At 64.7% G+C, this 55,016-nt stretch carries 55 protein-coding genes (2 of these 55 only partly in view); 22 read left to right on the top strand and 33 right to left on the bottom strand.

From position 1 onward, the window contains the following. Positions 1-71, bottom strand: the 5' portion of a protein-coding gene (locus E6B08_RS22760) for an RNA methyltransferase (protein ID WP_012273680.1). The gene continues 400 nt to the left of window position 1, outside the view; the window shows 71 of its 471 coding nt (coding positions 1-71); the start codon lies at positions 69-71; its stop codon lies off the left edge, out of view. 71 nt (positions 72-142) lie between these two features. Then, entirely contained in the window at positions 143-514 is a 372-nt protein-coding gene (locus tag E6B08_RS22755) for a YajD family HNH nuclease (RefSeq protein ID WP_136916077.1), read from the bottom strand. 130 nt (positions 515-644) lie between these two features. Between E6B08_RS22755 and E6B08_RS22750 the strand changes: the two genes are divergently transcribed. After that, positions 645-926 carry a hypothetical protein gene (locus tag E6B08_RS22750; RefSeq protein ID WP_136917476.1) on the top strand — a complete coding sequence of 94 codons (282 nt, stop codon included), beginning with the start codon at positions 645-647 and terminating at the stop codon, positions 924-926. Positions 927-932: 6 nt separating this feature from the next. On the opposite strand, the gene E6B08_RS22745 is transcribed toward E6B08_RS22750, so the two are convergent. Further along, entirely contained in the window at positions 933-2,975 is a 2,043-nt protein-coding gene (locus E6B08_RS22745; protein WP_136916076.1) for a S9 family peptidase, read from the bottom strand. A gap of 93 nt (positions 2,976-3,068) precedes the next feature. On the opposite strand from E6B08_RS22745, the gene E6B08_RS22740 reads away from it, so the two are divergent. The 3 genes from E6B08_RS22740 to E6B08_RS22730 are packed head-to-tail and all read left to right on the top strand — an operon-like array spanning position 3,069 to position 4,882. Continuing rightward, a complete protein-coding gene (locus E6B08_RS22740) occupies positions 3,069-3,563 on the top strand; it encodes an MFS transporter (protein WP_136916075.1) in 495 nt (164 codons plus the stop codon). Between the two features lie 14 nt (positions 3,564-3,577). Beyond that, entirely contained in the window at positions 3,578-4,351 is a 774-nt protein-coding gene (locus E6B08_RS22735) for a class II glutamine amidotransferase (protein WP_136916074.1), read from the top strand. Positions 4,352-4,360: 9 nt separating this feature from the next. Next, complete coding sequence (locus tag E6B08_RS22730) at positions 4,361-4,882, top strand: DUF2937 family protein (RefSeq protein ID WP_136916073.1); 522 nt, start codon at positions 4,361-4,363, stop codon at positions 4,880-4,882. Between the two features lie 109 nt (positions 4,883-4,991). Here the strand turns inward: E6B08_RS22730 and E6B08_RS22725 are convergent, their stop codons facing one another. The 3 genes from E6B08_RS22725 to E6B08_RS22715 all read right to left on the bottom strand — a co-directional run bounded on the left by E6B08_RS22725 (position 4,992) and on the right by E6B08_RS22715 (position 8,335). Next, positions 4,992-6,170 (bottom strand): vWA domain-containing protein, encoded by a 1,179-nt coding sequence (locus tag E6B08_RS22725; RefSeq protein ID WP_136916072.1) that lies wholly within the window; start codon positions 6,168-6,170, stop codon positions 4,992-4,994. A gap of 13 nt (positions 6,171-6,183) precedes the next feature. Next, positions 6,184-7,029: an AAA family ATPase gene (locus E6B08_RS22720; protein ID WP_133328026.1), complete on the bottom strand. Its 846-nt coding sequence runs from the start codon at positions 7,027-7,029 to the stop codon at positions 6,184-6,186. A gap of 232 nt (positions 7,030-7,261) precedes the next feature. Next, a complete protein-coding gene (locus E6B08_RS22715; protein ID WP_136916071.1) occupies positions 7,262-8,335 on the bottom strand; it encodes a DUF748 domain-containing protein in 1,074 nt (357 codons plus the stop codon). Positions 8,336-8,480: 145 nt separating this feature from the next. On the opposite strand from E6B08_RS22715, the gene cysK reads away from it, so the two are divergent. Continuing rightward, on the top strand, positions 8,481-9,455 hold the full coding sequence (gene cysK, locus E6B08_RS22710; RefSeq protein WP_136916070.1) for a cysteine synthase A: 975 nt from the start codon (positions 8,481-8,483) through the stop codon (positions 9,453-9,455). A gap of 42 nt (positions 9,456-9,497) precedes the next feature. Here the strand turns inward: cysK and E6B08_RS31365 are convergent, their stop codons facing one another. Continuing rightward, positions 9,498-9,629 carry a hypothetical protein gene (locus E6B08_RS31365; RefSeq protein WP_265411724.1) on the bottom strand — a complete coding sequence of 44 codons (132 nt, stop codon included), beginning with the start codon at positions 9,627-9,629 and terminating at the stop codon, positions 9,498-9,500. Between E6B08_RS31365 and E6B08_RS22705 the strand changes: the two genes are divergently transcribed. Together E6B08_RS22705 and E6B08_RS22700 are read left to right on the top strand one after the other, a co-directional pair. After that, positions 9,628-10,563 (top strand): aspartyl/asparaginyl beta-hydroxylase domain-containing protein, encoded by a 936-nt coding sequence (locus tag E6B08_RS22705; RefSeq protein ID WP_136916069.1) that lies wholly within the window; start codon positions 9,628-9,630, stop codon positions 10,561-10,563. The two genes, E6B08_RS31365 and E6B08_RS22705, sit on opposite strands and share 2 nt — an antisense overlap. 452 nt (positions 10,564-11,015) lie before the next feature. Then, positions 11,016-11,897: a DMT family transporter gene (locus E6B08_RS22700; protein WP_136916068.1), complete on the top strand. Its 882-nt coding sequence runs from the start codon at positions 11,016-11,018 to the stop codon at positions 11,895-11,897. Between the two features lie 4 nt (positions 11,898-11,901). Here the strand turns inward: E6B08_RS22700 and E6B08_RS22695 are convergent, their stop codons facing one another. From E6B08_RS22695 to E6B08_RS22610, 18 genes are all read right to left on the bottom strand, one after another. After that, on the bottom strand, positions 11,902-12,360 hold the full coding sequence (locus E6B08_RS22695) for a DUF4265 domain-containing protein (RefSeq protein ID WP_136916067.1): 459 nt from the start codon (positions 12,358-12,360) through the stop codon (positions 11,902-11,904). A gap of 160 nt (positions 12,361-12,520) precedes the next feature. Continuing rightward, positions 12,521-13,750, bottom strand: coding sequence for a hypothetical protein (locus E6B08_RS22690; RefSeq protein ID WP_136916066.1), 1,230 nt, complete (start codon positions 13,748-13,750; stop codon positions 12,521-12,523). 240 nt (positions 13,751-13,990) lie between these two features. After that, positions 13,991-14,950: a PDR/VanB family oxidoreductase gene (locus tag E6B08_RS22685; RefSeq protein ID WP_136916065.1), complete on the bottom strand. Its 960-nt coding sequence runs from the start codon at positions 14,948-14,950 to the stop codon at positions 13,991-13,993. Positions 14,951-14,958: 8 nt separating this feature from the next. Next, entirely contained in the window at positions 14,959-15,993 is a 1,035-nt protein-coding gene (locus E6B08_RS22680; RefSeq protein ID WP_136916064.1) for an aromatic ring-hydroxylating oxygenase subunit alpha, read from the bottom strand. A gap of 20 nt (positions 15,994-16,013) precedes the next feature. Continuing rightward, positions 16,014-16,241 carry a recombinase-like helix-turn-helix domain-containing protein gene (locus tag E6B08_RS22675; RefSeq protein ID WP_136916063.1) on the bottom strand — a complete coding sequence of 76 codons (228 nt, stop codon included), beginning with the start codon at positions 16,239-16,241 and terminating at the stop codon, positions 16,014-16,016. Positions 16,242-16,251: 10 nt separating this feature from the next. Continuing rightward, the gene (locus tag E6B08_RS22670; protein ID WP_136916062.1) at positions 16,252-17,220 is read right to left on the bottom strand and encodes a VOC family protein; all 969 of its coding nucleotides are present in this window, start codon (positions 17,218-17,220) and stop codon (positions 16,252-16,254) included. Continuing rightward, positions 17,217-18,707, bottom strand: coding sequence for an aldehyde dehydrogenase (locus E6B08_RS22665; RefSeq protein ID WP_136916061.1), 1,491 nt, complete (start codon positions 18,705-18,707; stop codon positions 17,217-17,219). The genes E6B08_RS22670 and E6B08_RS22665 overlap by 4 nt, the downstream gene beginning before the upstream one ends. A 10-nt stretch (positions 18,708-18,717) precedes the next feature. Continuing rightward, entirely contained in the window at positions 18,718-19,521 is an 804-nt protein-coding gene (locus E6B08_RS22660) for an aspartate dehydrogenase (RefSeq protein ID WP_136916060.1), read from the bottom strand. A gap of 10 nt (positions 19,522-19,531) precedes the next feature. Beyond that, positions 19,532-21,214, bottom strand: a complete 1,683-nt coding sequence (locus tag E6B08_RS22655) for a thiamine pyrophosphate-binding protein (RefSeq protein WP_136916059.1) — start codon at positions 21,212-21,214, stop codon at positions 19,532-19,534. Continuing rightward, complete coding sequence (locus E6B08_RS22650) at positions 21,207-22,004, bottom strand: SDR family oxidoreductase (protein ID WP_136916058.1); 798 nt, start codon at positions 22,002-22,004, stop codon at positions 21,207-21,209. The genes E6B08_RS22655 and E6B08_RS22650 overlap by 8 nt, the downstream gene beginning before the upstream one ends. A 1-nt stretch (position 22,005) precedes the next feature. Next, positions 22,006-22,818 (bottom strand): IclR family transcriptional regulator, encoded by an 813-nt coding sequence (locus E6B08_RS22645; protein ID WP_136917475.1) that lies wholly within the window; start codon positions 22,816-22,818, stop codon positions 22,006-22,008. Positions 22,819-22,823: 5 nt separating this feature from the next. Continuing rightward, entirely contained in the window at positions 22,824-23,690 is an 867-nt protein-coding gene (locus E6B08_RS22640) for an alpha/beta fold hydrolase (RefSeq protein ID WP_136916057.1), read from the bottom strand. Positions 23,691-23,694: 4 nt separating this feature from the next. Further along, a complete protein-coding gene (locus E6B08_RS22635) occupies positions 23,695-24,249 on the bottom strand; it encodes a cupin domain-containing protein (protein ID WP_136916056.1) in 555 nt (184 codons plus the stop codon). 14 nt (positions 24,250-24,263) lie between these two features. Continuing rightward, entirely contained in the window at positions 24,264-25,028 is a 765-nt protein-coding gene (locus E6B08_RS22630) for an SDR family oxidoreductase (protein WP_136916055.1), read from the bottom strand. Beyond that, complete coding sequence (locus tag E6B08_RS22625; protein ID WP_136916054.1) at positions 25,028-25,804, bottom strand: ABC transporter permease; 777 nt, start codon at positions 25,802-25,804, stop codon at positions 25,028-25,030. The genes E6B08_RS22630 and E6B08_RS22625 overlap by 1 nt, the downstream gene beginning before the upstream one ends. Positions 25,805-25,832: 28 nt before the next feature. Next, complete coding sequence (locus E6B08_RS22620; RefSeq protein WP_136916053.1) at positions 25,833-26,834, bottom strand: ABC transporter substrate-binding protein; 1,002 nt, start codon at positions 26,832-26,834, stop codon at positions 25,833-25,835. 35 nt (positions 26,835-26,869) lie between these two features. After that, a complete protein-coding gene (locus tag E6B08_RS22615) occupies positions 26,870-27,706 on the bottom strand; it encodes an ABC transporter ATP-binding protein (RefSeq protein ID WP_192938699.1) in 837 nt (278 codons plus the stop codon). A gap of 283 nt (positions 27,707-27,989) precedes the next feature. Beyond that, complete coding sequence (locus tag E6B08_RS22610; RefSeq protein ID WP_136916051.1) at positions 27,990-28,868, bottom strand: DMT family transporter; 879 nt, start codon at positions 28,866-28,868, stop codon at positions 27,990-27,992. Positions 28,869-29,097: 229 nt separating this feature from the next. Between E6B08_RS22610 and aceK the strand changes: the two genes are divergently transcribed. After that, positions 29,098-30,813 carry a bifunctional isocitrate dehydrogenase kinase/phosphatase gene (gene aceK / locus E6B08_RS22605; protein ID WP_136916050.1) on the top strand — a complete coding sequence of 572 codons (1,716 nt, stop codon included), beginning with the start codon at positions 29,098-29,100 and terminating at the stop codon, positions 30,811-30,813. A 126-nt stretch (positions 30,814-30,939) separates the two neighbouring features. Here aceK and E6B08_RS22600 read toward each other — a convergent pair whose 3' ends face one another. Continuing rightward, entirely contained in the window at positions 30,940-31,800 is an 861-nt protein-coding gene (locus E6B08_RS22600) for a DUF6279 family lipoprotein (RefSeq protein ID WP_136916049.1), read from the bottom strand. Positions 31,801-31,931: 131 nt separating this feature from the next. On the opposite strand from E6B08_RS22600, the gene E6B08_RS22595 reads away from it, so the two are divergent. Beyond that, positions 31,932-32,768, top strand: a complete 837-nt coding sequence (locus tag E6B08_RS22595) for a S1 RNA-binding domain-containing protein (protein WP_136916048.1) — start codon at positions 31,932-31,934, stop codon at positions 32,766-32,768. Here the strand turns inward: E6B08_RS22595 and E6B08_RS22590 are convergent, their stop codons facing one another. Together E6B08_RS22590 and E6B08_RS22585 are read right to left on the bottom strand one after the other, a co-directional pair. Next, on the bottom strand, positions 32,769-33,149 hold the full coding sequence (locus E6B08_RS22590; RefSeq protein WP_136916047.1) for a hypothetical protein: 381 nt from the start codon (positions 33,147-33,149) through the stop codon (positions 32,769-32,771). 121 nt (positions 33,150-33,270) lie between these two features. After that, entirely contained in the window at positions 33,271-34,743 is a 1,473-nt protein-coding gene (locus E6B08_RS22585) for a right-handed parallel beta-helix repeat-containing protein (RefSeq protein ID WP_136916046.1), read from the bottom strand. A 244-nt stretch (positions 34,744-34,987) separates the two neighbouring features. On the opposite strand from E6B08_RS22585, the gene E6B08_RS22580 reads away from it, so the two are divergent. From E6B08_RS22580 to def, 3 genes are all read left to right on the top strand, one after another. Further along, positions 34,988-35,167 carry a CsbD family protein gene (locus E6B08_RS22580; protein WP_136916045.1) on the top strand — a complete coding sequence of 60 codons (180 nt, stop codon included), beginning with the start codon at positions 34,988-34,990 and terminating at the stop codon, positions 35,165-35,167. Positions 35,168-35,329: 162 nt separating this feature from the next. After that, positions 35,330-36,301: a YihY/virulence factor BrkB family protein gene (locus E6B08_RS22575; RefSeq protein WP_136916044.1), complete on the top strand. Its 972-nt coding sequence runs from the start codon at positions 35,330-35,332 to the stop codon at positions 36,299-36,301. Further along, a complete protein-coding gene (gene def, locus E6B08_RS22570) occupies positions 36,298-36,834 on the top strand; it encodes a peptide deformylase (protein ID WP_136916043.1) in 537 nt (178 codons plus the stop codon). The genes E6B08_RS22575 and def overlap by 4 nt, the downstream gene beginning before the upstream one ends. Here the strand turns inward: def and E6B08_RS22565 are convergent. Continuing rightward, positions 36,789-37,157, bottom strand: a complete 369-nt coding sequence (locus tag E6B08_RS22565) for a GNAT family N-acetyltransferase (protein ID WP_136917474.1) — start codon at positions 37,155-37,157, stop codon at positions 36,789-36,791. The two genes, def and E6B08_RS22565, sit on opposite strands and share 46 nt — an antisense overlap. A 322-nt stretch (positions 37,158-37,479) precedes the next feature. On the opposite strand from E6B08_RS22565, the gene E6B08_RS22560 reads away from it, so the two are divergent. From E6B08_RS22560 to E6B08_RS22535, 6 genes are all read left to right on the top strand, one after another. Continuing rightward, positions 37,480-37,737 carry a DUF2790 domain-containing protein gene (locus E6B08_RS22560; protein WP_136916042.1) on the top strand — a complete coding sequence of 86 codons (258 nt, stop codon included), beginning with the start codon at positions 37,480-37,482 and terminating at the stop codon, positions 37,735-37,737. A 254-nt stretch (positions 37,738-37,991) separates the two neighbouring features. Beyond that, the gene (locus tag E6B08_RS22555; protein ID WP_136916041.1) at positions 37,992-38,630 is read left to right on the top strand and encodes a LysE family translocator; all 639 of its coding nucleotides are present in this window, start codon (positions 37,992-37,994) and stop codon (positions 38,628-38,630) included. A gap of 765 nt (positions 38,631-39,395) precedes the next feature. Further along, entirely contained in the window at positions 39,396-39,821 is a 426-nt protein-coding gene (locus E6B08_RS22550; RefSeq protein WP_136916040.1) for a YybH family protein, read from the top strand. Between the two features lie 44 nt (positions 39,822-39,865). Then, positions 39,866-40,210, top strand: a complete 345-nt coding sequence (locus E6B08_RS22545; protein WP_136916039.1) for a YciI family protein — start codon at positions 39,866-39,868, stop codon at positions 40,208-40,210. Positions 40,211-40,231: 21 nt separating this feature from the next. Continuing rightward, positions 40,232-40,714 (top strand): SRPBCC family protein, encoded by a 483-nt coding sequence (locus tag E6B08_RS22540; protein WP_136916038.1) that lies wholly within the window; start codon positions 40,232-40,234, stop codon positions 40,712-40,714. Further along, complete coding sequence (locus tag E6B08_RS22535; RefSeq protein ID WP_136916037.1) at positions 40,714-41,952, top strand: RNA polymerase sigma factor; 1,239 nt, start codon at positions 40,714-40,716, stop codon at positions 41,950-41,952. The genes E6B08_RS22540 and E6B08_RS22535 overlap by 1 nt, the downstream gene beginning before the upstream one ends. Positions 41,953-42,077: 125 nt before the next feature. Here E6B08_RS22535 and E6B08_RS22530 read toward each other — a convergent pair whose 3' ends face one another. Both E6B08_RS22530 and E6B08_RS22525 read right to left on the bottom strand, forming a co-directional pair. Beyond that, the gene (locus E6B08_RS22530; RefSeq protein ID WP_133328098.1) at positions 42,078-42,548 is read right to left on the bottom strand and encodes a MaoC family dehydratase; all 471 of its coding nucleotides are present in this window, start codon (positions 42,546-42,548) and stop codon (positions 42,078-42,080) included. 33 nt (positions 42,549-42,581) lie between these two features. Then, positions 42,582-43,526: an alpha/beta hydrolase gene (locus E6B08_RS22525; protein ID WP_136916036.1), complete on the bottom strand. Its 945-nt coding sequence runs from the start codon at positions 43,524-43,526 to the stop codon at positions 42,582-42,584. 203 nt (positions 43,527-43,729) lie between these two features. On the opposite strand from E6B08_RS22525, the gene fadD2 reads away from it, so the two are divergent. Next, positions 43,730-45,418 (top strand): long-chain-fatty-acid--CoA ligase FadD2, encoded by a 1,689-nt coding sequence (gene fadD2 / locus E6B08_RS22520; RefSeq protein WP_136916035.1) that lies wholly within the window; start codon positions 43,730-43,732, stop codon positions 45,416-45,418. A gap of 295 nt (positions 45,419-45,713) precedes the next feature. Further along, entirely contained in the window at positions 45,714-47,411 is a 1,698-nt protein-coding gene (gene fadD1, locus E6B08_RS22515) for a long-chain-fatty-acid--CoA ligase FadD1 (protein WP_136916034.1), read from the top strand. A gap of 162 nt (positions 47,412-47,573) precedes the next feature. Here fadD1 and E6B08_RS22510 read toward each other — a convergent pair whose 3' ends face one another. Beyond that, positions 47,574-48,881: an NAD(P)/FAD-dependent oxidoreductase gene (locus tag E6B08_RS22510; RefSeq protein WP_136916033.1), complete on the bottom strand. Its 1,308-nt coding sequence runs from the start codon at positions 48,879-48,881 to the stop codon at positions 47,574-47,576. Positions 48,882-48,911: 30 nt separating this feature from the next. After that, positions 48,912-50,276, bottom strand: coding sequence for a glutamine synthetase family protein (locus tag E6B08_RS22505; protein WP_136916032.1), 1,365 nt, complete (start codon positions 50,274-50,276; stop codon positions 48,912-48,914). Between the two features lie 534 nt (positions 50,277-50,810). Here E6B08_RS22505 and hrpA point away from each other — a divergent pair. Both hrpA and E6B08_RS22490 read left to right on the top strand, forming a co-directional pair. Further along, positions 50,811-54,716: an ATP-dependent RNA helicase HrpA gene (gene hrpA, locus E6B08_RS22495; RefSeq protein WP_136916030.1), complete on the top strand. Its 3,906-nt coding sequence runs from the start codon at positions 50,811-50,813 to the stop codon at positions 54,714-54,716. 186 nt (positions 54,717-54,902) lie between these two features. Then, positions 54,903-55,016 carry the start of a beta-ketoacyl-ACP synthase III gene (locus E6B08_RS22490; protein ID WP_136916029.1) on the top strand. It continues 1,008 nt past the right edge of the window, so 114 of the gene's 1,122 nt are visible here — the first part of the coding sequence; its start codon is at positions 54,903-54,905; the stop codon falls past the right edge of the window.

The raw sequence follows: 55,016 nt of genomic DNA, 5'->3' as shown, positions 1-55,016 counted from the left end.
ATCACCGAACCGACGTTCTCCGCAGACTTGGGGTTGAACAGGCCGATGCAGCTGTATCGTTTGTTTGCCACGTACCGGGGCCCTTCGGGAAAAAAGCGCGATTATACGGGCTGCCCGGTAGCAGCGGGGGGCGAATCGATGGTCAGTCTTTCTTCAGCAGCCCCGCCAGCCCGGCAAACGGGTTGTGGGTGGCCTTGGCGATGCTCGGGGTGCTGGTGGAGCCTTCGCTGAAGTACTGCTGGTCGGTATAGCGCGAGTGCTCGTTGTCGTGGCAGTACAGGCACAGCAGCTCCCAGTTGGAGCCGTCCTGGGGGTTGTTGTCGTGGTTGTGGTCACGGTGGTGCACGGTCAGTTCGCTCAGGCGCTTGCCGGAGAACTCGCGGGCGCAACGGCCGCAGACGTGCGGGTACATTTTCAGCGCCTTGTCGCGGTAGCCCATTTCCTTGTCGCGCTTGGCGTCGGCGAGGATGCGGTCGAGGCGGGCGGTGGCGGCGGAAGTAGAGGCCGAGCTCATGGTGTTTCCTTCGTTGTAATCAGGCAATGACGGTTATGGCTTGAGTCTAGCGCGCTTGCCGGGCAGGCGGACAGGCGAAAACGCGAATATCGGCGTAGCCTGTAGGAAGGTTACCGACAGGAGGTTGCTGATGTTTCGTGCGATCCTCGCCGCGATGCTCGTAGCCGGTGTGTCCCTGGCCTATGCCGCGAGCACGCCGCCACGTCTTACCACACCGGTGCCCGGGGCGCCCGGCACGCCGACGCCCACGCCGTACCCGCAGATCACCCCAAGCACGCCGCCCAAGGCCTACGACAGCCAGCCCGGCGCGCCGCTATTGCCGCCGATGCCGGTGCCCGGTCCGCCCAAGGACCAGCCGCTGCCGGGCTTGCATCAGGATCCGCCGAAAGCGCCGGCCCCTGACGACGACTGACGGGCGTTACACCACGCCCAGTTCGTTGAGCACGAATGCATATTCCAGGGCCACGTCACGCAGGCCCTGGTAGCGCCCGCTCATGCCGCCGTGCCCGGCGCCCATCTCGGTCTTGAGCAACAGCAGGTTGTCGTCGGTCTTGCGGGTGCGCAGGCGCGCGACCCACTTGGCCGCTTCCCAGTACTGCACGCGGCTGTCGTTGTAGCCGGCCACCACCAGCATGGCCGGGTAGGCCTGGGCCTGGACGTTCTCGTAAGGCGCGTAGGCCTTGATGCGCGCATGCACCTGCGGGTCCTCCGGATTGCCCCACTCGTCGTACTCGGTGACGGTCAGCGGCAGCTCTGGGTCGAGCATGGTATTGAGCACGTCGACAAATGGCACTTCGGCGATGGCGCAGCGGAACAGTTCCGGGCGCAGGTTGAGCACCGCGCCCATCAGCAGGCCGCCGGCGCTGCCGCCGCTGATGGCCAGGCGCTCGGCATGGGTCACGCCCTGGGCGATGAGGTGCTCGGCGCAGGCGATGAAGTCGCCGAAGCTGTTGTGCTTGTGCTCCTGCTTGCCGGCGCGGTACCAGGCCTCGCCCATTTCGCCGCCGCCGCGCACATGGGCGATGGCGAAGCCCACGCCACGCTGCAGCAGGCTCAGGCGGGCATGCGAGAACCACGGATCGAGGCTTTCGCCATAGGCGCCGTAGCCATACAGGTAGAGTGGCACGGCCTGGCCGACGTCCTCGCGCCGGCGCACCAGGCTGATCGGCACCTGCGTGCCGTCCGCCGCGGTGGCCCACAGGCGCTCGCTGACATAGTCGTCGGCATCGAACGGGCCGAGGACCGGGGTTTGCTTGAGTACCGCCTGTTCACCCGTGGCCAGGGTCAGTTGGCGTACCTGGGCCGGGCGGTTGAGCGCTTCGTAGCGCAGGCGGATGCGGGTGCTGGCGAACTCCAGGCTGTCCTGCACATACAGGCTGTAGGCCGCGTCGGGCAGGTCGACCCGGTAGGCCGGCAGGCCCGCGGGACGCACTTCGATGATCGGCAGGCCGCCTTCGCGCAGGCTCAGGCTCAGGGCCCCGGCGTTCAGGCTCAGGCCTTCGAGCATCACCTCGTCGCGGTGGGCGACCAGTACCTGCCACTGCTCGCGGGTCGGTGGACGATCGGCCGGGGCCTGGTACAGCGCGAAGTTGATACCGTCCTGGTTGCTGCGGATGAACCAGCGCCATTGACCGTCAAGCTGGCCGTGGTCGGGGAAGTACTCATGGCCTTCGACCCGCGCCGCCAGGCAGACGAACGGCGCCAATGGGGTTTCGGCGTCGAGCACCCAGGCTTCGCTGGTGGTCTTGCTGTTGAGCAACAGCACCAACTGGCGCTCGGAGCTTGCCCGGTAGCAATGCAGGAAGAATCGGCCGTCCGGTTCTTCGAACACGTCATGCGCGTCTGCCTCGCCCAGGGTGTGGCGGCGCAGGCGCCAGGGCCGGTGGGTTTCGTCCAGCTCGGCGAAGAACAGCGTCTGGCTGTCGTTGGCCCAGGTCAGGCTGCCGTCGCAATCGTCGAAGGGCAGGGTGGTCACCTCGCCGCTGGCCAGGTCCTTGACGTACAGGGTGTAGATCTCGTCGCCGCTGGTGTCCAGGCTGTAGGCCAGCAGGCGATGATCGGGGCTGACGTTGAACGCACCGAGGGCGAGGAAGCCGCCATTGGCCAGGGCATTGGGATCGAGCAGCAGTTGCTCGCGGCTTTCATCGACCGTGTTCGAGTCGTCGGCCGGGCGCGGGCAGCGGTAGTGGCGCGGGTACTCGTCGCCAGCGGTGGTGCGGGTGTAATAGAGGTACGGCCCCCACGGCGAGGGCAGCGACAGGTCGGTTTCCTTGATGCGGCCCTTGATTTCCTCGAACAACTGCTCGCGCAGGGGCGCCTGGTCGGCCAGGCAGGCCTCCTGGTAGGCGTTTTCGGCCTGCAGGTATTCGAGCACCTCGGGGGCGTCGCGGCGTTGCAGCCAGGCGTAGGGGTCGGCGGCCTGGTCCTGGCGGGCGATGGGGGGCTGCGGCTTGGTCGGCATCGGTGATCTCGTTGGCGGGGGGCAGGCAAACACTGCCTGCGCCCGTAAAAGTGTTTATCATAGGCATCTCTTTGCCTGGCTTGCACGAACACCATGACCGAGAACGACTATACCCTGGCCTGGGGCCTGTATATCCTGGCCGCCCTGGGCTGCCTCTGGGTGAGCTTCAAACTCACCGGCTGGATGTGGCGCTGGCTGCGTGAACCGCTGCGGGTGATCGTCGCGGTGTTGCTGCTGACGCCGACCATCGTCGATCCGGTCAAGGAGGCTTTCGCCCCGGCCATCGCCATCACCGCGCTGGACGTCGCCTTCAAGGTCGGCAACAACGCCTGGCGTGCGGTGTCCGATTTCGCCATGTATGGCCTGATCGCCTTCGCCCTGTACCTGTTGTTCGTGGTGCTGCGCTGGCCCCTGGAAAAGCGCGCCCGCGAGCGCCGCGCCCAGGTCGAGGCCGCCGCCCAGCGCCGGGCGCAGGAAGATGACCAGGTGCTGGTCGACGCCCCGCTGGCTGCCGAGCCGCGCAACCGTTACCGCGACGACCCGCCCGCTGCCGCGCCTGCCGGTGGCCGGGTCGAGCCGCGCCTGTAAGCGGAGACAGCCCCATGTGCGAACTGCTGGGCATGAGTGCCAACGTCCCCACCGATATCGTCTTCAGCTTCACCGGCCTCATGCAGCGCGGCGGGCGTACCGGCCCGCACCGTGATGGTTGGGGCATCGGCTTCTACGAAGGCCGTGGCCTGCGTCTGTTCCAGGACCCGGCGGCGAGCAGCGAGTCGGAGGTGGCCAACCTGGTGCAGCGCTACCCGATCAAGAGCGAGGTGGTCATCGGCCACATCCGCCAGGCCAACGTCGGCCGGGTGTGCCTGTCCAACACCCACCCCTTCGTGCGCGAGATGTGGGGCCGCAACTGGTGCTTCGCGCACAACGGCCAACTGGCCGATTTCCAGGCCCAGACCACGTTCTACCGGCCCGTGGGCGACACCGACAGCGAAGCGGCGTTCTGCGACTTGCTCAACCGCATCCGCGCCGCCTTCCCGGAGCCTGTCGAAGTGGAACAGCTGCTGCCGGTACTGGTCGAAGCTTGTGCGCTTTACCGCGGCAAGGGTGTGTTCAACTGCCTGCTCAGCGACGGGGACTGGCTGTTCTGCTTCTGCACGACCAAGCTGGTGCACATCACCCGCCGCGCACCGTTTGGTGCTGCACGCTTGAAGGATGTCGACCTGATCGTCGATTTTCATACGCAAACCACTCCCAACGACGTGGTCACGGTGATTGCCACCGAGCCGCTCACCGAGAACGAGATCTGGCACCGCTACGAACCGGGCCAGTGGGCTTTGTGGCGGCACGGGGAGTGCGTGGCGCACGGCCAGAGCTAAGGACGCTGAATGTTCAGAAGTTACCTGCGGTTGCTGCTGTTCACCTTCGGCCTGCTGGCCGGTATCCAGGTCCCGGGGCTGATCACCGATTACAGCCAGCGGGTCGAGGCGCACCTGTTCGAGTCGCGCCAAGCCCTCGATGGCTTCAAGCAGACTGCCGAGCGTTTCTTCAATGGCGACCTGCAGGCGCTGTTGCGGCATTACCGCGCCAGTGACGACCCGGTATTCAACAGCGATGCCAACAGCATCGAGAGCCTGTTGCTGCGCAACCAGCTGTTCGAGGATGAATGGCAGGCGCTGCAAGGCCCATGGGTGAGCCGTACCTGGCATGTGTTGACCCAGGCTGACCCGCAGCTGCGCGAGGAGACGCTCAATGGCTATAGCTACCAGATCCTGCTGGTGCCCGAGGCCATTGGCTGGGGGATCGGTGCCGGATTCGTGCTGGCGTTGGTGGTCGAGAGTCTGTTGCTGGGGATTGGCTGGGTGATGCTCGGTGGGCGGCGGCGGGCGGTGAAGGAAAGCTGGCGCTGAGCTTCATGATGCCTGTACCGGCCCTTTCGCGGGACAAGCCCGCTCCTACAGGATCACCACAGGCCCCAAGGGCTGCGCAGTACCTGTGGGAGCCGGCTTGCCGGCGACATCACTTGGACAGGTAACGCATCCCATCTTCCAACCCCTGCAGGGTCAGCGGGTACATCTTGTCTTCGATCAGGTCACGCACCAGGTGGGTCGAGGCGGTGTATTCCCAGGTCTGTTTCGGGTACGGGTTGATCCAGATGATCTTCTTGAATTTCTCCATGAAGCGCTGCATCCACACATACCCGGCCTCTTCGTTCCAGTGCTCGACGCTGCCGCCGGGCTGGGTGATCTCGTAGGGCGCCATGGCGGCGTCGCCGACGAACACCACCTTGTAGTCATCGCCGTACTTGTGCAGCAGGTCGAAGGTGGAAAAGCGCTCGGAAGTACGGCGCAGGTTGTTCTTCCACACCGACTCGTAGACGAAGTTGTGGAAGTAGTAGTACTCCAGGTGCTTGAACTCGGTCTTGCAGGCCGAGAACAGCTCTTCGCAGACCCGCACGTGGGCGTCCATCGAGCCGCCGATGTCGAACAGCAATAGCAGCTTGACGGTGTTGCGCCGCTCGGGGCGCATTTGGATGTTCAGCAGCCCGGCGTCCCGGGCGGTGTGATCGATGGTGCCGTCGATGTCCAGCTCCTCGGCGGCGCCCTCGCGGGCGAACTTGCGCAGCCGGCGCAACGCCAGCTTGATGTTGCGCGTGCCGAGTTCGACCTGGTCGTCGAGGTTCTTGTACTCGCGCAGGTCCCATACCTTCACGGCTTTGCCCTGGCGCTTGCCGGCCTCGCCCACGCGCACGCCCTCGGGGTTGAAGCCGCCCGAACCGAACGGGCTGGTACCGCCGGTGCCGATCCACTTGTTGCCGCCGGCGTGGCGTTCCTTCTGCTCTTCGAGGCGTTTCTTGAATTCCTCGATGAGCTTGTCCAAGCCGCCAAGGGATTGGATCTGGGCGCGTTCCTCATCGCTCAGCGAGCGCTCGAACTCCTTGCGCAGCCAGTCGTCGGGGATCAGCGCCTCGATATGTCGGTCAAGGTTTTCCAGGCCCTTGAAGTAGGCGGCGAAGGCTCGGTCGAACTTGTCGAAATGGCGTTCGTCCTTCACCAGGATGGCGCGGGCGAGGTAGTAGAACTCGTCCATGTCGGCGAACACCACGCGCTTTTGCAGGGCATGGTGCAGGTCGAGCAGCTCGCGTACCGACACCGGCACCTTGGCTGCGCGCATTTCATTGAACAGGTTGAGGAGCATGGCCCGCCTCCTGTCAGCGGTTGCCGCGCCGGCTCATGAAGGCCAGGCGCTCGAGCAGTTGCACGTCCTGCTCGTTCTTGACCAGGGCGCCAGCCAGCGGCGGGATGGCCTTGGTCGGATCGCGTTCACGCAACACGGCTTCGCCGATGTTGTCGGCCATCAGCAGCTTGAGCCAGTCGACCAGCTCGGAGGTGGAGGGCTTTTTCTTCAGGCCCGGCACCTTGCGCACGTCGAAGAACACGTCCAGAGCCTCGCTGACCAGCGATTCGCTGATGTTCGGGTAGTGCACGTCGACGATGCGCTGCAGGGTCTCGCGGTCGGGGAAGGCGATGTAGTGGAAGAAACAGCGGCGCAAGAAGGCGTCGGGCAGCTCTTTTTCGTTGTTGGAGGTGATGATGATGATCGGGCGCTGCTTGGCCTTGATGGTCTCGTCGATCTCGTAGACGTAGAACTCCATCTTGTCGAGTTCCTGCAACAGGTCGTTGGGGAACTCGATGTCGGCTTTGTCGATTTCGTCGATCAGCAGGATGACCCGCTCGTCGGCCTCGAAGGCTTCCCACAGCTTGCCCTTCTTCAGGTAGTTGCGCACGTCGTGGACTTTGTCCACGCCCAGTTGCGAGTCGCGCAGGCGGCTCACCGCATCGTATTCGTACAGGCCCTGGTGGGCCTTGGTGGTGGACTTGATGTGCCAGGTGATCAGGCGGGCGCCGAAGGAGGCGGCGAGCTGTTCGGCGAGCATGGTCTTGCCGGTGCCTGGCTCGCCCTTGACCAGCAGCGGGCGTTCGAGGGTGATGGCCGCGTTGACCGCCAGTTTCAGATCGTCTGTGGCGACGTAGTCGCGGGTGCCTTCGAACTTCATGGGGAGGTTCCTCTGCGGAGTGTCTGGGCCGGCCCTTTCGCGGGACAAGCCCGCTCCCACAGGTCTATCACCGTTCCAGAAATCCGAGGTGAAAGCTGTGGGAGCGGGCTTGTCCCGCGAAAGGGTCAGAACAGACAACTTATTTGTTGATTTGCCCCCGACTATAACGCGGGGTTTGACGGCTGAAAACGCAGACCCGGCATTCAGACCCTGAATACCGGGTCACGCGGGTCTAATCGGCATCCGGCGCTGGCTGCTCATAGCGTGCGTTGAACGCCTGGATGAAGCCGTTGCGCAATATCTGCAAGAACGCCTCGAAGGCACTGATATCCTGCTTGCGCACACTGCCACTGAGTTCCACCCGGGTGGCGAACTGGTTCTTCGGCTGGTTTTTCAGCACCGTTTCGGTCGCACCCACCAGCGCTTCCCACACCGAGCGGAAGAAACCCTTGTCCTTTTCCTTCACGTCCTGCTGCCAGTCGAACACGTCGACATCGCGCAGCAACGGCTTGATGTAACCGCTGAGCCGGCCCTTTTCGGCCTGGGCCTCGATCACCACGTCACCGTGCCCTGCGTTGAAGTCGAACTTGCCGTAGGCGCTGGCGAAGTCGTTGAGCCGGCGCAGCTCGATGCCGGTGGCGCGCAGGCGGAACTCGAAGTCGTCGAAGTCGCTGAACGGGTCGAAGGTCGCGCGGCTCTCGACCTTGGCGTCGCCCAACAACAGGGCAGTTGCTTCGAAGCTGGCGTCGCGCCGGCCCTTTTCGTCGCGCACGTTGGTCAGGTTGCGGATGCTCGCCTGCAGTTGGGTGGCCTTGAGGTCGACCGGCGGCTTGGAGTTGAAGTTGCGAAAGGTCAGGGTGCCGTCATCGATGCGCACTTCGTTGAGGGTGATGGGCAGCAGTTTTTCCAGCTGCTGGCGCCAGTCGGTGCCCTGACCGGTCTGCGAAGCCTGCTTGCTGCCGCCATCGACGAAGTTCAGCTCGGGGTGCACGAAGGTCACTTCGGCGACCACGGCCTTGTCGTACCACAGGGCGTGCCAGCTTACCGACAGGTCGATCAACGGCGCGTCGAGCAGCGGCACCGGCACCTTGCCGGTGGTCTTGACGATCTGCAGGCCGTTGATCTGGTAGGCGCCGCGCCACCAGGCCAGGTCGACATCGGCCACCTGGCCACGGTACTCGCCCATGTCGGCCAGCTTGTCGTTCAGGTAGTCGCGCACCAGGTAGGGCAGTGCCAGGTGCAGGGCCACCAGCAGCACGATCAGGCTGGCCAGGCCGACGAGTGGCCAGCGATAACGAGCTTTCATCGGAGCATCTCCACGACGGGTTGAGCGGTTGACCACGGCCCGTTCGGCTGAGTTCGAACGGGCTTCACGGGGCTTTACGGGGTGAGGGGGCGGGCTTACCCTTGAAGTCTTCCCCCTGCTTCTTCTCATGTTCAAGGACCCTGCCATGAGCCGTATCTACGCAGACAACGCCCATTCCATCGGCAACACCCCGCTGGTGCAGATCAACCGCATCGCCCCGCGTGGGGTGACCATCCTGGCCAAGATCGAGGGGCGCAACCCCGGCTATTCGGTCAAATGCCGGATCGGCGCGAACATGGTCTGGGACGCAGAAAGCAGCGGCAGGCTCAAGCCGGGCATGACCATCGTCGAGCCGACCTCGGGCAACACTGGCATCGGCCTGGCCTTCGTCGCGGCCGCACGCGGCTACAAGCTGATGCTGACCATGCCGGCCTCGATGAGCCTGGAACGACGCAAGGTGCTCAAGGCACTGGGCGCCGAACTGGTGCTGACCGAGCCGGCCAAGGGCATGAAAGGCGCCATCGAGAAGGCCAACGAGATCGTTGCCTCGGACCCTGCGCAGTACTTCCTGCCGGGCCAGTTCGAAAACCCGGCCAACCCGGCCATCCACGAGCAGACCACCGGCCCGGAAATCTGGAACGACACCGACGGCGCGGTCGATGTGCTGGTGGCGGGCGTGGGCACTGGCGGCACCATCACCGGTGTGTCGCGCTACATCAAGCACACCCAGGGCAAGCCGATCCTGTCGGTGGCGGTGGAGCCGGTGAGCTCGCCACTGATCACCCAGACGTTGGCCGGCCAGGAACTGACCCCCAGCCCGCACAAGATCCAGGGCATCGGTGCCGGTTTCATCCCGAAAAACCTTGACCTGTCGATCGTCGACCAGGTGGCGACGGTAACCGATGACGAGGCCAAGGCCATGGCCATCCGGCTGATGCAGGAGGAGGGCATCCTCTGCGGGATTTCCTGTGGCGCGGCAATGGCAGCGGCGGTGCGTCTGGCCGAAAAACCCGAGATGCAAGGTAAGACCATCGTCGTAATCCTGCCCGACTCCGGTGAGCGCTACCTGTCGAGCATGCTCTTCAGTGACCTGTTCAGCGAGCAGGAGAACCAGCAGTAAACAGCCCTGCCGCTGATCCGGCGCAACATTCGGCGGCCTGGTTCATTGCAAAATCTTCATCAGTGAGATCCCGCCCAGGTTGTTTTTACCGGGGCGGGATGGGTTTATGATGGCCGGATGATTTTTCTGGAAGCAGGCGGCGCTGGCCTGTTTCCTTTCCAAGGAGTGTTGCATGACCTTTTCCTTCCTCGCCAAGGCGGGTGTCCTGCTGGTGTTCTTCGCCAGTGTGCTGTTCGTGCACCTGCGTGGCAAGGCGCGCCTGCCGGTATTGCGCCAGTTCGTCAACCATTCGGCGCTGTTCGCCCCTTATAACAGCCTGATGTACCTGTTTTCTGGCGTACCGTCCAAGCCCTACCTGGACCGTCAGCGCTTTCCCGAGCTGGACGTGCTCAAGGACAACTGGCAGGTGATCCGCGAGGAGGCCATGCGCCTGTTCGACGAGGGGTACATCCGTGCGGCGGAGAAGGACAACGATGCGGGCTTCGGCTCCTTCTTCAAGAAGGGCTGGAAGCGCTTCTACCTGAAGTGGTACGACAAACCGCTGCCCTCGGCCGAGGCGCTGTGCCCGAAAACCGTCGAACTGGTCAGCAGCATCCCCAACGTCAAGGGCGCGATGTTCGCCCTGCTGCCTGGCGGCAGCCATCTCAACCCGCACCGCGACCCGTTCGCCGGCTCCCTGCGTTATCACCTGGGCCTGTCGACGCCGAACTCCGACGCTTGCCGCATCTACGTCGATGGTCAGCCCTACGCCTGGCGTGATGGCGAGGATGTGATGTTCGACGAAACCTTCGTGCATTGGGTGAAGAACGAAACCGACGTGACCCGGGTGATCCTGTTCTGCGACATCGAGCGCCCGCTGAGCAGTCCGTTGATGACCCGCATCAACCGCAAGGTCAGTGCCTTCCTCGGCCGCGCCACCGCGCCGCAGAACACCGATGACGAGCGCGTGGGCGGGATCAACCAGGCGTACGCCTGGAGCAAGCGCTTCAGCAACAAGATCAGCACCCGCGTGAAGCAGTTCAAGCGTGCCAATCCGAAGGCCTACCGCATTCTGCGGCCGGTGCTGGCGGTGGTGGTCGCATTCCTGTTGTATCGCTGGTTGTTCTGATTGCAGTACCGGCCTCTTCGCGGGTAAACCCGCTCCTACAGGTACCCCACAGTACCTGTAGGAGCGGGTTTACCCGCGAAGAGGCCGGTCAGGCAGCGCAAAGGCTGGCTATTGCCCAACCCCAGATTCACCGCTATATTCCAAACCACTTCCCTCTGCAAAGTCCTCCATCATGCCCGCCACTCCTTCCACCACAAGCTTTGCCCTCGCGCCAGTTGCGGGCATGGTCGTGCGTGGCAGTCAGCAGCCGGTCATGATCAGTCACTACCCACCACCTGTCAGTGGCGTCGTAGGCGGCGTAGCTCCGCCTCCTTGCGTGGTCGTGCTGGGCTGATCGGCGTCACGCCGCATCCTTCCACCTACGCAAAACCTACTGAATACGGTCGGCACCTTCCCTCGCTGAAGCTTGCGCCCGCCGTTTGGCTCATTCGCCTAATACCAGGTGGCAATACATGTCTGTCTTCAACAAAGCATCCGTGGCCTCGGCGGCCACGACCAGCCTGTTCGTCCTGCTGTGGAGCAGCGGGGCGATCGTCTCCAAACTTGGCCTTGCCCAGGCCAGCCCCTTCGCCTTCCTGCTGCTGCGTTCGGCGCTGGCACTGACCGGGCTGTTGCTGATCGGCCCGCTGCTCGGCCTGCGCTGGCCGCGTAGCCGCGGCGCGGTACTGCGGGCCCTGGGTACCGGTTGCGTGCTGCTTGGCGCGTATCAGATCTTCTACCTGCTGGCGCTCGACACCCATGTCACCCCTGGGGTGATGGCCACGGTGATGGGCGTGCAACCGATCCTCACCGTGGTGCTGATGGAGCGCCAGCGCTCCTGGAGCCGTCTGTTCGGGCTGGGGCTGGGGCTCGGCGGGTTGGTGATGGTGGTCTACCAGGGCATCAACCTTGGCGGCGTGTCGCTGCTCGGCATGCTGTTCGCCCTGCTGGCGCTGGCCAGCATGACCTTCGGCTCGATCCTGCAGAAACGCATCACCGACAATCCCATGGGCACCTTGCCGTTGCAGTACCTGGCAGGGTTCGCCATGTGCGCGCTGTTCGCACCGCTGCAACCCTTGCACGTCGAGTGGAGCGGGAGCTTCGTCGCCGCGCTGCTGTGGATGGGGCTGGTGGTCTCGCTGCTGGCGACCCTGCTGCTGTATCGGCTGATCGCTCGGGGCAACCTGGTCAACGTCACCAGCCTGTTCTACCTGGTGCCGGCGGTGACCGCAGTGATGGACCTGCTGATCTTCGGCAACCGGCTGGCACCGCTCAGCCTGCTGGGGATGGGCCTGATCGTGGTCGGCTTGTTGTTCGTGTTCCGCAAGCCTGCGGCGCGGCTGGCCGAGGCTTGAGGCCCTAGTGGAACTCTTCGGGGATGGCGTGGCGCAACACGCCTTCCTCGAAGTCCAGGCTGCCCGCTTCGCGCTGGGTCAGGAGGTAGTAGAGCAGGGTATCGAGGGTGCGCGACGGCGGGACCTCGACGGCAAGCATCTTCACCGCAGGCTCTGCCTGGCAGGGGCAGCCGAACTCTTCGATGGCCGCACGCACCTGGTCGAGGGTGTGGGGGGCCTTGACCAGGATCCGGAACACCGAGGCTCCGCCACTGCAGCGCAGGCTTTCGAACCACAACTGCTCATCGTCCTCGAACACCTCGATGGTGTCGCCGGGAGCGATGCCATAGGCATAGAACGGGATGCTGTCGACCTGAAAACCGGCTTCGGTGTGCTTGGCCCACAGGCCTTCGACCGAGGCGGGCGGGTAGCCCTGGGCGTCTTGTTGCAGGCGCCAGAGGACGATCTTGTGGTCGCAGGGCATGTTCGCAGTTCGGCTGTTGGGGCGGGCTATCGTAGTCGGCTTTGCCGTGGTTGTCTGTAGCGGCCCCATCGCCGGCAAGCCGGCTCCTACGAAAGTGCGCGATGCCATCCGTGTAGGAGCCGGCTTGCCGGCGATGAGGCCTTATGGATCGGCCCGCTTCTCAGAAGTAGTAGCCGATGTTGATATTGGTCCGGTAGTACCAGTCGTTGCTCCCCACCGAATTGGTACTGGTCCACCCGGTACCGTTCTGCGCGCCGCCAAACGGGTTGGCATTGCGTGCCCAGGTCAGGTCGATCCAGGCCATGATCGGCATCGCCAGGAACTGCGCGCCCACCGTGAACATCTGCGAATCGTCCCAGCCGCTCTTGTCCTTCATCATGCGGCTGTAGTCGGTGTACAACTTGACCTTCTTCAACTGCCCCAGGCGTGGGGTGTAGATGTCGTAGCCGACGTTGAGCGCGGCGATGGTGGCCTTCGAGGCGATCAGGTAGGCCGGGGTCAGGCCGTTGCCGCCCATCAGCACGGCGTCGTCGCTCACGCCTGCCGGGTTCTTCGGATCGTATTCATAGCGGATGGCCTGGCCGGTCACGGTCCACGGGCCGCTGCTCAGCAGCGCATGGATGCCGCCAGCCCAGTAGTCGCCATCGTCATGGGTGGTGGCGTTGTACAGGTCGGCGGCCGCCAGCGAGGCGCCGATTTCGGTTTTCCAGCCTTCGCCGGTAAAGGTGCGGGCGACCCGGGCGTTGACCTGGTGGCGCTTTTCGTTGTCCTGGCGCGACTGGGTGAAGGCCACGGCGTTGTCGTCCAGGTCGCTGTAGCGGCCGACCTCCGGTGAGTAGCGGATGCCTGTCGGCAGCATGCGTGGGAAATAGCCCAGTTGCAGGTCCCAGGCGCTGTCCTTGTAGCTGTATTTCAGGCCCGTGCCGGCGCTGACGCCATAGCCCATGAAGAACGGGATGTGATAGCTCCAGCCGAACTGTGGGTAGGGCTCCAGGCCGAACGGTTTGAACGGGGCGCCCAGTTGCAGGTTGGAGCGTTCGTCGAAGCGATAGCCGACGAAGCCGCGGTCGATGGAGCGCTTGCCGTCGTCCTGGAACCAGTAGCCGACATCGCTGTAGAACTGCCGGTGCGTGGCCTGGACGTCGAGGCGGAAGGTATCGAAGAGGAAGCGGCCGTTGTTCTCGGTGGTGTCCCAGTGCTCGTCGCGGTAGTTGACCCGCAGCGCGCCGCCGATGTCCAGGCTGCTCTGGCCGTCGTCGCTACGCCAGGCGATGTGCGGGAACGGCTTGCGGGCCGTCGGCGGCTGGTCCGGGGCGGCGGGGCCGGGCTCGGATGCGAAGGTGGTGCAACTGCCTAAAACCATACCAAGGGAAATCACAAATCGTTTCATGCTGTGCCCTGCAAGGTTGGAGCAGTTTTCGCAGGCAACAGCCATCCCTCACCCCTGGGCGGGGGTGTTGAGCGGGAGTGGCTGTGGAAAGCGAAAGACTGGGGTTTGTTATTTTGGTTGTGGGGTGGATGTGCTGGCCTCTTCGCGGGACAAGCCCGCTCCCACAGGTACAGCACAGGTATCAGCTATCGTGACTAACCTGTGGGAGCGGGCTTGTCCCGCGAAGGGGCCGGCACCGATTCAAAGGTCGAGCACCAGGCGCTTGCTCTTGCACCCGGACACACACACCATCATCGAGCCATTGGCCGCGCGCTCGGCCTTGGTCAGTACTCCGTCGCGGTGATCGATGTCGCCTTCGAGCACACGCGTCTCGCACGAACCGCAGACGCCCTCGCGGCAGCTGTAGTCGATGTCGCAACCCGCCTCGAGCAGCACGTCCAGCAGGTTCAACCCAGGCTCGACGCTAAGCGTCTTGCCCGACTTGCTCAGCTCGACGCTATAGCTCGCCTGGGCATCCTGCGAAGCCTCCACTTCCACCGCGCTGAAGCGCTCGATATGCGCATGGGCATAGCCCAGTTGCTCGCACGTCTGCTCGAACGCGTCGAGCATCGGTGTCGGCCCGCAACAGTAGAAGTGGCTATCGACCGAGCGCCCCGCCAGATACTTGGCCAGGTCCGGGAACCCGTCTTTCTCATCGTTGAAGTGGTAGATCACCTTCGCCCCGTGCGCGGCGAGCGGCTCCAGCAACGCCGCCTCCCGCCGCGAGCGCGCGCAGTAGATCAGCTCGGCCGAGCGACCCAGCGCCAGCAGCCGGTTGAACATGCAGAAGATCGGCGTGATGCCAATCCCGCCGGCCACCAGCACGCTATGACTGGCGTGGGTGTCGAGGGCGAAGTTGTTGCGAGGCTGGGAAATCCTCAGCTCCATGCCCACCCGCAACTGCTCGTGCACATAGCGCGAGCCGCCGCGGCTGGCGCGGTCACGCAGGATGCCGACCACGTAGCGCCCCTGTTCGCTGGGCGCATTGAGCAACGAGTAGCTGCGCACCAGGCCGTTGGGCAGGTGCAGGTCGATATGCGCGCCCGCCTCGAACGGCGCGAACACGGTATCGCCCCACGGGCGCAGCTCGACGCTGATGATGCCATCGGCCTCGTAGCGCAGGGTATGCACCAGGGCGCTGATAACGGAGGAATTGGACATCGTGCACCTCAGGCCAGTTGTTTCGCTTCGATCAGGGCCAACTGCTCCTTGGCCTTTCCCTTGAGGAAGCGGCGCAGGCGCACCACGCCCAGGTCGTGCTGGTAGAGGTTCTCGCGTTGGTTGGCGTCGAACTCCATGAACTCCAGCAGCACCCGGTCCTGTTCCAGCACCGCCCAGTGACGTGCTTCCAGGCGGTTCTTGTAGAGGAACCGCCAGGTGTCGCGTTGCCAGCCGGTGAGCGGCCGTGCACGCCAGTGGAACACCGCCGACAGGGCGCGGCTGCTCGGGGTATAGCTGCCGATGATGGTGAAGTTGCCGCCTGGACCGCCGGTTTTCGGGTAGGGGATTTCCAGGCGCAGCCAATGGCAGCCGTTGTCGAAGAATTCGGTCCAGTCGAAGTTCACCCCGCGCTGGCCTTCCTTCTCGAAGAAGAAACCCTGCTCGGTGTCGCGGGTGACGAACTTGGCGGTCGCCTCGCCCTCGCTCATCGAGTGCGACATCTTGTGCAGGTAGGTGCCGTGCATCGGGTCCATGACGTTGTCCAGCACGTAGCGGTAATCGCCCTTCCACTCGGTGTAGCAGAGGAAGTGGCTCCACTCGGGCGAGGTCAGCTCCTCAGGCAGCACCAGCTCCGGCGGTTCGGCAATGTGCGGGTCGGTGGCGTTGAACAGGAAGATCGCCCCTGCGGCTTCGCGGGCATGGAACATCCGCGTCGGGCGGCTGCCTTCGAGCTTGCAGCCTGGGCTGCCGGGGACCTTGGTCACGGTGCCATCGCAGCGCACTTCGATGCCGTGATAAGGGCATTGCAGGCGGTCACCCAATACCGGCCCCTGGGACAGCGGCGCACCTCGGTGCGGGCAGTGGTCCTCGAGGGCGTGGACGCGGCCATCGTTGTCGCGCCACAGGGCGATCTTGTAGCCCAGGCGACGGATCGAGCGTGGCCGGTCGGTCAACAGCTCCGACGGCAGCACGGGGAACCAGAGGTCTTTGAGGCCATTGGCCAGGTGTTGCTCAACAGGGTCCACGGATATTTGCATGTTCATCGTGTTCTACCTCCAGCGGGTCATTCGCCCAGCCGTGCCATCAGGGTTTTGAATGCGTCTTCGGTCCACTCGCCGCTGGTCAGCGGGCAGGGCGGGCCGGCCAGGTCGAGGTGGGCGAGCAGCTCGCTCAATTCGCTCACGCCGCTGCCGTAGGCGCGCTCGATGGAATCGCCGAGCAGGTCCTCGAACGGCGTGTTGGGGCGTTTGCGCGCCTGATGGGGTTGCAGGTAAACCTCGGTGTCGCTCATGGGATGGCCCTCAGTTGTTCTTTGGTTTGTCGGTGAGGAACTTGCCTTGTGGCGCCTCGACATGCTGCTGGCGCCGGGTATTGCCATCGATGCCGCCGGCAATCGCCCATTCGGCGAAGACGGTCGGCCCGGGTTCGAATTCGCGGGGTTGCCACTCGCCGGTCAGTTGGTCTTCGTCGGCGTAGTACTCCACCAGTGCGCCGGCCGGGTTCTTGAAGTACCAGAAGAATGCCGAGGACACCGGGTGGCGGCCCGGGCCGATTTCGGTGGCCCAGCCGCAGCGCGAGATGTGCATGCCACCGCCGAACACCTCGTGCAGGTCGCGCACGGTGAAGGCGACGTGGTTCAGCCCGGCACGCGGAGCCGGCAGTTGCAGCATGAACAGGTCGTGGTGGCCGCCTTCCTCGGCGGTGCGCAGGAACGCGCCGCGGTTGGGGTAGCGGTCCGAGGCCTGGAAGCCGAAGCGCTCGTGGTAGAACGCTTCGCAGGCGTTGACGTCCTTGACGAAGAACACCACGTGGCCCACTTCGATGGGCGTGGCGCGCTCGTAGACGGGTGCCGGTTTGTTGATCCGGCCCTTGGTCTGCCAGGTGTTGTGGCCGCTGCACTCGAGCTCCAGTGGCCGCTTGCGGGTGACCTGCAAGCGGATCGCCAGGCCGTTGGGGTCGGTGCAGCCGACCCGGCCATTGCCTTCGACGAAGCCTGGGTCGTTGGCGATGCGCTGGCTGTACAGCGCAAGGTCGGCCTGGCTGGCTACGCCCCAGACGACTTCGCGTACCGTCGAGCCGGGCTCGATGGCCGCTGGTAGCCCCGGTTTGTCGATGGCGGCCAGCACTACGCGGCAGCCATTGAGGGTTTCGAAGACGACCTCGTCGGGTGCTTCGCTGACCAGGGTCAGGCCCCAATCGCCGAAGAAGCGCGCACAGGTGGCCAGGTCTTCGACCCCATAGGTGACTTCGTCGATGCCCAGTACGCTCATTGCCCTGCCTCCACGCCGGCCCAGGCCAGCGGTTGTTCGTTCATGCCCCAGTAGAGGCTTTTCTGTTCCATGTACTGCAGGATGCCCAGGCGGCCTTTTTCGCGGCCCAGGCCGCTGTCACGCCAGCCGCCGAAGGGCGTCGAGATGGAAAACTGCTTGTAGGTGTTGACCCAGACCGTGCCGGCCTGGAGCTTGCGCCCCAGCGCCCAGGCGCGCTTGTAGTCGCGGCTCCAGATACCGGCGGCCAGTGCGTACAGGCTGTCGTTGGCCTGCTCGATCAGTGCTTGCTCGCTGTCGAAAGGCATGGCCACCAGCACCGGGCCGAAGATCTCTTCCTGGCACACCTGCTGCTGGTTACCCAGGCCTTCGAGAATGGTCGGTGGGTAGAAGTAGCCATGGTCGAACATCCCGCCACGCGGGCGCTCGCCGCCCAGGCGCAGGCGGCCGCCTTCGGCCAGGCCCAGGGCTACGTAGCGCTCCACCGACTCGCGGTGCGCGGCGCTGATCAGCGGGCCCATCTGCGTGCGTTCGTCGGCCGGGTCGCCCACCCGCAGTTGCGCGGCGGCGGCGCTCAGGCGGGCCATGAACGGCTCGTACAGCGCGCGGGCGACGAACAACCGGGAACCTGCGATACAGGCTTCGCCGGACGAGCTGAAGATGCCGTACAGCACCCCGGCCACGGCATGGTCGAGGTCGGCATCGTCGAGCACGATGGTCGGCGACTTGCCGCCCAACTCCAGCGACACCGGCATCATCTTGTCGGCGGCGATATGGGCGATGTGCTTGCCGGTGCGGGTGCCGCCGGTGAACGACACGCGCTTGACCAGCGGGTGGCGGGTCAGTGCGTCGCCGAGCAGCGAGCCCTTGCCCGGCAGCACGCTGACCAGCCCCTTGGGCAGGCCGGCATCGTCGCAGATGCGCGCCAGTTGCAGGGCCAGCAGCGGCGTGATTTCTGCAGGCTTGATCACCACGGCGTTGCCGGCAGCCAGGGCCGGCGCGACCTTTTGCGCTTCGCTGGCGATCGGCGAGTTCCATGGCGTGATCGCCGCGACCACGCCCATCGGCTCGTACACGCTCATGCTGAGGAAGTCGCCACGCGATGGGGTGATGGTTTCTTCCAATGTTTCGCAGGCTGCGGCGAAAAACTGGAAGGTGCCGGCGGCGCTGGCCACCAGGGCGCGGGTCTCGGCGATCGGCTTGCCATTGTCCTGGCGTTGCAACTGCGCCAGTTCCTCGGCGCGCTCGCGGATCAGCGCAGCGATGCGCAGCAGCACGGCGGCGCGTTCATGCGGCTTGCGCTGCGCCCAGCCGCTGTGCAGGAAGGCCTGGTGGGCACCCTGCACCGCGGCTTCGACGTCGTCCAGGCTGGCAGCGTTGAGCCAGGCCACCGGCTCGCCCGTGGCCGGGTAGCAGGTGGCGTAGCGCTCGCCACCGCCCTGGCGCCAGGTGCCGGCGATGCAGATGGGTAAGCTTTGTTCCAGTGTCATGGGCAATCCCCTAGATGGAAATGGCATGGGCGTGGTTGCCCAGGGCGCGGACCACGCTGTACACGGTCAGCGCCGAGGTCTTCGGGTTGGCCTGTAGAGGCTTGCCGCGCAGGCTCATCTCGAAACCGCCGAAGGCGCCACGGGCCTGGACCTGGTGCACGTTTTCCTCGCTCAGCGGGTCGGCGATCAGGGTCACCTGCGTGCGGTCCAGGCCCAGGCCTGCCAGCGACAGGGTGGCCGCGACGTTGGCATTCTTTGGATAAAGGCGGGCAGCCTCGCGGGCGCTGCCCTGGAAGATCACCGTGGCTTCGCTGATGCTGTCCAGGTCACAGGCCTGCTCACCGGGCGTGTTCTTCCAGGCCTTGGCCGGCTTGCGGCCGGTGTAGCTGACGGCATCCAGGCCACCGACCTTGGCGGCCGACAGGGCATCGATACCGCCAATGGCACCCGGCAGCAGTTCGATCCGGGTATTGCCACGTTCGGCGGCAGCCTCCAGGCGTTCCACCAGGCCGGGCTCCGACAGCGCCCCCACCGAGACGACCAGGCAGGCGATACCGCGCTCCAGGGCCGGCAAGACGTGCTCCTCGATGGCGCGGTGGCCTGCGCACTCGACCAGCAGGTCGGGGTGCGCGTCGGCAGGCAGCGCCGTCAGCACCTGAGGCGGGCGTTTGAAGCTGGCCAGGCGCTGGCGTACCAGCTCTGCCGAACCTGCCGAGGCGATCACGGAATCGACGCACAACTGCGGATCGGCCTCCAGCAGCTCCAGCACGCCGACGCCGATGGCGCCACAGCCGATCATGGTGATATGCAGCATGGCGCGTTCCTCAGGCAGTGGCCTTCTGGGCCTTGGTCTCGCTGTTGGGCGGGCCGGCGAACTGGGTGGCGAAGTTGCCTACCGCAAGCATGTCCACCTCCAGCAGGAACGGCCCAGGTTGGCCGAGGGCGTCTTGCAGGACGCCGCCGAAGTCCTTGAGGTCGCGTACCAGGCGATGGCGAATGCCCATGGACTCGGCCAGTTGGGTGTAGTCCGGCGTGTGCAGCTCGACGTAGGCGTGGCGGGCGCCATAGATAGCGTCCTGGATGTTGCGGATCACCCCGTAGCGCTGGTCGTTCATCAGCAGGATCACAACGTTGGCCTTTTCCTGCACCAGGGTCGCCAGCTCACCTAGGTTGAGGATGAAGCCGCCATCGCCGGCGAGGGCGAACACCTTGCGCTGTGGGTCGTATTCGGCAGCGGCGATGCCGGCACCGATACCCATCGCCAGGCCCTGGCCGATGCCGCCGCCCAGGGCATGTACCCCGGCTTGCGGGTGGTACAGGTCGAGCAGACGGTTGCCCCAGATGCTGTTGGACAGGGTCACGTCGCGTACCCAGGTGAAGTTGCGCCCAGTCTGGCCTTGCAGTTGCTCGACCATCGCGGCATACGGGCCGAGGTCGGCGATCAGCGCGGCGCGGGCCTTGTTGCGCACGTCCTTGAGTTCGACAAGGAACTGCGGGTCGGTCTGCAGGCGGCCTTCGAGGCGGTCGGCGAGGGCGTCGAGGGTCAGCGCGGCATCGCCACAGACGAACAGGTCGCTGGAGTAGCTGCGGCCTTCGATGGCCGGGTTGGCGTCGATGCGCAGGGTGTTTTCCGGCAGTTTCAAGGCGTACTTGAAGGTTTCGTTGCTCCGCAGGCGCGAACCTGCGATCAGCAGGGCGTCGCAGCTCTGCATGAAGTTTTCCACCAGGCGATTTTGCGAAAACGCGCCCAGGCAGCGTTCGTCGTCTTCGTTGACCACGCCGCGGCCCTGGGTCGAGGTGATGACCCCCACGCCCATGTCCAGCAAGCGCTTGACCGCCTTGCCGGCATGCCGCGCGCCGCCGCCGAGCCACAGCAGCGGGCGCTTGGCTTTGAGCATGCGCGCGACCAGTTGCTCCAACGCCTCCGGTGCAGGCACCGCGACCGGTACCGGCAGCGGCGTGAGGTCGGCGGGCATGGGCACGAAGGTGGACTGGATATCGATCGGGATTTCCACGCTGACCGGGCCGGTCGGCGCGGTCAGGGCGGTCTGCACGGCAAGTTTGATGGTGCTCAGCGCGGTCTCGACGCTGCGCACCCGGAACGCGGCCTTGGACACGGCCTTGAGCATGGTCAGTTGATCGCGTGCTTCGTGGATGTAGGCGAACTCCTGGTCCAGGTAAGGCGTTTCGATCTGGCCGGTGATATGCAGCAGCGGCGTGCCGGCGGTCAGCGCTTCGACCATGGCACCGGCGGCGTTGCCGGCGGCAGTGCCGGTGGAGGTCAGGCACACGCCCAGGCCGCCGACGCTGCGGGCATAGGCGTCGGCCATGTTGGTGGCGCCGGCTTCGCCGCGGGCCATGACGAAGCGGATGTTGCCGCGCACGGCAAAGGCGTCGAGGATCGGCATGTTGTGGATGGAGATCACGCCGAATGCGGCCTTGACCTCGCATTGCTCGAGAAACGCGGTGATGACCGCGCCCACGGTGACAGTGTTTTCGTTACGCATGGCGGGACAGGCCTCCAGAAACATCGATATGACTGCCGGTGGTGTAGGACGACAGCGGCGAAGCGAGGAACAAGATGGCTTGGGCGGCCTCTTTCGGCAGGCCCAGGCGGCCAAGGGGAATTTGCTTGCGGCGGGCCAGTTGCGCGGTCCATTGCCGCCAGTCCAGGGCCCGCTCGTCACGGGCTTCGAAACGGCGGCGCCATTGGCCGGACTCGACCAGGCCGATGAGGATGCCGTTGACCCGGATGTCCTGTTCGGCGAACTCGAAAGCCATCGAGCGCACCAGGTTCTTCAGCCCGGCCCGAGCCGCCGAGGTCGCCACCATGTGCGGCTCGGGCTGGCTGGCCAGTAGCGAGTTGACGCAGACGATCGACGCGCCGGCCTCGCCTTGCAGCTGGTTCATGAAGGCCCGCACCGGATTGATCACCGAGAAGAACTTCAGTTGCAGCTCGTCCTGCCAGGCGGCGTCGGTGGTGTCGGCAAAGGTCGACACGCGGCCTTGGCCGGCGTTGTTGATCAGCACCCGTGCCGGGCCGAGTTCGGCTTCGCTGGCCGCGGCGAAGGCGCGCACCGCCTCGGCATCGAGTACGTCACACACCTGTGCCAGCAGGCGCGCATGGGGGAAGCGTTCGCGCAGGCTGGCTTCGGCGCTGCGCAGGCGTTCGCCGTTGCGCCCGCAGAAGGCCACCCGGGCGCCGGCTTCGAGCAGCGATTCGACGCACGCCAGGCCGATGCCGGAGGAGCCACCGGTGACGATGGCGGTGCTGTCATGCAGTGAATAGAGATTCATCTCAATCCCTCATCAGCGCGGTAACGCGGCCCGAGCCTGGGCGGTAGTCGAGCAACCGCGACAGTTCGTCGGCGCTGCTGCGTACCTGGCCCAGCAGGTTGTCGAAGTTGACGTGGCCGATCTGCACGGTGGGAATGGTCAGGCCGAGGGCGGCAGTCACCCGGCCACTGGCGTCGCGAACCGGCGCTGCGACCGTGGAGATGGTCGACTCGAAGAAACCTTCGCCATTGACATAACCGCGCAGGCGATCGGCCTGGACTAGGTCGAACAGTTCCAGCACGGTTTTCGGCGTGCTTGGCGAGTACTGCTCCAGGTGCTCCTCGGGGTACAGCTCGCGCAGTTCGGCCAGGCTCAGGTCGGCCAGCAGCACCCGGCCAAGCACGGTGGCGTGGGCGGGCAGGCGGGTACCGACGGTGACAGCGCTGGAGAACACCGAGGGCGGCGAGACCTTGGCCACGTACACGATCGAGCGACCGTCACGGACCACCAGGTTGCTCGGGTAGTTGAGGTGGTCGCACAGCCGCGCCAGCAGCGGTTGGCCGAGTTCGGTCAACTCCAGCGAGGCCAGGTATTCGAAGCCCAGGCGCAGCACCGACATGCCCAGGCGGTACTCGTTGCCGCTGCGGTTGACGAAGCCCATGGTTTCCAGGGTGGTCAGCAGGCGGAAGATGGTCGAGCGTGGCAGTGACAGGCGCCGCGCAAGTTCCGGTGCGGTCAGGGTGCGGTTCTGCCGGCTGAATTCGCACAGCAGCAACAGGCCGCGCTCCAGGCCGGGGACAATGTACTTGTCCTGGTTTTCCTTCGAGGCATCCATATCGTTCATTGCAGGCTACCTGTGAGTGAGGCTTGCAGTGCCCGGGCCAGGAGCTCGGTCACCAATTCGGGTCGTTCGATGGCGCAGGCATGGCCGGCGCCGTTGATCAGGCTGAAGGGCGCCGCGAAGGCTTCAGCCAGTGCGCGGCAGTCCTCGGGGCGGGTGATGCCGTCGGCACTGCCGCAATGCACCTCGCAGGGCACGCTGTGGGGCAGGTGGTCGAGCAAAGCATCGCCACACAGCAGCTCGATGGCCTGGCGATAACCCTGGGGGTTGAGCCGGGCCATGTTCCAGCGCACCCAGGCCAGCGCGCGGGCGTCGGCGGCAGGTGACAGCAGGTTGGCGCTGCGTGCTTCGGCGAGGCCGGCGATCCCTACCCGCGCCAGGTCATCCAGGCGCTTGGCGCGCACTGCGCGGCCTTGCTCGGCCTGTGCCGGCGCGCCATAGCCGCGTGCCGGGCTGAGCAGCACCAGCCGCTGGACACGCTGCGGGTGGCGCTGGGCAAAGGCTGCGGCGGTCAGTGCGCCCAGCGAATGGCCCACCAGCACGCAGCGTTCGATATCCAGGGCATCGAGCAGGCTTTGCAGGCGTCCGGCGTAGTCTTCGGCGCGAGGCCGGGCCTGTGCCAGCGCTGCAGAGTTGCCGTAGCCCGGCGCGTCCCAGGCGATGACCCGCGCCTTGTGGCACAAGCCCTGGGCCACCTGCAGCCAGCTCGCCGCGCCCGAGCCGATGCCGTGCAGCAGGACGATGGCCGCGCCGCTGCCCGCTTCGCGGATGGCCTGCTGGCTGTCGCCCAGGCCCAGCAGGCGCTCGGGGAAGTGTTGCGGGAGCAGGTCCGGCAACGCTGCGGCGAATGTTTCGGCAACCGACATGGGCTTACCCGCGCTTGATCGAGGCCAGCGGGTGGGCTGGCGGGTAGGTCGGGGTGACCGGCTTCTTGGCGCCGAGCATCACGCACATCAGCGCGTCCTCATCGCCGATGTTGATTTCTTCGCGGTAGACCCCTGGCGGCACCGAGATCAGGTCGCGGTCGGTGAGGATGGTCTCGAAGCGTTCACCGTCCTTTTCGATCACCACCTTGAGTTTGCCGCGCAGCACGAAGAACACTTCCTCGACGTCGGTGTGCAGGTGGGGTGGCCCTTCATGGCCGGCTGGGATGACCATGGTGGAGAAGGTGAAGTGCTCGGATGCGATGGTGTTCATGTCGCTGCCCACACCGGTACCCCCGGTGCCCACGTAGCGCATCTGCGCACGGCGGAACTTGGGGTCGTAGTCGGCCTGGAACTTCAGCGCGTCCCAGTCGTAGCGACGGGTCTCGTAGCGGGCGATGCGGGTCTGCATCCACTCGGCGAGGTCCGCGCCTGCCGGGCGATCCCAGCTTTTCGGTGCGTCGGTGGCTACGGCTTGGGGCTGGAGGGAAAGGTCGGTCATGGCAGTCTCCTTGCTCAGGGCATAACGAACCCGCCGTTGACCGGCAGGGTTTGTCCAGTGATGAAGCGCGACAGGTCGGACAGGGCGAACAGCACGGCTCCGCTGACGTCGTCGGGCAGTTGTGGGCGCTGGAGGGCGCGTTGGTCGATGTACAGGCGGTGGCGGGCTTCGGGCACGTAGGCAGTGGCCTCGACCTGCACCAAGCCGGGGGCGATGGCGTTGACGGTGATGTTGTCGGCGCCTAGCTCGCGGCCAAGGCTGCGGGTCATGGCGATCAGCGCACCCTTGCTGGCGACGTAGGCGAGTAGGTTCGGCGCGCCCCACAGCGGGGTGTCCGAGGCCAGGTTGACGATGGCGCCACGGCCGCTTTCGCGCAGGGCGGGCAGGGCGGCGCGGGTCATCAGCCAGGTACCGCGCACGTTCACCTGCATCACCTGGTCCCAGGTCTCGATGTCCAGTTCTTCGCAGGTCTTGCCGCCGGAATTGGTGATCGAGGCGTTGTTGACCAAACCGTCCAGGCCACCGAGACGCTTGACGGTGCGCTCGATGCAATTGCTAATCGACGCCGGGTCGCCGAGGTCGAGGCTCACACCGCTGACGTCCAGGCCCTGTTCGCTCAGCTCGCACGCCGCTTGCTGCACGCGTCCGGCAAGGATGTCGGCGATCACCACGCGGGCGCCGGCCTGGGCGATGGCCTGGGCGAAGGCGTAGCCCAGGCCGCGGGCTCCACCGGTCACCAGCACGCGGCGGCCTTCGAGGAGGTTGTTGTAATGCGTCATCACGAAGTACTCAGCATGGCTTTGGGGAGGTAATGGAGCACGCGCTTCTCGGCCCAGACCACGGCGCCGTAAGCCAGCACGCCGATCAGGGTGAGCATGACGATGGCCACGAACACGCCTGCGGTGTTGCCCTGGCCCTCAGCGTCCACCAGCAGGAAGCCCAGGCCCTGGTTGCCGCCGACCAGCTCGCCGACGGTGACGCCGATCACCGCGAGGGTCGAGGCGATGCGCAGGCCGGAGAACAGCGCGGCCATGGCCGAGGGGAATTCCACCAGGCGGAAGATCTGCCAGCGGCTGGCATTCATGGTGCGCACCAGGTTGATCATGTCCGGGTCGACGGTGCGGATGGCCGAGAGCACGTTGATCATCACCGGGAAGAACACGATCAGGATGGCGATCAGGATCTTCGGGTAGATGGTGTAGCCCAGCCACATCACGAACAGCGGGGCGAAGGCGACCTTGGGCGCGATCTGCAGGGCCAGGATGTACGGCGAGAGCATGGCTTCGGCCGAGGGCGAGAGGCCCAGCGAGACGCCGATGGACACCCCCAGCAGGGCGCCCAGGGCGAAGCCGACGATGATTTCGAAGGCGGTGATCAAGGTGTGTTCGAGGAGGTTGCCGCTGTGCCACATGAGCACGCTTTCCTCGGCCACCCGGCTCAGTGGCGGCATGACGAACTCGGGCATGCCGAGCAGGCGCGGGCCCCATTGCCAGAGCACGAGGAACAGCGCGAGCAGGGCAAGGCTGCCGAGCATGGAGGTGTTGAGGTTTTTCATCAGGCGGATACCTTGGTTGCCGGAGCCGTCATTGGGCTGCGGTCTGGGTGTCGATGAACTGGTTGCTGTAGAGCTCGTCGAGCGCCGGTTCACGCGGCACGATGCCCTCGCTCACGTAGAACTTGCGTACTGCGTCCAGGCGCGCCGGGTCGATGCGCCCAGGTACGGTCTGGCCGGCGTAGACGTAATCCACGTACAGGCGCAGGGTCTTCTCCAGCGACGCTTCCTTGCCGGCATAGGCAGGCACCGCGCGGGCGAAGGTGGCGGCGGCGGCCTTGGGATCGTCGATGATGTCCTGCAGGCCGCGCAGGGTGGCCTGGACCACGCCGCGCACCACGTGCGGGTGGTGCTCGATGGCATCGTCGGAGGCGAGGATCGCCTGGGCCATGCTCTCGAACACCTGGTCGCGTGGGATCAACTGGTACTTGAGCCCGGCGTCCTCGGCGTTGATCACCCAGTCCGGCACGCCGGCCATGGCCTCGGCCTTGTTGGCCGAGAACAGTTGCCACACGCCGGAAGGGCCGGCGGCCTGGATGTCGACATCGTCCTTGCCGAGGCCCGCCTTGCGCAGCGAGGCGAGCAGGGCGTAGTAGGTGGTGTCGGAGTACGACATCACGGTCAGGGTCTTGCCCTTGAGGTCGGCGATGTTGTGGATATTGGCGGCGGCATTGGTGGCCACCATGGTCACCCCGCCGCCACCGAGCACGGCCACGGCGCGAACCGGAATGCCATTGGGCCGCACGATGATCGGCGTGTCGCCGATGGCGCCACCGACCAGGGCGTTGCCGGCGCCGATCTGCTTGGCGACGTCGACGCCACCCTTGGCGGCGATGAAGGTGAGGTCGAGGTCCTGGGCCTGGTAGTAGCCTTTTTCCTTGGCGATGATCCAGGGCGCGAAGGCTGGCAGGCTAGGCGGCGCCGGCAGCAGGTAGGTGACCTTGGTCGGCTCGGCCTGCGCCTGCAGGGCCATGCTCAGGCCAAGCGCCATGAGGGCGGCGTGGGCGATGCGTTTGAACGGTGTATTGAACATGCTGACTCCCGGGGGCGAAGGGTAGTGAACGTCGATCAATGCAATTGGTGGTCGGCGCCAACGTGCAACAAGTCCATCAGGCGGCCGGCCAGTGGGCCGATTTCCGGCAACTTGCGGCGTTCCAGCGGGTTGTCGCGGTGGGGCAGGTCGATCTCGATTTCTTCGATGATGGTGCCGGGGCGGGCGCTCATCACCAGCAGGCGATCGGACAGGGCAATGGCCTCGACCAGGTCATGGGTGATGAACAGGGCGGTCTTCTTTTCCTCGTACAGCATGCGAGCGAGGTCTTGCTGGAGGATCATCTTGGTCTGCGCATCGAGGGCCGAGAACGGCTCGTCGAGAAACAGCACCTGTGGGTCGATGGCCAATGTGCGGGCCAGGGCGGCGCGCTGGCGCATGCCACCGGACAGCTGGAAGGGGTAGTGGTCGGCAAAGCCTTGCAGGTGGCAGCGCGCCAGCAGATTCTCGGCGATGGCCTTGCGCTGGCTGGCCGGCATGCCCTGGATCTCCAGGCCCAGTTCGACGTTGCGGCGGATGCTGCGCCAGGGCATCAGCAGGTCCTTCTGCAGCATGAACGCGACCTTGGGCACCGGGCCGGTCACCGGTTCGCCACCGACCAGCACCTGGCCTTCGGTGGGGCGGTAGAGGCCCGAGCCCATGTTCAGGATGGTGCTCTTGCCGCAACCGGACGGGCCGATGATCGACACCACTTCACCGCGGCGGATCTGGAAGTTCACCCCCCGGATGGCGAAAGGTGCGTCTGCCTGGCCCTTGGTCGGGAAGGCTTTACCGACGTTGCGAAACTCGATTTCGGTGGGCGCAGGTTCCATGTTCGAATGGGGGGCGGACCACTGCGCAGCGATTGCGTACATCTCTTTCACAGCCATGGGAGAACTCTCTGGTCTGTTTTATAGGTGATACGCCGTTTAGTGCATGAACAATGCCAGTTAGCACAATTCCTTCATTTAAATAAAATGTCGTTATTTATCAGTCGGTTGTAACTTGGTAGGTGAAAATAGTTTGTTTTATATATGAAACAAGGTTTTCTATGTGGCACGAAAGTGCGCAAGGCATCGCTTCCGTGCGATGCGATGGGGCAGGGAGAGGTAACGAAGGCGGGCTATTGATTCGTAGGTGAAACGGCGCGGCGCAGGGTCACCCGTTGCGTGTGGGGCGTAGCACCAGCCACAGCGCCATCCCGATCAGCAGCCCGCCATACAGGTGCGCCATCGACAGGGGTTCATCCAGCAACCAGGCTCCCCACAGCACGCCGAACACCGGGATCAGGAAAGTCACGGTGCTGGCTTTCACCGGCCCGACTTCATCGAGCAGGCGGAAGTAGAGGATGTAGGCCAGCGCCGTGCACAGCAGCCCCAAGCCCAGCAGCGACAGCCACACCTGCCAGCCGCCCCAGCTGGCCGGTGGTTGCGTGATTGCACTCCAGGCGAACAGTGGCGTGGTCATCAGTGTTGCGCCAAGCATGCTGCCCAGTGCCGCCAGGCGGCTGTCCAGGCCACTGATCCAGCGCCTGGCGAGAAAGCCTGCAAAGCCGTAGCAGGTGGTCGCGGCGAGGCAGGCCAGGGCGCCTTGCAGCAAGCCGGCGTCCAGCGCCACGGGGCCGGCGCCGCTGAGAATGGCGACGCCGAGCAGCCCGAGGAAGATGCCTGACAGCTTGGGCAGGGTCATTGGCTCGCGGAAGCACAGCGCGCCGATCAACACGCCCATCAGTGGCGTGGTGGCGTTGAAGATCGCCGAGTAGCCGGCCGGCAATACCTGCGCCGCCACTGAATAGAAGGTGGCCGGGATGCCCGAGTTGATCATGCCCAGCACCAGGCAGGCCCCGAGCTTGCCCTGGAATGCCCAGCGCACGCGGGTGATGGCGAGGATCGCGATCAGGCCCAGGGCTGCGATCGATACCCGGAAAAACGCCGTCGGCAAGGTGCCCAGTTCCGGGGCGATGATGCGCATGAACAGGAAACTCGCCCCCCAGACAGCGGCAAGGGTCAGCAGGCGGGCTAGGGCGATGGGGCTCACGACGTACTCCGGGAACAAGGCAGGGCGGGGAGTTTACGTGACGTGGGCGGTGGGTTCTTGTGCTTTCTTGCGCTGCGAATCAGTCCCGGCCCTATCGCCGGAAGCCGGCTCCTACCGCGACCGTGGTGCTTTCTGTAGGAGCCGGCTTGCCGGCGATGGCGATGGGGCCGGTAGCCACAGCCAACCACGACTAAGCTGTGTATTCCCACCCTGGCATCGAGACGCCCGCATGCCCCAGTCCTGGCCCGCAGCCGAGATCGCCCGCTTGATCCTCGTCGGCTTCGACAACTACCGCGAGCACTTCCGGCGCATCACCCTTGGCGCCCAAGCCCGCTTCGAGCAGGCGCGCTGGCAGGACATCCAGCAGGCCGCCGCCGCGCGTATCAGTCTGTATGAAGAGAAGGTGGTCGAGGTCAACACCAGCTTACGTCAAACCATCCCCGCCGAAGTGCTGCTCGACGTGGAACAGTGGCCGCTGGTGAAAAATGCCTACATACACCTGATCGATCCGCGTCTGGACGATGAGTTGGCGGAAACCTGGTACAACTCGCTGTTCTGCAGCCTGTTCAGCCACGACCTGATCAGCGACGGCTGCATGTTCATCCACACCACCCGGCCTTCGATGCGCGCCCACGAGCGAGCCGCGCAGACCTGCACCTATCGCCCCAAGGCCGGGCTGCATGACCTGCTGCGATCGATCTTCGCCGAGCACCCCTTCGAGGTGCCCTACGCCGACCTGGAGACCGATCTGGCGCGGCTCGAGGGCCAGTTGCGCGACAGCCTGCCAGATTGGGTATGCAAGGACCCGGCACTGGCCGTGGAGTTGTTTTCCTCTGTGCTGTACCGCAACAAGGGTGCCTATCTGGTCGGGCGCCTGCACACCCTGGATGAGCAATGGCCGCTGGTGATTGCCCTGTTGCACCGCGAAGGCCACGGCATCGAGGCCGATACGCTGATCACCGACGAGGCCGAGGTGTCGATCATCTTCTCCTTCACCCGCTCGTATTTCATGGTCGATGTGCCGGTGCCCGGCGAGTTCGTCAGCTTCCTCAAGCGCATCTTGCCGGGCAAGCACATCGCCGAGCTGTACACCTCGATCGGCTTCTACAAACACGGCAAGTCGGAGTTCTACCGCGCCCTGATCAATCACCTGGCCGCCAGCGACGACCGTTTCGTCATGGCCCCGGGGGTGCGGGGCATGGTCATGAGCGTGTTCACCCTGCCGGGCTTCAATACGGTGTTCAAGGTCATCAAGGATCGTTTCTCGCCAGCGAAGACGGTCGATCGCGCCACGGTCATCGCCAAGTATCGCCTGGTGAAAAGCGTCGACCGGGTGGGACGCATGGCCGATACCCAGGAGTTCGCCGACTTTCGCTTCCCGCTTGGCAAGTTCGAGCCCGACTGCCTGGCCGAGCTGCTGGAGGTGGCGCCGTCGACCGTGGTGCTCGAAGGCGACACGGTGCTGATTCGCCACTGCTGGACCGAGCGGCGCATGACCCCGCTCAACCTGTACCTGGAGCATGCCGGCGAGGCCCAGGTGCTGGAGGCGCTGGAGGACTATGGCCTGGCCATCAAGCAATTGGCCGCGGCCAATATCTTTCCAGGAGACATGCTGCTGAAGAACTTTGGCGTCACCCGCCATGGCCGGGTGGTGTTCTACGACTACGACGAGATCAGCTTCCTGACCGAGGTGAACTTCCGCCATATCCCGCCGCCGCGCTACCCGGAGGACGAGATGTCCGGCGAGCCCTGGTACTCGATCGGGCCGCACGATGTGTTTCCCGAGGAGTTTCCACCGTTTCTGTTTGCCGACATGGGGCAGCGCCGGTTGTTCAGCCGGTTGCATGGGGAGTTGTATGACGCCGATTACTGGAAGGGGCTGCAGGCGGCGATCCGTGAGGGGAGGGTGATCGATGTGTTTCCGTATCGGCGCAGGGGGCGGTGATTGAGGTTGGCTGTGCCGGCCTCTTCGCGGGTAAACCCGCTCCTACAGGTTCACCACAGTTATCGGGCGCTGTGGCGATTGTAGGAGCGGGCTTGCCCGCGAAGAGGCCGGTCCTGATGTACGCGTTCAACTCTTCAAACACTTCAGCCCACTGAAATCCGCCCGCACCTTGCTCAGCCGATCCTGCAGAAACCGCCGCTGCTGCGGTGTGCTCTGCTGCACCAGGTCCACCAGCAAGCTACGCGCCTGCTGCTCGGTGTTCTGGTACGCCGCCCGGTATTCCGGGGTCCACAAGCTCTCCTTGCGCTGCAGCAAGGTCGCCAGGCGTGGCTCGAAACTGGCGTCGTTGCGCTGGTTCATCGCCAGCAGCAATTGTTGCTGCCAGTGCGCGCGGTTGGCGATCCACTCGCGGTTCTGGTCACCCAGCGCCTGAGACCAGGCCTGCACGCGCTGCTGCTGGGTCGGGGTCAGCTCGCCAAACCAGGGTGTCAGGCGTTTCTCCATGCGCTCGGTGCGCCGGATGATCTGCTGGGCCACTGGCGTGTCGACGTACTTCTTCTGCCGCTCGCTGATATCGTCGCGGAAGGTATCACGCATTTCCGCCACCTGGGCGTCGCTCATGCCGCGCAGCAATTCGGCGGCCGACGGCGTGATGGCCTCGGCCACCCGACCAATGGCCTGGCGGGCTTCGTCAGTGCGTTGTTGCAGGGCCTGGTCGGTCACCTGATCCTCGGCGACCATGTCGCGCACCCGGTCGAGCCAGTCGAGGTAGCCGGGCAGTTGGGTCTTGCAGTGCCAGGCCAGGTGTTGCTTGAGGCGGTCATCGAGCAGCGCCTTCTGCTCGCTGTTCATGTCCAGGTAATCGTCCAGCGACCAGGGCACCAGGCGGTCGAGGTTGCGGTAGGCCAGGTCGATACGGGTGCAGGCGGCCAGTGCCACGATGAAGCCGAGGGCGATGAGCAGGGTTTTGGACAGGCGTAAAGGCATGTGCGAATCCTGGCAGTGGCGGGCCAATCGGTAGACGCAGTGCGCGGCAACGCGGTTCAACCGAATCAGCGGTCGGGCAGCTTGCCGGCTTCAGGTGTAGAATAGCTGCCTTGTCTTGAGGAACATCGGAAATGGCTCTACTTGGGCGTTACAACAGTTTGCAAATCGTGAAGCACGTGGAATTCGGCCTGTACCTCGATGGCGGTGCGGACGGCGAGATCCTCCTGCCTAAACGCTATATCCCCAACGACACGCCGACCGAGATCGACGACTGGCTCAACGTGTTCGTCTACCTGGACAGCGAAGACCAGCTGATCGCCACCACTGAGAAGCCCAAGCTGCAGGTCGGTGGTTTCGCCAGCCTCAAGGTCAAGGACATCAACAACGCCGGTATCTTCTTCGACTGGGGCCTGTCCAAGGACCTGCTCATGCCGTATTCGGAAGAGTCGCGGCCGCTGAAGATCGGCGACTACTGCGTGGTCCATGCCTATCTCGACAAGCGCACCCGGCGTATCACCGCCACCGCCCGTCTGGACCGCTACCTCGACCGTACCCCGGCCGACTACAGCGTTGGCCAGCCGGTCGAGCTGCTGGTGGCCGGCGAGACGCCGATGGGCTTCAAGGCCATCATCAACAGCCGCCACTGGGGGCTGATCCACAAGAACGAGGTGTTCAAGTTCCTGCGTTCGGGGATGCATGTGGAGGGCTTCGTCAAGGAAGTGCGCCATGACGGCAAGATCGCCCTGAGCCTGCAACCGGTGGGCAAGGCCCTCGGCGACAGCCTCCAGGAGCAGATCATGGCGCGCCTGGAAGCCGAAGGCGGCAGCCTGGCGGTGTGCGACAAGAGCGATCCGCAAGTCATCAGCCAGCTGTTCAACGTCAGCAAGGGCAACTTCAAGAAGGCGATTGGCGCGTTGTTCAAGCAGGGCCGCATCGTCATCCATGACGACCGGATCGAGCAGGCCTGATCAGGCCTGGACGAAGGGGGTGAAGTCCAGCTGATCGCCGCCTGGGCGAGTGTCGCGCAACAGCGAGTCGCGGTCGGCACTCAGGGCCAGGCTGATGGTCGAGCGGCGCTTGCCGGGGTGGCGGATCTCCATCTGCTCCTGGTGAGCGCGGAGGAAATTGACCGGCACCTTCAGGTGTTGCAGCTCGTCGCTTTCCGGCGTGTGCAGCAGCAGGTTGACCCAGTCGGGCTGCCCTTTGCGCAGCAGCGCTACCGGCACCTCGAACCACCACAGGTTGCGCTTGCGGTCGAGGATGGCGAACAGGGTGTTGTCGCGGGTCAGCACCGGCCTTGCCAGGGCTTCGTTACGCCGGGCGATGGCGGCGGGTTTGTCGAGTTTCATGCAGGTTCCTGCGGGTTGACGCTAAAGAGCTGCATTGTGAGTGATGGCCCTATCGCCGGCAAGCAGGCGCCTACAGGGATTCGCCGTAGGCGCCGGCTTGCCGGCGATGGGGCCGGTGGCCTCAGCGACGAATCGGCAGGCTCAACTCCGAAGTCGCGCCATCGGCGGTGGTCACCGTCGCGGTAAAGCTGTTCAAACCACCGGCATTCTCCAGCGGCTGAGCGAAGCGCGCCTGGCCCTTGGCATCGCTATTGACCAGCACCTCGCCCAGATACTGCTCCGCCTCGGTAGCACCTGCCTCGGCATTGCCGAACAACTCGATGCGCAGCAGGCTCGACGCCGGCCCCTGCACTTCGCCGCGCAGCACATTGCCATCCAGTGCCAGCAGCCTTGGTGGCTGCTGGTTATGGTTGGGCAGCGGCTGGCAGGGCTTGGGCTCGCCGTTGCCGTCGCAGATGACCGCCTGGTCCTTCTTCGCAAGGTCCGCACCCACCCCGCGTGACCCCACGTACAGCGCATGGGCCTGGGCCGGCACGCCGAAGACGATGGCTCCGGTGCGCTGGTTCGGCACGCATGAGCCACCGGCCTCGCAGCGGCGGATGTCCTGGCTGTTGCCCCAGATACGGTTGCCGCTCAGGCGCGTGGCGGTGACGTCGGGCTCGGGGCGCAATGCCACGCCGATGCGGTTGCCGTGGATCAGGTTGCCGTCGAGCATGTTGCCCTCGCCGGTGACGCTGACCCCGATCGAATTGCCGCTGAAGGTGTTGGCGCCCAGATAGTTGCGCTTGCCCCAGTTGATTTGCAGGCCGTCGGAGTAATTCTCGAAGCGGTTGCGTACCACGCTGTTGTCATTGCCCAGCAGAATCTCGATACCCTGGGATGGCTCGGGGTTGGCCGGGGTCGAGCGGAACAGGTTGTCGGCCACCAGGTTGAAGGCCGCGCCACGGGTCAGCTCCAGGCCATCGCCATTGTCGATCAGCTGGTTGCGCAGCACCTTGTTGTTGACCGTGGTAGTGGCGGTGGCATTGCCCGCGCCATCGTCGCCGGTGAGCATGATCCCGGCGCCGCCCTTGTTGGCGACGATGCGGTTGTCCTCGATGACGTTGTTGCTGGCGCGGTTGACCAGGATGCCGATGCAGAAGTTGCGCACCTCCAGGCCACTCAGGTGCACGCCCTGGGTGTCTCGCAGCACCAGGCCGGGGTTGGTGGTGGTGCGTACGTTGGTGCCGAACTGGCCTGGCAACGCGCCAGGGCAGGTGTGCACACCCTGGTCCTTGATGTAGCCGGCGCCGTCGATGGCGATGTATTGGCCATTTTGTGCCCAGGGCAAGCCGGTGATGCGCACCGGGCCTTTGATTTCCGGCAGGGCGCGGGTCGGGCGGATGACGTACGGCGCCTGGCCCACGGCAGCGATCTCGATGCGGTAGCGGCCAGGGTCGCGGTTGCTGGTCTCGATGGCCCAGCGCAGGCTGCCGGGCTTGTCGTCGTCGGCGTAGTGGTCGACTTGCAGGATGTGCTCGCCGGTGGGTTGGCTGGCGAGTGCAGGCAAGGGAAGCAGCGGCAGCAAGGCCGCGAACAAAGGTGTCAGACGCATGTGTGCGGGTATCCGGAAGCTGTTGTTCTTGTAGGGGGCAACCTGCATGGGGCTGCCTTTTGCCGGGGATACTAGGGCAGCCTGCGCTCGGCGGGCAGGGCCCCGGGGGCGATTCGGTGCGGTATTCGCCCGCTGATTTACCGCTCGGCTTATGCCGCGAAAAGCTTTTGAAACTCCTGCGCAGGGGCTTCGGTCCACCGACTGTCGACACGGTTTCCCGTGTCTGAATTACAGGAGATTTGCCATGAGCGGCACCAAAGACAAAGCGAAAGGCCTGGCCAACGAAGCGATTGGTAACGTCAAACAGGGCGTCGGCAAGGTGACCGACAACGACAAACTTCGCGCCGAGGGCAAGGCCCAGGAAATCAAGGGCGAGGCGCAACAGGTCAAGGGTGACGTCAAGGATGCGGTGAAAAAGCCCTGACAGCGCGCTGAGCGCACAGCCTGTTCGCGGGCAAGCCCTTCACCGGGCTTGCCCGCGCTTGCATGGGGCCTGGGCAAAGTTCGTGCACATGTGAGCAATACGCCTGGCGCGTGGTCTATTAGACTGGACCGTACGACCGATCAAGCGGCGAAAGGAGACGCTATGATTTTTTCCGCCCTGCAGGGCTTGCCCTTGCACCGCGTGCTGGTGCGCACCGTCAAGGAATTCCTCGACGACGAAATGTCTACCTATGCGTCCGCGTTGGCGTACCAGATGTTGTTTTCGTTGTTCCCGTTCCTGCTCTTTCTGATCGCCCTGATCGGCTTCCTGCACCTGCCTGACTTCTTTTCCTGGCTGCGCCTGCAGTCGGAACTGGTGCTGCCGCCTCAGGCGCTGGAGCAGGTCAATCCGGTGATCGACCAACTGCAGCAGTCCAAGGGTGGGCTGTTGTCGGTGGGTATCGTGATCGCGCTATGGACCGCCTCGGCCGGCGTGCGCCTGATGATGAGCGCAATGAACGCAGCCTACGACGTGCCCGAGGGCCGGCCGGTCTGGAAGCGTATTCCGCTGTCGATTTTCTACACCGTGGGCCTGGCCGGCATGTTGTTGGCTGCGGCCGCGCTGATGGTGCTCGGGCCGCAGGTGATGGAGTGGATCGCCGCGCAGATCGGCATGCAGGAGTTCATCGTCACGGTCTGGACCATCGTGCGCTGGCCGGCGATCATCTTCCTGCTGATGGTCGCCGTGGCACTGATGTACTACGTGATGCCCGATGTGAAACAGAAGTTTCGCTTCATCACGCCAGGCTCGGTGCTGGCGGTGGTGGTATGGATCGTCGCCTCACTGGGCTTTGCCTACTACGTCAAGACCTTTGCCGACTACAACGCCATGTATGGCAGTATTGGTGCGATCATCGTGCTGCTGTTGTATTTCTACATTTCCGCCGCCGTGCTGCTGCTTGGCGCCGAAATGAACGCGGTGATCGAGCACATGTCCGCCGAAGGCAAGAACCCGGGTGAGAAGGTTCCTGGCGGCGAACAACACGCGCATGGGCGCTCGGTACTGGGGCATGAACAGCACGACCATGAACAGCCAGAGCCAGCGCCACACACCACTGAGCCGAACCCGCGATGATCCGTGACATCCTGAAAATGGGCGACGAGCGCCTGCTGCGCATCGCCCCGCCCGTACCCGAGCACCTGATCGGCAGCGCCGAATTGCAGACACTGATCGACGACATGTTCGAGACCATGCACCACGTTGGTGGCGTGGGCTTGGCCGCGCCCCAGGTGGGCATCGATTTGCAGCTGGTGATCTTCGGCTTCGAGCGCAGCGCTCGCTATCCGGATGCCGAACCGGTGCCACAGACCATTTTGCTCAACCCGGTGATCACGCCGATGTCCACCGAGATCGAGGACGGCTGGGAGGGTTGCCTGTCGGTACCCGGCTTGCGGGGCGTGGTGCCACGCTACAAGCACATCAGCTACACCGGTATCGATCCCCAGGGCAACCCGATCGATCGCTTCGCCGACGGCTTCCATGCCCGTGTGGTGCAACATGAGTGCGATCACCTGATCGGTCGCCTGTATCCCTCGCGCATTCAGGACTTTGCCAAGTTCGGCTACACCGAGGTGCTGTTCCCTGGGCTCGATGCTGGCGACGATTGAGGCCTTTGCAGCGCTACCAGGTGCTTGTTGCGCTGGTAGCGCGACAGGCGTGCGGCCAGCGCTTGGGGCAGTGCTGATGCGGCGCTGAACCCCAGCCGTTGGTAGAACGCTGCCAGGTCCGGATGGCAGAACAGCCAGATTGGGCCTTGGCGGCCCACCAGCGCTGCCTCCACCAATCCTGCAGCGACTCCTTGGCCGCGCTGAGCATGGGCCACGCACAATCCTGTCAACCAGAAACCATCGGCAACCGCTGACAGGCTAAGCCCGGCAATGATGCCTGGGGCGCGCGCCACCCAGCGCTCGCCATCGGCGGCCGCACGCATGCGCGAGCCCTGCTGGCGGTAGAAATGGTCCAGCAGGCGCGCCTCGAGGGGGTTGAGCTTAGAAAAATGCGGTGCGGTCATACGGATAGGTACGGAAAACGGTTCTGCGTTGTCGCAGATTGTTGCAAATCACGCAAGGCTGAATAACTGACTTTGGGGTTCAACTATTCCATGCGGGGAGTAGAATTTACTCATCCCCACGCAGTATGACGAAGCGGGATCGGTACTTCGTGTCATCGTCGCAGTGATGACAACTTCTCCGCGCCTACTACGGCTACAGAAGTCAATCGATCAGCTTGATTGTTCCAGCAGGCCAAACTCCATGAAACCATTACTGATTCTTGCATTGGTCGGTATGTCCTCGTTCGCCCTTGCCGATGAGGCCGCACCCGTCTCCAACCAGCCAGTGGTCCAGCAGTACGACTACTCCATGAACCTGGACATCAAAAGGGTGATCAACCTGTCGACCATCCCCAATGTCTGTGAAGTGGTGCCGGCGACCATGACCTATGAAGACCACCAGGGCCAGGTGCACACCATCCAGTACCGGGCCATGGGTGAGGGCTGCCAGCAGGGCTGATACCTGCGCTGCCCGATCGGCCCCCGTGGCTGGCGACTCGATGTGCGAGGCGCCGGCAATGGGGGCCGAGTCGTTTGGGGAAAATGAATGCCTAGCTTGGTTTTGAGGGGGTAGCGACAATCGAGCGCCGCGCGGGCGGCGCTCGATCACAATGCCCCTACATCTCTACCGTCGAATTCAACCGCCAACGCTTCCTTTGCACCACCTGCTCATGGCAGGCTCTACGCCGCCTTTTTCGCAGCAAAGAGCCTTGCATGCCATTTTCCAACGGTTTTCTCCTCAGCCTGTCGCTGTGCCTCGATATTGGCGTGGCCAATATCGCCATGATCACCCTGGCCATGCAGCGGGGCTTCCTCCAGGGATTCTGGCTCGGGCTCGGCACCTGCGTGGGCGATCTGATCTACGCCATCGCAGCGCTCGCCGGCATGACCGTGCTGCTGCAATTCGAGGCGGTGCGCTGGGGCTTGTGGCTTGGCGGCTCGGCGCTGCTGGTGTGGTTTGCGATAAAAATGCTGCGGGCCGCTTGGCGTGGCGGGCATTTGCAGGCGCGTGACCAGGTGGTGGTGGAGTCGGGCTGGCGCGAATTCCTGCGTGGCATCTTCCTGGCCATGTCCTCGCCCAGCGCGATTCTCTGGTTCGCGGCCGTCGGCGGCGTGCTCATTTCCCGTTCCGGTGGCGGTAGCCTGGTGGACGCTGGTTTGTTCCTGGGTGGTTTCTTCGCCGCCGGGTTGTTCTGGTGCATGAGCTTGTGCGGCATCGCCAGCCAGGGCGGGCGGCTGTTGGGCGATCGCCTGCTGACCTGGTCCTACCTGGCCTCGGCGGCGATCTTCTGCTACTTCGCGGTTTACGTGATCGTTTCTGGTTACCGCGAGTTCATCGTCGCTGCGGGATGACAAAAGGTTCTTCACGGATTAGTGGGGTTGGGGTTTCGGGCTTGGGGGTGGGGGGTTGGTCCGAGAGGTGTAGCGGCGCTACTGGCCCCTTCCGCCTTTACGGCGGGTCCCTTTTTTCTTGGAAAAAGGGACGCAAAACCGCTTGCTCCCACATACGGCCCCTACGCTGCGCTTCGGGGTTCCCTCGCTTCGGCGGCTTGCGGGCCCGCGCGGCCTACGACTTGCTGCGCAAGTCTACATCTCGCGCCTCCGGCTCCGCCGGAGGGTGCTTCGCACCTGGCCCTCCAGCCGCCTACGCTCGGCCTCCTGAGGTCGCGGGTAGATCAAGATCAACAGCAAGATCAAGAGCAGATCAAAAGCCAGAGCAACGGCAGGCGAATCGCTGCGCTCTCGCGGTTTACCTATCGTTTTGTGGTGTAGCGGATAGCACGGTGTCTCTTTCGAAGATAACGCCAGTGCAGGCGCCACCGCTAACTTCGCGACGTCAGGAGGCCGAGCGTAGGCGCCTGTAGGGCCAGGTGCGCAGCACCCTTCGGCGTAGCCGAAGGCGCGAGATGTAGACTTGCGCCGCTACACACAATGGATCCGCTCACGATCTCAATGCCAAGCCAAGCCAAGCCAAGCCAAGCCAAACCCAATCCCCGACAATCCCTGAAGAACCAAAAAAACCGAAGCTGTCGATTCTGCCGACTACCGTTCGACTATGAGATGAAAGCGCATGCAGCACCTGCGCCCCCCACCTCATCACCGAGCGGAGAACGCCCCATGAACAGCGCAGCCGAAACCCAGATCCGTGAACTGATCGAACGTTGGATGCAGGCCGTACGCGACCGCGACATCCAGGCCATCACCGCACCCTACGCCGACGATATCGTCGCCTTCGACGCCATTGCCGCTCTGCAATTCAAAGGCAAGGACGTCTACCAGAAGCACTGGGAAATGTGCATGAGCTTCTGCACCGGCCCCATGGTGTTCGAGCAGACCCAACTGACCGTGCATGCCGACGGCGACCTGGGCCTTGCGCATTGGCTCAACCGGTGCGGCCCTGCCGACGACGAGAGCCAGTGCGGCTTCATGCGCGCTACCGTGGCCTACCGCCGCACGGCCGAGCAGTGGCAGGTGATCCACGAGCACTGGTCGGCGCCTTTCGACATGGAAACGCAAAAAGCACGCTTCGATCTCAAACCCTGAGCGGCTATCGCCAAACGCACTTTGCCAATGCCCTGGAGACGACGATGAAATACCTGTGCCTGGTCTATTGTGACGAAGGGCTGCTGCACAGCCTGCCGGACAGCCCCGAAGATGCCGAATGCATGGCGTATGCCGAAAGCCTGCAGGGCTCTGGGCGCATGCTCGCCGCCGAGGCGCTCAAGCCGGTGCAGACCGCCACCACCGTGCGTGTGCGCGCCGGGCGCATGAGCCTGACCGACGGTCCGTTTGCCGAAACCAAGGAGCAATTGGCAGGGTTCTACCTGGTCGATGCCCGCGACCTCAATGAGGCGCTGAACATCGCCAAGGGTATCCCTGCCGCGCGGGTCGGCAGCGTCGAAGTGCGACCGGTGCGAGAACTGCAACCCTGACCGCAATGGAGAACAACAACAATGAGCCTTGCACAACCTGCGCAAGCGCAGCATGAGTTGGCCATCAGCCGTTTGCTCGACGCGCCACCGGCCAAGGTCTTTCGCGCCTGGACCGACCCGCAGTGGCTGATGCAGTGGTGGGGGCCGCACGGCATGACCACCCCCGAATGCGAGATGCAGTTGTGGGTGGGCGGTTTGTTCCGCACGCTCATGCGCGCTCCCGATGGCGCCGAGTACCCGACCCAGGGCGTGTTCCTGGAAATTGCCGCACCGCGTCGCCTGGTCTTCACCGATGCCTTCGCGCCGGGGTGGGTGCCATCGAACAAGGCCTTCATGACCGCGGTGATCACCTTCGACGACGAGCACGGCAAGACCCGCTACACCGCGCGCGCCCTGCACTGGAGCGCCGCCGACTGCCGCGCCCATGAGGAAATGGGCTTCTACCAGGGCAGGGGTGAAAGCCTGGACCGCCTGGAGGTGGTGGTCCAGCGGATGCCGGACTGATGGCGCCGCACGCCCAGGTACGCGCCGAAGTCGAGGCGGTCTACCGCCAGGAGTCCAGGCGGATCCTGGCGACGCTGATCCGTCTGCTGGGCGACTTCGACCTGGCAGAGGAGGCCCTGCATGATGCGTTCTTCCTCGCGGTGGAGCGTTGGCAGCGCGATGGCATCCCGGCCAACCCCCGTGCCTGGCTGGTCTCGACGGGACGCTTCAAGGCCATCGACGCGCTGCGTCGGCGCGCCCGGTTCGACCGTTCGCAGGCGGACCTGATCATGCTCATCGAAGGCCAGGGCCACGATCCCAGCGAAGAAGCGTTGCTCGGCGACGACCGCCTGCGGCTGATCTTCACCTGCTGCCACCCGGCCCTGGCTGCCGATGCCCAGGTACCGTTGACCCTGCGCGAGGTCTGTGACCTGACCACCGAGCAGATCGCCCGGGCCTTCCTGCAAAGCCCGGCGACCATCGCCCAGCGTATCGTTCGGGCCAAGGCCAAGATCCGCGATGCGCGCATTCCGTATCAGGTCCCCGAACTGCACGAACTGCCAGAACGTTTGGACAGCGTGTTGCGGGTGATCTACCTGGTGTTCAACGAAGGTTACTCGGCGTCGTCGGGGCAGGCCTTGTTGCAGCGGGAATTGAGTGATGAGGCGATTCGCCTCGGTCGCCTGCTGGTCGGGCTGCTACCGGACGCCGAGGCGGTCGGGCTGCTGGCGTTGATGCTCCTGCAGGCCTCGCGCCAGCGTGCGCGCAGCGATACCGAGGGCAACCTGGTGCTGCTCGACCAGCAGGATCGCAGCCTGTGGGACCGCGAGCAGATCGGCGAAGGCTGCGAGTTGGTGCGCCTGGCCCTGGGCAGTCGCACGTTCGGAGCCTACACCGTGCAAGCGGCGATTGCCGCGCTGCATGCCGAGGCGCCGAGTAGCGACGCGACGGACTGGGCGGAGATCGTCGGGCTTTACGATGTGCTGCAACGGCACTGGCCGTCGGCAGTGGTGGCGCTGAACAGGGCGGTGGCGTTGTCCAAGCGGGATGGGCCGCAGGCGGGGTTGCGGGCGGTGGAGGCGATTCTGGAGGGGGGAGAGTTGCTGGACTATCACCTGGCGCATGCGGCGCGGGCGGAATTGCATCATCAACTGGGTCATGTCGACCAGGCGCGTGCTGCTTGGCAGCGAGCTTTGGCGTTGGCCCGGCAGGAACCGGAGCGGCGGCACATACAGCGGCGGTTGCAGGCGTTGATGTGAAGACTTGATCGCAGCGGTTCGGCGCCCGGTAAACCCGCTCCTACAGCCCCGTGCAGCCAGCGAGTGCCAGGCAACTGCGGTAGGAGCCGGCTTGCCGGCGATGAAGCAACGGAGATCTACAAGTATCAGCTGGCCACGAAGTTCGGCGGCGATACCAGCTCGACGGTCTGTTGCTTGCGCGGCGCCAGGATCTCGGCCACCCCTTCGACCACCAGTTCGTCGTTCTGGTTGTACACATTGGTCGCGATGCGCACTTTGAACTTCGGCAGTTTCTCGAGGATTTCCAGGCGTACGGTCAGGGTGTCGCCGATCTTCACCGGCTTCTGGAAGCTCATCTGCTGGCCCAGGTAGATGGTGCCGGGGCCGGGCAGGGTGCAGGCCACCGCGGCGCTGATCAGGGCGCCGCTGAACATGCCATGGGCGATGCGCTCGCGGAACATGCTCTTGGCGGCGAACTCGGCATCCAGGTGCACCGGGTTGTGGTCACCGGACATCGCGGCGAACAGCTGGATGTCGCGTTCTTCCACGGACTTCTCGTAGCTGGCTTTCTGACCGACTTCGAGGGCTTCGTATGGCGTGTTGGTGACCTGGGTCATCGGGGCTTCCTTATTGGGCGGACAAGGCCGCAATCATTCACTGCGGGCAGGCCGGCAAAGGGCCAGCGCCTGCTCCAGCCAGCCGAGAATATCGGCAGTGACCTCGTCACGGTTGGTTTCGTTGAGCACTTCATGGCGAGCGCCGGGGTAAACCCGCAACTGTACATGAAGGTTGCCGGTCGCGCTCAGGGCATCGGCCAGTTTCATCAGACGCTTGCCGGCACTCACCGGATCACATTCGCCGCCGATCACCAGCAGCGGCAGGTTCGGGTCGATCTGGGCGAGGTTCTTCGCCTGGCTGATGTGCGCCAGGCCCTGCAGCAGGTCGAGCCATAGCTGATTGCTGCAGCGAAAGCCGCACAGCGGGTCGTCGATGTACTTGTCCACCTCGGCAGGATCGCGGCTCAGCCAGTCGAAGGCCGTGCGCGTGGGGCGCAGGGCCTTGTTGAACCTGCCGAACGACAACCACTCGAGCCATGCGCTGTGGCCTCCGGGCCCCTGGCGCCAGGCTTCCAGGCGGGCGACCAGCCGCGCCACGCGGTACAGCGCCGCCGGCTGGTAGTTCGAGCCGCTGAGGATCGCCCCCTGCAGGCTCGCGCTGTGGTGCATCAGGTACGCCTGGGCGATGTAGCTGCCCATGCTGTGGCCAAACAGGAACAGCGGCGTGCAGGGGTATTGCTGGCCGATGTGCTGTGCCAGCCGGCCCAGGTCGTTGACCACGCTATCCCAGCCTTGCCGGCGGGCGAACAGGCCCAGGCTGCCCAACTCGGCGGTGCGCCCATGGCCGCGCAGGTCGGCGGCCAGCAGCGCATAACCGGCGTCGCTCAGGGCGTGGCCGAAGCGGGCATAGCGCCCGGCATGCTCGGCCATGCCGTGGACGAGCAGGACCACGGCCTTGACCGGGGTGGTCGGCAACCATTGATGAACATAGAGGCTGCAATGCTCGCTGGCGGGCAGCCAGAAGGCGTCGTGCGGCATGGTAGGTCCCTGGCACAAGGCTTACCCGCTCAGTGTATGCGCAACCTGCCCGATTGCAGGAATGGCACAAATAAGATTCACGATGTTAATGGCGGCCGTTTGCGCATAGGCCACATTGGGCTTAGCTGCTAACGTCGAGGGAATGCCTTTTCGCCTCCGGCGATCAGGTCAGGGAATGCGCCCAGGTAGAGGAACAATAATAAATGCAAGCCGATTTCTGGAACGACAAGCGCCCTGCGGGCGTACCTTCCACCATCGATATCCATGCCTACGCCTCGGTGGTCGAGGTGTTCGAGCGCTCATGCAAGCGCTTCGCCGACCGGCCGGCCTACAGCAATCTCGGGGTCACCCTGAGCTACGCCGACCTCGACCGTCACTCCGCGGCCTTCGCCGCCTGGCTGCAGCACAACACCGACCTGGCGCCGGGCGACCGCATCGCGGTGCAGATGCCCAACGTCCTGCAATACCCGATTGCCGTGTTCGGCGCGCTGCGCGCCGGCCTCATCGTGGTCAACACCAATCCCCTGTACACCGAACGCGAGATGCGCCACCAGTTCAAGGACTCCGGGGCGCGGGCCCTGGTATACCTGAACATGTTCGGCAAGCGGGTACAGGAAGTGCTGGGCGACACCGCCATCGACTACCTGATCGAAGCGAAGATGGGCGACCTGCTGCCCAGCGCCAAGGGCTGGCTGGTCAATACCGTGGTCGACAAGCTCAAGAAAATGGTTCCGGCCTACAGCCTGCCCCAGGCCGTGCCGTTCAAGCAGGTATTGCGCGAGAGCCGCCGGCTCACCTGCAAGCCAGTATCGCTGGGCCTGGAGGACATCGCCGTCTTGCAGTACACCGGCGGCACCACGGGCCTGGCCAAGGGCGCCATGCTGACTCACGCCAATCTGGTCGCCAACATGCTCCAGGTGCTGGCGTGCCTGTCCCAGCAAGGTCCCGACGGGCAGAAGCTGCTCAAGGACGGCCAGGAGGTGATGATCGCGCCGCTGCCGCTGTACCACATCTATGCCTTCACCGCGAACTGCATGTGCATGATGGTCACCGGCAACCACAACGTGCTAATCACCAACCCGCGGGATATTCCGGGGTTCATCAAGGAACTGGGCAAGTGGCGGTTCTCGGCGTTGCTGGGGCTCAATACGCTGTTCGTGGCGCTGATGGATCACCCCGGTTTCCGCCAATTGGACTTTTCTGCGTTGAAAATCACCAATTCGGGCGGCACGGCCCTGGTCAAGGCCACCGCAGAGCGCTGGGAGAGCCTCACGGGCTGCCGTATCGTCGAGGGCTATGGCCTGACCGAGACCTCGCCGGTGGCCAGTACCAACCCCTACGGCCAACTGGCCCGCCTCGGCACGGTGGGCATTCCGGTGGCCGGCACGGCCTTCAAGGTGATCGACGACGATGGCAACGAGCTGCCGCTGGGCGAGCGGGGCGAGCTGTGCATCAAGGGCCCGCAGGTGATGAAGGGCTATTGGCAGCAACCCGAGGCCACGGCCCAGGCGCTGGATGCCGAGGGCTGGTTCAAGACCGGCGACATTGCGGTGATCGAGCCGGATGGCTTCACCCGCATCGTCGATCGCAAGAAGGACATGATCATCGTCTCGGGCTTCAATGTGTATCCCAACGAGATCGAGGACGTGCTCATGGGGCATCCCCAGGTTGCCAGTTGCGCGGTCATCGGCGTGCCGGACGAGCGCTCGGGCGAGGCGGTGAAGCTGTTCGTGGTGCCACGTGCGGGCGGGGTGACGGTCGAGGAGCTCAAGGCCTATTGCAAGGCCAATTTCACCGGTTACAAGGTGCCGAAGCACATCGTGCTGCGGGATGCGTTGCCGATGACGCCGGTGGGCAAGATTCTGCGTCGCGAGTTGCGTGACATGGCGTGACACCCCTTGGGGCTTGTCGCACATCTATCGGCCCTTGAGGCCAAGCCGCTCTAACAGGCCGCTTTTGGCCTGTTTTGCGACATTTTGGATAATTACTCTAAAAATGACTCATATCGTTCATTGAGTCATTTTGGTGACCGCAAGGCCTCGATTTGGCTCTAGGCGGCCCTAGGCAAAGCTGTTACGCTCGGCGCGCTTTCGGACGTTTCGCTATCCAACGAGGCGTCATTCAAATCAATAATAAGCGCATCGACGCGTGAATCGAACTTCGCTGTTGCTGAAGGAGTGGGCTTCCATGATCGAACATTTTTGGAAGGATAAGTACCCAGCCGGGATTACGGCGGAAATCAATCCTGACGAATTCCCCAATATCCAGGCAGTACTCAAGCAATCCTGCCAACGCTTTGCCGACAAACCGGCCTTTAGCAACCTGGGCAAGACTATCACCTACGGCGAGCTATATGCATTGTCCGGGGCTTTCGCCGCCTGGCTGCAACAGCATACCGATCTCAAGCCCGGCGACCGTATCGCCGTGCAACTGCCGAACGTCCTGCAATACCCGGTCGCCGTCTTCGGGGCCATGCGTGCCGGCCTGATCGTGGTCAACACCAACCCGCTGTACACCGCGCGGGAAATGGAACACCAGTTCAACGACTCCGGGGCCAAGGCCCTGGTGTGCCTGGCGAACATGGCCCATCTCGCCGAGAAGGTGGTGCCCAAGACCCAGGTCAAGCACGTCATCGTCACCGAGGTCGCCGACCTGCTGCCGCCGCTCAAGCGCCTGCTGATCAACAGCGTGATCAAGTACGTGAAGAAGATGGTGCCGGCCTACCGCCTGCCCCAGGCCGTGCGCTTCAACGACGCACTGGCGCTGGGCAAGGGCCAGCCGGTCGGCGAGGCCAACCCGCAGCCGGGCGACGTCGCGGTGTTGCAGTACACCGGCGGCACCACGGGCGTGGCCAAGGGCGCGATGCTCACCCACCGCAACCTGGTGGCGAACATGCTGCAGTGCCGGGCACTGATGGGGGCCAACCTGCAGGAAGGTTGTGAGATCCTGATCACGCCGCTGCCGCTGTACCACATCTATGCGTTCACCTTCCATTGCATGGCGATGATGCTGATCGGTAACCACAACGTGCTGATCAGCAACCCGCGCGACCTTCCGGCGATGGTCAAGGAACTGGGCAAGTGGAAGTTCAGCGGCTTCGTCGGCCTGAACACCTTGTTCGTCGCACTGTGCAACAACGAGGCGTTTCGCGCCCTGGACTTCTCGGCGCTGAAAATCACCTTGTCGGGTGGCATGGCCCTGCAATTGAGCGTGGCCGAGCGCTGGAACGCCGTCACCGGCTGCGCCATCTGCGAAGGCTATGGCATGACCGAGACCAGCCCGGTGGCCACGGTCAACCCGGCTCAAGCCAACCAGGTCGGGACCATCGGCATTCCGGTGCCGTCGACCTTGTGCAAGGTCGTCGACGACAGCGGCAACGAACTGCCGCTGGGCGAGACCGGCGAGCTGTGCATCAAGGGCCCACAGGTGATGAAGGGTTACTGGCAGCGCGACGACGCCACTGCTGAGATCCTCGACAGCGACGGCTGGCTCAAGACCGGTGACATCGCGGTGATCCAACCAGACGGCTACATGCGCATCGTCGACCGCAAGAAGGACATGATCCTGGTCTCGGGCTTCAACGTATACCCCAACGAACTCGAAGATGTGCTCGCCAGTCTGCCGGGCGTGCTGCAATGCGCGGCCATCGGCGTTCCGGACGAGAAGTCCGGCGAGGTGATCAAGGTGTTCATCGTGGTCAAGCCGGGCATGACCCTGACCAAGGAACAGGTGATGCAGCACATGCGTGCCAACGTTACCGGTTACAAGGTGCCGCGCTTCATCGAGTTTCGCGATGCGTTGCCGACCACCAACGTGGGCAAGATCCTGCGCCGTGAGTTGCGCGATGAAGAGCTGAAGAAGCAGGGCTTGAAGAAGATCGCCTGAGCGAAAGGTGTGAGAGGCATGTAGGAGCGGCCTTGCCGGAGCGCCGGACCGGTCGGAAAGGGGCGCATAGCGCCCCCACCAATATTGCATCGCTGCTGAAATCCCGGGGCCGCTCTGCGGCCCTTTCGCGACACAAGGCCGCTCCCACATGAGCCGGAGAAATCAGCGCAGCTTCTCAAGCATCTGGTAGTACCACATCCCCGCCGCCAACAGCGGATTCCCCAGCAGATCCCCCATCGGTACCCGCACGTGCTTGCACGCGGCGAAGGTATCGAACTTCTCCAGCGTGCCGGTCAGCGCCTCGGCCATGATCTCGCCCATGATGTGGCTGGTGGCGATGCCGTGCCCCGAATAGCCCTGGCAGTACCAGACATTGTCCGATAGCTTGCCCAGCTGCGGAATGCGGTTGACCACGATGCCCATGGCACAGCTCCACTGGAACTCGATCGGCACGCCCTTGAGCGCCGGGAAGGTGCGTTCGATGCATGGGCGCAGCTCGGCCTCGATATCGCGAGAGTCGCGGCCAGAGTAGTTGGCGCCGCCGCCGAACAGCAGCCGCTTGTCGGCGGTGAGGCGGTAGTAGTCGAGGACGAAGCGGCAGTCGTACACCGCCAGGTCCTGCGGGTTGATCTGCTCGGCCAGCTCGCCCAGCGGCGCGGTGGTGACGATGCCGCCCATGGCGGGGAAGATCTTGCCCTTGAGCTGGCGCTGTTCCAGTTTGTGGTAGACGTCGCCTGCGAGCATCACCTGACGCGCCTCGATCCGACCCTTGGCGGTGACCACGGCAGGGCGCGGGCCGTGGACGATGTCCAGCACTTCGGAGTGCTCGAAGATCAGCGCGCCCAGACTATGGGCGGCACGTGCCTCGCCCAGGCACAGGTTGAGCGGGTGCAGGTGCAGGTTGCGCAGGTTTTTCAGCGCGCCGAGATACAGCGGGCTCTGCAGGTGTTCGGCGACGCCCTCGCGGTCGAGCAGTTGCACCTGCTCGCCCATGCCCCGGCGCTGGGCTTCGGCTTCGAAGCCGCGCAGCTCGTTCATGTGCGAGGGCTTCATGGCCGCGTGCAGATGGCCGCGCTTGAGGTCGCACTCGATGCCATGGCGCGCTACCCGTTGTTCGATGATCTGGTGGCCGCGCCAACGCAGGTGCCAGATGAAGTCATCCACTTCACTGCCCAGGCGGTCGCGCATCTGCGTGCGCATGGCCTCGTCACCCGAGAGGCTGCCCGTCACCTGGCCGCCGTTGCGCCCGCTGGCGCCCCAGCCGATGCGGTTGGTCTCGACGATGGCCACCTTCAGGCCACGTTCGGCCAGTTCCACGGCAGTGGCCACGCCGGTGAAGCCGCCGCCGATGATGGCGACGTCGACCTGCACCGTCCCTTCCAGTTGTGGGTACTCGGTGTGGTCGTTGAGGCTGGCGCTGTAGTACGACGGCGCGCGCTGGGCCGGGCCGTGGTGGGTTGCTGCGTTCATGGGTGTTCCTTGTTCTGAATGGGGTAGGGCTCAGGCCTGGTGCAGGTACCAGCGCCAGTCCTGTTCGCTGACTTCGGCCATGAACTGGCGGTACTCGGCGCGCTTGACCTTCAGGTACACCCCGAGAAACGCCTCGCCCAGCGCTTCGCGGGCCCAGGTCGATCGCTCCAGGGCGTCGAGCACGCTGAGCCAGTCGGTGGGCAGGTGCTCGCTGGCCTGGGCGTAGCCGTTGCCTTCGACCGGCGCACCGGGGTCGAGCTGCTGGCGAATGCCGCTGTGGGTCGCGGCCAGGATGGCGGCGGCGGCCAGGTAGGGGTTGGCGTCGGCGCCACAGATGCGGTGTTCGACATGGCGGCTGGCTGCCGGGCCGCCGGGTACCCGCAGGCTGACCGTGCGGTTGTCGACGCCCCAGGTCGGTGCCAGCGGTGCATAGGTGTTGGCCTGGAAGCGGCGGAACGAGTTGGCGTTGGGGCAGAACAGCAGCAGCGAGTCGCGCAGGTGGCGCAACATGCCGGCCACCGCCTGGCGCAACAGCGGGGTGCCGGCCTTGTCGTCGCTGGCGAACAGGTTGTTGCCGCTGCTGTCGGCCAGGCTCAGGTGCATGTGCATGCCGGTACCGGCCAGGTGGGCGAACGGCTTGGCCATGAAGCACGCTTGCATGCCATGGGCATGGGCCACGCCCTTGACCAGGCGCTTGTAGCGCACGGCCTGATCCATCGCGGCCAGTGCGTCGCCATGCTCCAGGGTGATTTCCACCTGGCCGGGAGCGTATTCGGAGATCGCCGTGCGCGCCGGAATGCCTTGGGCCTTGCAGGCGGCGTAGAGGTCGGCAAGAAACGGCTCGATCTGTTCCAGCTCGCGCAGGCCATAGACCTGGGTCGATCGCGGACGACCGCCATCGCTGTCCAGGGCCGGTTGCGGGCGGCCCTGGGCATCGCGCTTCTGGTCGAGCAGGTAGAACTCCAGCTCGCAGGCCATCACCGGGTGCAAGCCATCGGCCTTGAGCGCCTCGATAGTGCGCAGCAGTACATGGCGAGGGTCGGCGACACTGGCTGGCAGGCCCTCGCTCGGGTGCATGCTGACTTGCACGGCAGCGGTGGGCACGCGCCGCCAGGGCAGACGGACCAGGCTGCCTTCCAGGGGATAGGCGCGGCAGTCGATGTCGCCGACGTCCCAGACCAGGCCGGAGTTTTCCACATCGTCGCCATTGAGGGTGAGGCCAAGGATGGTGCTCGGCAGCGGTCGACCGCTCTGGTACACCGCCAGCAGTTCGTCGCGGTGCAGCAGCTTGCCGCGTGGTACGCCGTTGGCGTCGAGGATGAACAATTCGAACAGTTCGACATCGGGGTTGGCGGCCAGGAACTGGCTGGCCTGCTCTACAGGTGCAAAGTGCATGTTTTTTCGCTCGTCGGCACACCGGGCCGCCACGCGTGCGGGCGGTCCAGCTGGGTCAAGCGGCCAGACAACGGCCGGGTTGGGTCACAGGGGCGAGAGCGAGGTATCCGGTGGGCGGGCGTGACGGCAATGCCACAGGGCCCAGAAGGCGAGGATGACGTGGACCAGCGGATTTTCGCCGGCGCAGGTCCTGGCCTTCGGTAGCGAAGGGCGGGACAGCGGGGGCGCGATGGTCGGGACGGGGGTCATGACTTGGATACTCACATGCGGCTTAAGGTTGATTAAAGCAGTGAATGGCAACCTTTACGTTGGGGTTGGCTAAACATTTGGGGTGTCTGTGCGGGCCCTTTCGCGGGTAAACCCGCTCCTACAGGATTGCGTCGAGTCTGAAAGCTGTGAGATCCCTGTAGGAGCGGGTTTACCCGCGAAAGGGCCCGCACAGACAGCAAAGAACCTACAAATCTGCGACAATCGCGCATCCCCACGAATGCCGATCATGAAAAAGCAGGCTCACCTGCATCACTAAAAAGCCCCATGACTGACCACGCCATCGACAAACTGCTGCAAAACCTCGACCACGCCATGATTGCCGACCGCCATCGCCTGCGCCGGCAATTGCACGAGCTGCGCAAGCGCCCCGATGAGGCCAAGCTCGCGCAATGGGTGGAAAAGGTCCAGGCGTCCTGCGCCCAGGTCACCGCCCGCCAGAACAGCGTGCCGCAGGTACGCTACGACGACAGCCTGCCGATCGCCGCCAAGCGCGACGAAATCAAGAAGGCCCTGGCCGAGCACCAGGTACTGGTGATAGCCGGCGAGACCGGCTCGGGCAAGACTACCCAGTTGCCGAAGATCTGCCTGGAACTGGGGCGTGGCAGCCATGGCCTGATCGCCCATACCCAGCCCCGACGCATCGCCGCGCGCAGCGTGGCGGCGCGGGTCGCCGAAGAGCTCGGCACGCCATTGGGCGCGTTGGTCGGCTACCAGGTCCGCTTCGAGGACCAGAGCGACGCCAATACCCTGGTCAAGCTGATGACCGACGGCATCTTGCTGGCCGAGACCCAGCACGACCGTTTCCTCGAGCGCTATGACACGATCATCGTCGACGAAGCCCACGAGCGCAGCCTGAACATCGACTTTCTGCTCGGCTACCTCAAGACCTTGCTGCACCGTCGCCCCGACCTGAAGCTGATCATCACCTCGGCGACCATCGACCTGGAGCGTTTCTCCAAGCACTTCGATGGCGCGCCGATCATCGAGGTCTCTGGCCGTACCTACCCGGTCGAAACCTGGTACCGGCCACTGACCAGCGAACAGGACGAGGAGGGCAACCAGGTCGAGGACGACCTCACGGTCGACCAGGCGATCCTCGCCACCCTCGACGAGATCGCCCAGTACGAGCGCAGCAACGGCAAGGGGCCGGGCGATGTGCTGGTGTTCCTGCCCGGCGAGCGCGAGATCCGCGACGCTGCCGAGATCCTGCGCAAGGCGCAACTGCGCCATACCGAGATCCTGCCGTTGTACGCGCGTCTGTCGCCGGCCGAGCAGCAGCGCATCTTCCAGTCGCACACTGGGCGCCGCGTGGTGCTGGCCACCAACGTCGCGGAAACCTCGCTGACCGTGCCGGGTATCCGTTACGTGATCGACACCGGCACCGCTCGCATCAGTCGCTACAGCTACCGCGCCAAGGTTCAGCGCCTGCCCATCGAGGCGGTGTCGCAGGCCAGCGCCAACCAGCGTAAAGGCCGCTGCGGGCGGGTCGAGCCGGGCATCTGCGTGCGCCTGTACAGCGAGGAGGATTTCAACGGCCGACCAGCGTTCACCGACCCGGAGATCCTGCGCACCAACCTGGCGGCGGTGATCCTGCAAATGCTGCACCTGCGCCTGGGCGCGATCGATGCCTTCCCGTTCATCGAGCCACCGGATGGCAAGGCCATCAGCGATGGTTTCAACCTGCTGCAGGAGCTTTCGGCGGTCAACCGCGAGAACCAGTTGACCCCGCTCGGGCGCCAACTGGCGCGCTTGCCCATCGACCCACGGCTGGGCCGCATGCTCCTCGAAGGCGCCCGCCAGGGCAGCCTGCAGGAGGTCTTGATCGTGGCCAGCGCCCTGTCGGTACAGGACCCGCGCGAGCGCCCGCCGGAGCGCCAGCAGGCCGCCGACCAGGCGCATGCCCAGTGGAAGGATGTCGATTCCGACTTCGCCGCCCTGGTCAACCTGTGGCGCGGCTTCGAGGAGCAGCGCCAGGCGTTGACCGCCAGCCCGTTGCGCAACTGGTGCCGCAAGAACTTCCTCAATTACCTGCGTCTGCGCGAATGGCGCGACGCCCATCGCCAGCTGGCACTGATCTGCCGTGACCTGCAATTAACGGTGAACAAGGATCCGTGCGATTACCAGAAACTGCACAAGGCGGTCCTCAGCGGCCTGCTCAGCCAGATCGGCCACAAGACCGAGGAAGGCGACTACCAGGGCGCTCGCCAACGGCGCTTCTGGGTGCATCCATCGTCGGGTATCGGGCGCAAGCGCCCGCAGTGGGTGATGGCTGCCGAGCTGGTCGAGACCACCAAGCTGTATGCGCGCATGGTGGCCAAGATCGAGCCCGAGTGGATCGAGCCACTGGCTGGACACCTGGTCAAGAAGAACCACTTCGAGCCGCACTGGGAGAAAAAGCGCGGGCAGGTGGTGGCCTACGAGCAAATCACCCTGTACGGACTGATCCTGGTTGGCCGTCGCCCAGTGCATTTCGGCCCCATCGACCCGGTCGTTTCGCGGGAGCTGTTCATCCGCGAGGGCCTGGTCGGCGGCGAGATCCAGTCGCGGGCCAAGTGCCTGGCGGCCAACAAGCGTCTGCTCGAGCAGCTCGACGAACTGGAGGCCAAGGCCCGCCGCCGCGACATCCTGGCCGACGAGGAAACCCTCTACGCCTTCTACGAGGCGCGCCTGCCAGCCGAGATCCACCAGACCGCGACCTTCGACGCCTGGTACCGGATGACCAGCCAGAAAGACGCCAACCTGCTGATCATGCGCGAGGAAGACGTGCTGGCCCGCGAAGCCAGCGAGGTCACCGCGGCGCAGTACCCCGACAGCCTGCAGCTGGGCGACCTGCGCCTGCCGCTGACGTATCACTTCGAACCGGGCCACCCCCGCGACGGCGTGACCGTGCGGGTACCGGCCCCGTTGCTGCCGAGCCTGCCGGGCGAGCGCCTCGAATGGCTGGTGCCTGGGCTGATCGAAGCCAAGTGCGTGGCGCTGGTGCGCAACCTGCCCAAGGCGCTGCGCAAGAACTTCGTGCCGGTGCCGGACTTCGTCAAGGCGGCGCTGGCGCGCATGAGCTTCGGCCAGGGCGCGCTACCCCAGGCGCTGGGCCAGGAGTTGCTGCGCATGACCGGCGCCCGAGTGCCGGACGAAGCCTGGGAAGAGTCGGTGAGCCTGGTCGAAGGCCACTTGCGGATGAACATCGAGGTCCTCGATGGCCAGGGCAAGTTCCTGGGCGAGGGCCGTGACCTGGCTGAACTGACCGCACGCTTTGCCGCCGCGAGCCAGGCCGCGCTGGCCGTACCGCGCAACGACAAGCCCGAGCAGCCGGTGCAGGCCAAGGCCTTCAGCGAGGTCGCGCAAACTGCCCAGCAGAAGATCGCCGGGCTGTCGATGACGGTTTATCCGGCACTGGTCGAGGAAAACGGCACGGTCCGCGAAGGGCGTTTCTCGACCCAGGCCGAAGCCGAGTTCCAGCACCGCCGTGCCCTGCAGCGCCTGTTGCTGCAACAGCTGGCGGAGCCGGCGAAGTTCCTGCGTGGCAAGCTGCCGGGCCTGACCGAGCTGGGCTTGTTGTACCGGGAGCTGGGCCGCATCGAAGCGCTGGTGGAGGACATCCTGCTGGCGAGCCTGGACACCTGCATCCTCGAAGGCGAGTCACCGTTGCCGCGCGATGGCGCCGCGCTTGCCGGGCTTGCCGAACGCAAGCGCGGCAGTTGGGCCGAGCATGCCGAGCGCCTGGCGCGCCAGACCCTGGAAGTGCTCAAGCTGTGGCACGGCCTGCAGAAGCGCTTCAAGGGCAAGATCGACCTGAGCCAGGCGGTGGCGCTCAACGACATCAAGCAGCAGTTGGCTAACCTGGTGTATCCGGGCTTCGTGCGCGAGACGCCGAGTGCCTGGTTCAAGGAGCTGCCGCGCTACCTCAAGGCGGTGGAGTTGCGCCTGGAGAAGCTCGGCGGGCAGGTGCAGAAGGATCGGGTCTGGAGCGGCGAACTGAGCAACCTGTGGGCCCAGTACAAGGCCCGTGCCGACAAGCACGCCCAGGAAGGCAAGCGCGATGAGCAACTGACCCTGTACCGCTGGTGGCTGGAGGAATACCGGGTGTCGTTGTTCGCCCAGCAGCTGGGGACGAAGGTGCCGATTTCGGACAAGCGCCTGAGCAAGCAGTGGAGCCAGGTGGAAGGCTAAACTTCCGCAGATGTGGCAATATTGAGGCAATTTGGGCCGCGTTGCGGCCCTCTCGCGGGAGCCGGTACCGGTGAACCCGCGAACAAGGGCACCGCCCTCGCAATCGAGTTGGCACTAAAGTGCCATTATTCAGTCATATTCCCAGCCAGCGCCCCGTGGCGATGGCCTTTGACCAGAGGAACGACCGTGCATAACGTCGTGATCAGCGGCACCGGCCTGTATACCCCGGCCCAGAGCATTTCCAACGAAGAACTGGTGCAGTCTTTCAACACCTGGGCGCAGCAGTACAACCATGACAAC

It is taken from the genome of Pseudomonas putida (assembly GCF_005080685.1).
In the GTDB taxonomy this organism is placed as follows: Bacteria; Pseudomonadota; Gammaproteobacteria; order Pseudomonadales; family Pseudomonadaceae; genus Aquipseudomonas; species Aquipseudomonas putida_V.
This window is presented reverse-complemented; position numbering and strand designations above follow the sequence as displayed.

Bases quoted from the DNA above. Each gene is read 5' to 3' on its own strand.
- E6B08_RS22755 (WP_136916077.1), bottom strand. From the start codon at position 514: ATGAGCTCGGCCTCTACTTCCGCCGCCACCGCCCGCCTCGACCGCATC.
- E6B08_RS22750 (WP_136917476.1), top strand. From the start codon at position 645: ATGTTTCGTGCGATCCTCGCCGCGATGCTCGTAGCCGGTGTGTCCCTG.
- E6B08_RS22745 (WP_136916076.1), bottom strand. From the start codon at position 2,975: ATGCCGACCAAGCCGCAGCCCCCCATCGCCCGCCAGGACCAGGCCGCC.
- E6B08_RS22740 (WP_136916075.1), top strand. From the start codon at position 3,069: ATGACCGAGAACGACTATACCCTGGCCTGGGGCCTGTATATCCTGGCC.
- E6B08_RS22735 (WP_136916074.1), top strand. From the start codon at position 3,578: ATGTGCGAACTGCTGGGCATGAGTGCCAACGTCCCCACCGATATCGTC.
- E6B08_RS22730 (WP_136916073.1), top strand. From the start codon at position 4,361: ATGTTCAGAAGTTACCTGCGGTTGCTGCTGTTCACCTTCGGCCTGCTG.
- E6B08_RS22725 (WP_136916072.1), bottom strand. From the start codon at position 6,170: ATGCTCCTCAACCTGTTCAATGAAATGCGCGCAGCCAAGGTGCCGGTG.
- E6B08_RS22720 (WP_133328026.1), bottom strand. From the start codon at position 7,029: ATGAAGTTCGAAGGCACCCGCGACTACGTCGCCACAGACGATCTGAAA.
- E6B08_RS22715 (WP_136916071.1), bottom strand. From the start codon at position 8,335: ATGAAAGCTCGTTATCGCTGGCCACTCGTCGGCCTGGCCAGCCTGATC.
- cysK (WP_136916070.1), top strand. From the start codon at position 8,481: ATGAGCCGTATCTACGCAGACAACGCCCATTCCATCGGCAACACCCCG.
- E6B08_RS22705 (WP_136916069.1), top strand. From the start codon at position 9,628: ATGACCTTTTCCTTCCTCGCCAAGGCGGGTGTCCTGCTGGTGTTCTTC.
- E6B08_RS31365 (WP_265411724.1), bottom strand. From the start codon at position 9,629: ATGCAACACTCCTTGGAAAGGAAACAGGCCAGCGCCGCCTGCTTCCAG.
- E6B08_RS22700 (WP_136916068.1), top strand. From the start codon at position 11,016: ATGTCTGTCTTCAACAAAGCATCCGTGGCCTCGGCGGCCACGACCAGC.
- E6B08_RS22695 (WP_136916067.1), bottom strand. From the start codon at position 12,360: ATGCCCTGCGACCACAAGATCGTCCTCTGGCGCCTGCAACAAGACGCC.
- E6B08_RS22690 (WP_136916066.1), bottom strand. From the start codon at position 13,750: ATGAAACGATTTGTGATTTCCCTTGGTATGGTTTTAGGCAGTTGCACC.
- E6B08_RS22685 (WP_136916065.1), bottom strand. From the start codon at position 14,950: ATGTCCAATTCCTCCGTTATCAGCGCCCTGGTGCATACCCTGCGCTAC.
- E6B08_RS22680 (WP_136916064.1), bottom strand. From the start codon at position 15,993: ATGAACATGCAAATATCCGTGGACCCTGTTGAGCAACACCTGGCCAAT.
- E6B08_RS22675 (WP_136916063.1), bottom strand. From the start codon at position 16,241: ATGAGCGACACCGAGGTTTACCTGCAACCCCATCAGGCGCGCAAACGC.
- E6B08_RS22670 (WP_136916062.1), bottom strand. From the start codon at position 17,220: ATGAGCGTACTGGGCATCGACGAAGTCACCTATGGGGTCGAAGACCTG.
- E6B08_RS22665 (WP_136916061.1), bottom strand. From the start codon at position 18,707: ATGACACTGGAACAAAGCTTACCCATCTGCATCGCCGGCACCTGGCGC.
- E6B08_RS22660 (WP_136916060.1), bottom strand. From the start codon at position 19,521: ATGCTGCATATCACCATGATCGGCTGTGGCGCCATCGGCGTCGGCGTG.
- E6B08_RS22655 (WP_136916059.1), bottom strand. From the start codon at position 21,214: ATGCGTAACGAAAACACTGTCACCGTGGGCGCGGTCATCACCGCGTTT.
- E6B08_RS22650 (WP_136916058.1), bottom strand. From the start codon at position 22,004: ATGAATCTCTATTCACTGCATGACAGCACCGCCATCGTCACCGGTGGC.
- E6B08_RS22645 (WP_136917475.1), bottom strand. From the start codon at position 22,818: ATGGATGCCTCGAAGGAAAACCAGGACAAGTACATTGTCCCCGGCCTG.
- E6B08_RS22640 (WP_136916057.1), bottom strand. From the start codon at position 23,690: ATGTCGGTTGCCGAAACATTCGCCGCAGCGTTGCCGGACCTGCTCCCG.
- E6B08_RS22635 (WP_136916056.1), bottom strand. From the start codon at position 24,249: ATGACCGACCTTTCCCTCCAGCCCCAAGCCGTAGCCACCGACGCACCG.
- E6B08_RS22630 (WP_136916055.1), bottom strand. From the start codon at position 25,028: ATGACGCATTACAACAACCTCCTCGAAGGCCGCCGCGTGCTGGTGACC.
- E6B08_RS22625 (WP_136916054.1), bottom strand. From the start codon at position 25,804: ATGAAAAACCTCAACACCTCCATGCTCGGCAGCCTTGCCCTGCTCGCG.
- E6B08_RS22620 (WP_136916053.1), bottom strand. From the start codon at position 26,834: ATGTTCAATACACCGTTCAAACGCATCGCCCACGCCGCCCTCATGGCG.
- E6B08_RS22615 (WP_192938699.1), bottom strand. From the start codon at position 27,706: ATGTACGCAATCGCTGCGCAGTGGTCCGCCCCCCATTCGAACATGGAA.
- aceK (WP_136916050.1), top strand. From the start codon at position 29,098: ATGCCCCAGTCCTGGCCCGCAGCCGAGATCGCCCGCTTGATCCTCGTC.
- E6B08_RS22600 (WP_136916049.1), bottom strand. From the start codon at position 31,800: ATGCCTTTACGCCTGTCCAAAACCCTGCTCATCGCCCTCGGCTTCATC.
- E6B08_RS22595 (WP_136916048.1), top strand. From the start codon at position 31,932: ATGGCTCTACTTGGGCGTTACAACAGTTTGCAAATCGTGAAGCACGTG.
- E6B08_RS22590 (WP_136916047.1), bottom strand. From the start codon at position 33,149: ATGAAACTCGACAAACCCGCCGCCATCGCCCGGCGTAACGAAGCCCTG.
- E6B08_RS22585 (WP_136916046.1), bottom strand. From the start codon at position 34,743: ATGCGTCTGACACCTTTGTTCGCGGCCTTGCTGCCGCTGCTTCCCTTG.
- E6B08_RS22580 (WP_136916045.1), top strand. From the start codon at position 34,988: ATGAGCGGCACCAAAGACAAAGCGAAAGGCCTGGCCAACGAAGCGATT.
- E6B08_RS22575 (WP_136916044.1), top strand. From the start codon at position 35,330: ATGATTTTTTCCGCCCTGCAGGGCTTGCCCTTGCACCGCGTGCTGGTG.
- def (WP_136916043.1), top strand. From the start codon at position 36,298: ATGATCCGTGACATCCTGAAAATGGGCGACGAGCGCCTGCTGCGCATC.
- E6B08_RS22565 (WP_136917474.1), bottom strand. From the start codon at position 37,157: ATGCGTGCGGCCGCCGATGGCGAGCGCTGGGTGGCGCGCGCCCCAGGC.
- E6B08_RS22560 (WP_136916042.1), top strand. From the start codon at position 37,480: ATGAAACCATTACTGATTCTTGCATTGGTCGGTATGTCCTCGTTCGCC.
- E6B08_RS22555 (WP_136916041.1), top strand. From the start codon at position 37,992: ATGCCATTTTCCAACGGTTTTCTCCTCAGCCTGTCGCTGTGCCTCGAT.
- E6B08_RS22550 (WP_136916040.1), top strand. From the start codon at position 39,396: ATGAACAGCGCAGCCGAAACCCAGATCCGTGAACTGATCGAACGTTGG.
- E6B08_RS22545 (WP_136916039.1), top strand. From the start codon at position 39,866: ATGAAATACCTGTGCCTGGTCTATTGTGACGAAGGGCTGCTGCACAGC.
- E6B08_RS22540 (WP_136916038.1), top strand. From the start codon at position 40,232: ATGAGCCTTGCACAACCTGCGCAAGCGCAGCATGAGTTGGCCATCAGC.
- E6B08_RS22535 (WP_136916037.1), top strand. From the start codon at position 40,714: ATGGCGCCGCACGCCCAGGTACGCGCCGAAGTCGAGGCGGTCTACCGC.
- E6B08_RS22530 (WP_133328098.1), bottom strand. From the start codon at position 42,548: ATGACCCAGGTCACCAACACGCCATACGAAGCCCTCGAAGTCGGTCAG.
- E6B08_RS22525 (WP_136916036.1), bottom strand. From the start codon at position 43,526: ATGCCGCACGACGCCTTCTGGCTGCCCGCCAGCGAGCATTGCAGCCTC.
- fadD2 (WP_136916035.1), top strand. From the start codon at position 43,730: ATGCAAGCCGATTTCTGGAACGACAAGCGCCCTGCGGGCGTACCTTCC.
- fadD1 (WP_136916034.1), top strand. From the start codon at position 45,714: ATGATCGAACATTTTTGGAAGGATAAGTACCCAGCCGGGATTACGGCG.
- E6B08_RS22510 (WP_136916033.1), bottom strand. From the start codon at position 48,881: ATGAACGCAGCAACCCACCACGGCCCGGCCCAGCGCGCGCCGTCGTAC.
- E6B08_RS22505 (WP_136916032.1), bottom strand. From the start codon at position 50,276: ATGCACTTTGCACCTGTAGAGCAGGCCAGCCAGTTCCTGGCCGCCAAC.
- hrpA (WP_136916030.1), top strand. From the start codon at position 50,811: ATGACTGACCACGCCATCGACAAACTGCTGCAAAACCTCGACCACGCC.